Source organism: Pseudomonas hygromyciniae, assembly GCF_016925675.1.
Lineage (GTDB): Bacteria > Pseudomonadota > Gammaproteobacteria > Pseudomonadales > Pseudomonadaceae > Aquipseudomonas > Aquipseudomonas hygromyciniae.
The window spans coordinates 4,995,523-5,053,193 of sequence record NZ_CP070506.1 but is presented as its reverse complement, the minus strand read 5'-3'; the positions used below and the strand labels follow the sequence as shown (position 1 = coordinate 5,053,193).

The window sequence follows — 57,671 nt, the reverse complement described above, 5'->3', positions numbered from 1 at the left end:
CCAGGGTGCCGGCCTGTTCTCCGGCCGCGATCAGGCTGCAATACAAGGGGTTGAAGCACTGCGGCTGTTTCAATAGCGCGCCGGTCAGGCTGTTGCCGGCGCCAATCTCCTGCTTCAATCCTTGGACCATCGTGCGCATGGCCCGGCTGTCAAAGCCTTCGCCAATCATATCGAAGGCTTGCAGCAGGGGAATTCCCGCCTTCAGCAGCGTCGCCAGTTGGCGGGTGAACAGCGCAATATCGGCTGGGGTGATTGGGTTGCCCAGGCCGGCAAGGAGGCTGGAGCGCATCTGTACCCGAACCGGGTTGATACCTTGCCGGCGCAACTGTGCCTTGATCACGGCCGGGCTATGGCCGCGGGTTTCGCCGGACACCTTGCGGCCATTGCGTAGCGTGCCTTCCCAGGCATAGGTGGTGGGGCTCACAGTGACATTATTCATTGGCAGCTACAGCTCATCGGCAGGTGACGATCTACAGCTTAGTCAGGCCTCTGTGTCCGGCCGGCTATTGGGGAACGGAAAAATGTCAGATTGTGCGTCTTGTGAGGGCTTGGCCCGACGCGGATGAGTACACTGGCGCGGTTGTCGAGGGCGGGGCGCAGGATGTGCCTTGCGATGGGTTTTTATTCTGGAGAGTGAGTGTGATGCGTCAGAACGGCTTTACTTTGATCGAGTTGTTGATCGTCGTGGCGATCATTGGCATCTTGGCCACGATTGGCCTGCCCATGTATACCAAGCACCAGGCCAAGGCCAAGTTCACGGCAGGGCTGGCGGAAATCTCGGCGTTGAAGGCGGGCTTCGAAGACACCTTTAACCAGGGCGCGGTACCCACGCTGGCGCTGATCGGTGGCACCAGTCCGACCGCCAACTGCACGATCAGCGTTGCAGGTGATGTGGCTGCGGGGACTGGCTCGATCGCCTGTGAGATCCTCGATGCGCCTGCGCCCATCCAGGGCAAGCTCATTACCCTGGCGCGCAGTGCCAGTGAGGGTTGGAAGTGCACCACGACCGCTGACGAGCAGTACATTGCAAAGGGTTGCGCGGCTGTCAAATGAGGTCGGGCCACCTAAATCAGTGACGGGAGCCAGCCGTAACGGGCTCCCAGGCACTCCACAGGGAAGTAAAGGTTGCCCATGACGTTATCCGTGCAACAGCGAGGAAGCGTATTCCTGGTGCTGGCGCTGAGCCTTTTGCTACTGGGCATCACCCTATCCTTCAGTGGTCATGACTGGCAGCGTGTGATGCAGGTCGGCGTGGGAGTGGGTGGGTTGCTCTATGGCTTGGCGACTCCCGTCGGGCGGTTGCTCGACAAACCCACCGCTATCGGCCTGGCGCTGGTGTTCGGCCTGGGCTTGATATCTTCTTCGTTGGCCCACCAGCCTCTATGGGCGTTGACCGAGTGGGCGCTGATGCTCACCTGTGGGGTGATTGCCGCTGCTTTTGCCCGGCTGCGGCGCAATGGCGATCAAACCCTGGATCAGGCGCTGATCCTGTTTGTGTTGCTGCTGTGCCTGATCAAGACCCTTCAATATGGCTACGCAGGTGTGCTTGCGTTTACCAGTGGCAAACTGACACTGGACACCGACCTTCTGCTTTCCGGGTTCTCCAACAAGCGCTTCTACGGCCAGTTCCAGACCATTACCTTGCCCTTGCTGGCGTTGCCTTTGCTGCTCCCGAGCACGTCGCGGTTGATGCGTGGTCTGGTGTTCGCGCTGTTGTGTGCCTGGTGGTTGATTGCGATCAGTGGCGGCACCCGTGGCACCTGGTTGGGTATCGGCGTTGCGGCGCTCGTCCTGGCTTTTTTGGGGGCTGCGGGGCGTCGCTGGTTGGTCTGGCAGGTGGCCGCGCTGTGTGGCGGGCTGTTTTTGTACTGGCTGTTGTTCACGGTCCTGGCGCGTTATCTGGGGCTGGAAATTGCCAGTCTTTCCAGTGACCGGCTCACCACCAACCTTTCAGGGCGTGAAGTGATCTGGTGGCAAGCCTGGGACATGATCCGCGAACGGCCAGTGCTCGGTTTCGGGCCGATGCACTTTGCTGATATCCCCAACCCGATCGCCGCCCACCCGCACCAGGCCATTCTGCAGTGGGCCAGTGAGTGGGGGCGTGCCCTCGGCCTTGTGTGTGTCGCTGCTGGCGCTGCGCGGTGGTTGGGCCGCGTTGAGGGTGATCCATCGGCAAGGGTCGACAGGTGCACCGCAAGACCTGATGCGTCTGTGTCTGTTCGCAGCGCTGCTGGGCGCGGCGGTGCAGGCGATGGTCGACGGGGTGATTGTGATGCCCTATTCGCAACTTTGGTTGGCGCTGGTGGTGGGCTGGCTGATGGCATTGCATCCGTGGCGCGCGCCGGTTGTCGAGCCGATACCGCTGATGCATCGGGCCTGGCAAGTGGCGGCTGTGCTTGCGGTGGCGTTATTGGTATTTGTCGTATACCGCGATCTGCCTGGCTCCACTGAACGCAGCCAGCACTACATCGATATTGCCAAAGGCAACCTGCAGCCACGGTTCTGGGTCCAGGGAGTCATTGCGCCGCACATCCGGTAAGTTGCCGGGCGCCCAATGCAGTGCTAGCTTTAGCCCACCGCCCGTGTAGCTCAGTTGGTAGAGCAGCGCACTCGTAACGCGAAGGTCGCAGGTTCGATTCCTGTCTCGGGCAAAAAGGCACCACAGTTTTCAGATGATCCCAGAATGGTTCTGAAGGCCAGACGAACCGGTATTCGTGCCCGTTCTTTTGTATCTGCGCAACCTTGATGACCCAGATGCATCCCCATTCCTCGATCTAAGAGAACGACATGACCACGACAGAAATGACCCAGGAAGTACGGCACGCAGAGGCCCTCAAAAAGTATCTAGAGGAGTCGCCGCAGCTTAAGGAAGAGATCAAGGACCTGAGTGCTGATGATCAGCGCGACCAGATCCTGTGGGCATTCGAGGACGAGGCCGAGAGCCAGGGCCTTCAGCCTTGGGAGCTGACCCTCAAGTACACGTCCACGCCAGAGGCGTTCGAAGTGGAACGGCTGATCCTGCACAAGGAGGCTGCCGAGGTGTTGGGTGTCGAGTGGGAAGAGTACTGCGAGATGAACAATCTGGTGGTTTAAACGCTGTTTTTTTGTCTCTCGGGCCTCATCGCCAGGCCGGTTTCTACAGCGTTGTGCAGCACCTGTAGGAGCCAGCCTGGCGATGACGGTTTCAGATACTGAGCCTCATCGACAAATCCACCGCCTTCACATCCTTGGTCATCGCCCCGATGGAGATGTAGTCCACGCCGGTCTCGGCAATGGGCAGCAAGGTGCTTTCATTGATCCCGCCGCTGGCTTCCAACTTCGCCTTGCCGGCGTTCAAGCGTACGGCTTCGCGCATGTCGTCCAGGCTCAACTCATCCAGCATGATGATATCGGCGCCCGCCGCCAGGGCTTCGCGTAACTCTTCCAGGCTTTCCACTTCGACTTCCACCGGCTTGCCGGGGGCGATCTTGTGGGCGGCAGTAATGGCCTGGGCAATGCCACCGCAGGCGGCGATATGGTTTTCCTTGATCAGGAACGCGTCATACAGGCCGATGCGGTGATTGTGGCAGCCGCCGCAGGTCACTGCGTACTTTTGCGCCAGGCGCAGGCCGGGCAGGGTCTTGCGGGTGTCCAGCAGCTTGACCTGGGTGGCGGCGACGAAGTCCGCCAGGTATTGCGCACGCGTGGCCACGCCCGACAACAACTGCAGGAAATTCAGCGCACTGCGCTCTCCCGTCAGTAATGAGCGGGCGGGGCCTTCGAGGTGGAACAGCACCTGGTTGGGGCTGACGCGCTCACCGTCGCGCACCTGCCAATGTACCGCAACCCGCGGGTCCAACTGGCGGAACACGGCATCGACCCAGGCGGTGCCACTGATGACGGCAGTATCACGGGTGATGATCGTGGCCTTGGCCAGCCGTTCGGCCGGGATCAATTGCGCGGTGATATCGCCGCTGCCGATGTCTTCCAGCAGTGCACGGCGCACGTTGGCTTCGATTTCGGCGGTGAGGTCGGCGAGGCGTAGATTCGGCATAGCGGGCTCCACATACAAAGTGTCCCGATTATAGGGGCATGGCAGCGCCGAACCCAAGGTATGCAGGCACAACCTGCCTGATTACAAAGCTCCTACAGAGTTTGCTGGCGCTACAGGGTCTATTTGCAAGATAATCTCGCGCCTTGCAATTGGCGTCATAGCTTTGACGTCTCGGTGATCTACAGATAATCGCCACCTGCCAGTATTTTATCGGCGGTTGCGGCGAGCGCTCATCAAACCGAACCCCGTCATTCCAGGAGGCCAGCATGCACAATGACGCAAAGGTGGTGCCGATCAATAAGATCGCCACCCAAGCGATGCCGTCGCCTCTCGCCCGCCTGCCTGTGATTGTGCTTCAGGTTCGTGACAAGGCCACGCAGCAACTCGACCGGGGTTTGCAGGAGCTGTTCGATAACGCCGACGACACCCTGTTCGAAATGGCCGACAAGGCGCGCAACAACGCCGACCACAATATTTTCTTTGAGGCTATGCGCGACCTGCGCCTCAAGCGCAAGAACTTCGAGCGTGTGTTCATGGAGCAGCTCTTCGCCGCGTTCGCCAACCTGGGGCTTGTCGGGCAAGGCGAGCTGCTGCTGCCAACGGTCTCCTACGAAGCGGTGCCGGGCGTGTCGGCCGACTACCTGGAAAAGGCCGTGGCCCTGGAGGCCATGCTCGACAAGGTCATGCACCGTGACGGCCTGGCCCTCGGACAACTGACAGCGCGCCTCGGTGCATTGCTGGGCAAGGGCCTGAATGATCGGGAAAACCCCCTTGGCCCGGCGATGCTCTGCGAGTACTTCCTGCGGGCCGGGCGCAGCCTGGGGGTGGAGATCCGGGTCAAGCTGATCATTTTGAAACTGTTTGAAAAGTACGTACTCAGCGATGCCGACTTGCTGTACGGCGAGGCCAATCAGTTGTTGGCCGCCACGGGCGTGCTGCCCGAGCTCAAGGCTGTACCTTCGCGCCGTCCCGGCGAGCGTGCCAGCAGAGCCCGCCCGCCGGTCAAGGCGGCACCGGCTGCCGACCCGCAGGCCGACGAGGCGGAGCAACAAGTGTTCGCCGCCCTGCAGGAGCTGCTGCTGAAGGTGCGCGGCAGTGTGGCCCCGACTCTGGAGGCCAGCGCCCAGGCCCAGCCGATTTCCACCCGCGACCTGCTGCGCCTGCTGTCCCACCTGCAGCAGTATGTGCCGGAGCCTGCGGTCGAGGACGATTTTGACTTGCGTCGCCAATTGGAAGAACTGCTCACCCGGGTCAGCGTCAAGAGTGGCAAGTCGCGGGTAGTGGAAGATGCTGACGAGGATGTGATCAACCTGATCGCCATGCTGTTCGAGTTCATCCTCGACGACCGCACCTTGTCTGATTCCCTCAAGGCGTTGATTGCGCGCCTGCAGATTCCCATGTTGAAAGTGGCCGTGCTGGACAAGAGTTTTTTCAGTCGTGGCAGCCACCCGGCGCGGCGCTTGCTCAATGAAATCGGGACTGCCGCCATGGGCTGGGGCAAGCGTGATGATTACCAGCGTGACAGCCTGTACCTGCGTATCGAGCAGGTGGTGCAACGCCTGTTGAACGACTTTGTCGATGACCCGGCGATTTTCTCTGTGCTCTTGCAGGAGTTCACCGCTTATACCCAGGACGAACGCCGCCGCAGTGAGCTGCTCGAACAGCGCACCCGCGACGCCGAAGAGGGGCGCGCCCGCACCGAGCAGGCCCGGCAGCGGGTCGCCGATGCAGTCAATCAGCGCTTGCTGGGCAAGGTCTTGCCGCATTTCGTGGTGCAGTTCCTGCAACAGGCGTGGAGCCAGGTCTTGTTGCTCGAATGTCTCAAGCACGCCCAGCACTCGCCGCAATGGCAGGCACGGCTGCAGACCATGGACGAATTGATCTGGAGTGTCAGCCTGAGTGAAGACACCGAGGCCGGCCGCTGCCTGCTGGAGCAATTGCCCGCGCTGCTCAAGGCCCTGCGTGAGGGGTTGAGCGAGGCGGCGTTCGACTCCTTTGTCACCCGGGAGTTTTTTATCCAGTTGCAGACTCTGCATACCCAGACGTTCCAGGGCACGACGCAGTCCAGCGTGGCGCTGGTCGAAGTGCGCGGGGATGCGAGTGCGGTGATGCCTGCACAGACGGTCAGCCTGGCGGAGGATGATCCCGATCTGCTCAAGGTCCGGCAGTTACGCATCGGCAGTTGGGTCGAGTTCCGCGAAGATGAAGAAAACACCCTGCGCTGCAAGCTGACGGCGATTATCGCTCCGGCCAACCGCTACATATTTGTCAATCGCACCGGCCTCAAGGTACTGGAAAAAAACTGCACGGAGCTGGCCCTGGAGTTCAAGCGTGGCGGGGTGCGCACCTTGGATGACGCGCTGTTGTTCGACCGCGCACTGGCTTCGGTGATTGGCAATCTGCGGCAACTCAATCGCGCCAAGTGATCGCAACCACCAGGCCGATCACGGCATACTGAGCGCTCCTAAGTCTTGCGCAAGGAACCTGTATGCAGTTGGACCCCGCCAGCGGTTGGTGCCAGGGCATTGCCCATTGCCCGTCGCCCAACTTCAATGAACGCCCAGGCGGCGAGATTTCCCTGTTGGTGGTGCATAACATCAGCTTGCCACCGGCCCAGTTCGCCACGGGCAAAGTGCAGGAGTTTTTCCAGAATCGACTGGATGTCACGGAACATCCCTACTTTGCAGGCATAGTTGACCTACGGGTATCCGCGCATTTTCTGATTGAGCGTGATGGTGCGGTGACGCAATTTGTTTCCTGTCAGGACCGAGCCTGGCACGCGGGCGTCTCCTGTTTCGAGGGGCGCGAAACCTGCAATGACTTTTCCCTGGGAATCGAGCTGGAAGGGACCGATGACCAGCCCTTTACCGATGCCCAGTACCAATCCTTGATCGACCTGAGCCGCCAATTGCTGGCCGCTTACCCGGGCATCACGCTTCAGCGCATTTGCGGTCATAGTGACATCGCCCCAGGACGCAAGACCGATCCTGGACCGGCTTTTGATTGGGCGCGTTTTCGTGGCGCCTTGCAGGATGGAGGACATGCACAATGAGTTTCCTGGTGTTGGTGCTGGCGGTATGGATCGAGAAGTTCTCGGCCTTGCGTCAGCGGGTGCAGCGCGATGGCGGCTGGCTGCGCGAACTGGCCCGGCTTGAGTCGAGCGCTCGGCTGGGTAAACAGCCTTGGTTGATCCTGGCGCTGCTGGTGTTGCTGCCGGTGGCGCTACTGGGGCTGTTGTTGCTGGTCCTGGAGCCGGTGGCCTATGGCTTGCTGGCGCTGCCGGTGCACCTGCTGGTGGTGATCTACAGTCTGGGCCGCGGTGATCTGCTCGGCCAACTGGGGCCGTTTCGCGATGCCTGGCGCCGGGGCGACCTGCAAGCGGCTGAACATGTTGCCGAGCGCGACCTGGCGATTGGCGCCGACAGCGGCGAGCAACTGCTGGAGCGGGTCCAGGGCCATTTGCTGTGGCAGGCCTACCAGAGCTTTTTCGCGGTGATTTTCTGGTACTTCCTCCTCGGTCCGGTGGTGGCCCTGGCCTACCGCTTGCTGGCGCTGGCCAGTGAACACAGTCAGAACCCATTGGTGGCCGAGCGTGCCGGGCAATTGCGCCATGCGTTCGACTGGTTGCCGGTGCGGTTGCTGGCGGCGAGTTTTGCTTTGGTGGGCAACTTTGTCGCGGTCAGTCGGGTGATGCTGCATGAGCTGCTGAGCTGGGATATCAGTGCCGCGCAACTGGTGGAAAAGGTTGGCCTGGTGGCCGGCGAGATTCCGGCGCCGGTGGTTGGTGCCGAAGGCATCAACAGCCTGGATCGGTTGTGGGAGCTGCTGCTGCGCGCTGCGGTGTTGTGGTATGCCGGGTTTGCGATCTGGACTGTTTTGCCCTGAAAAGCGCCCTTTGTAGGAGCGAGCTTGCTCGCGAAAAACTTACAGGCGCCGCGTTCATTCAGTAAGCACGCGTTATCGTTGACGTTTTTCGCGAGCAAGCTCGCTCCTACAGAAGGCGATGACCGCTTAACTGACTGGCAATTAGGGCAAGCCCGCTCCCACAGAGAATCTGTTGTGGCTTCAAAAAATCGGTTGGCCGCTAAGCTCCGCCGATCGCGTTAACCTTAAGTTACAAAACTCCCCGCCGATTTAAGCTATACAGACAGCGCGCCCAATAGTGGCTTTCTGCCGCTGCCCTGCGCCTTCAATAAAAATAAAAGAAAAGGGAGTTCATCTGTGAAGAGCTTGCTCTATCCCGCCATCGCGTTGATGAATCGCCTGAGCTTCGGCATGAAGTTCAGCCTGATCAGTGTGTTGTTTTTCCTGCCGATGCTGGTGACCAACTATTACCTGGTCCGGGATTCCTGGCTTGAGTTCCAGGGCACGCAGGTTGAGTTGCAGAGTCTGGACCTACTGGGCAGCAGCCTGATCCTGCGCCGCGACCTGGAAACCTTGAACAATCAGGTGCAAATCAACGCCACCCTCGGCCAGGCAGGCAAGGCGGGCGATATCGAAAGCCAGATCAGCGCATTGGAACAGCGTGTCCTTGAACGCCTGCAAGGCTTCCAGGCGATGACGGCCGATCCCGAGCAGGTCGCGGTGTTCGAGGGCAAGCGCGACGAGATGATCGCAGCCTTCAAGGCCCAGCAAAGCGAATCTTCGTTGCTGAGCAAAAGTGCGCTGATTGGCAAGTTGCTCAATAAGGCGCAGATGTTCAGCCAGATCATAGCCAGCCAGTCGGGGTTGAGCCGTGATGTGCAGGGTGATGTGCGCCAACTCAGCGAGCTGGTGACCAGCGTCACCCCGCAAGTCACCCAGACCTTGGGCGAGGGCCGGGCCATGGGCGCGTACTCCCTGGGCCAGGGCTTTCTCAACTCATCGTCCAGCACGCGCTTTGATGAACTGCTGCAGCAGTTGGAAAAACTCCAGGCGGAATACGGCTTGAAAGTGCAGGACGCCATGGGTTCCAGCAAGGCCGTCCATGGCGCGTTGGATACCTTGGCCCAAGCCAGCCACGCCAGCCTCAAGCAGGGCAGCGAACTGTTTGAGGAACAGGTGGTGATGGCCGAGACGCTGGAGGCGCCGTGGCAGGCTTTCTATGATCAAGTGACGGCCTTGATGGCCAAGACCTACCAGTTGGACGATGCGACCCTGTCCTTCCTCGACCAGCAATTGCAACAACGCCTGGCACAGAACCGCACGCACATGGTGTTGCTGGTCGCGGCGCTGGCGGCGGTGTTCCTGTTGATCTTCTATCTGTACGGCGGCTTCTACGCATCGACCCGCACCACCCTGCGCCGCTTGGGCGCGATGATGGATAAGGTCGCCGCAGGGGACATGACCGTTAGTTTCAAGTCCCAGAGCCGCGATGAGCTGGGTGAGTTGGGCGAGGTGTTCAATGGCACCGTGGCAAAAATCCATGACTTGATTGAACGGGTGGGGCAGACCGTCCATGAAGTCGAGCATCAGGCCGGGCAAGTGGAATCGGTTTCGGCGCGCAGCAACCAGGCGGTGTCGGGCCAGCGCAGCCAGATCGAACAGGTGGCGACGGCCATGAACCAGATGTCGGCGACCGCCCACGAAGTGGCGCGCAGTGCGGCGGCGGCTGTCAGCAGCGCCCACAGCGTCAACGATGAAACCCTTAGCGGGCGTGGCCTGGTGCAATCCCAGCAGGGCAGCATCGCGCAACTGGCGTCGGAGATCGACCAGTCAGTGCTGGTGATCAATCAATTGGCCATCGACAGCCAATCCATCAGCAGTGTGTTGGAGGTGATCAAGAGCATTGCCGAACAAACCAATCTGCTGGCGTTGAACGCGGCCATCGAGGCAGCGCGGGCGGGTGAGCAAGGGCGTGGGTTTGCCGTGGTGGCCGATGAGGTGCGCACCCTGGCCCGGCGCACCCAGCACTCCACCGAAGAAATCGAGCAAATGATCGCCAAGCTGCACCAAGGTGTCGGTGCGGCCGTGAAGGCCATGGGCAGTAGCCATAAAATGGCTAGCGGCACGGTCGGCCAGTCGGAAAAAGTCCAACTGGCCCTGGAAAACATCCTGGGCGCGGTAGGCATGATCGTCGATCAGAACCAGCAAATCGCTGCGGCGGTGGAGCAACAGACGGCAGTGGCCCACGACATTGACCAGAATATTGTCGAGATCAATCGGGCTGGCGAGCACGCAGCCCAAGGCGCGCACCAGACCGAAGAGGCCAGCCGGCAATTGTCCTTGCAGGTGATTGAGCTGAAAAAGCTGATCGGTGCATTTCGCGTGTAAGACTGGGCGGTAGGCTTTATCTGTTGGGTGCGTGGTCTATGTCCTGTTTTTCCGTGTGAGCTTCTTTCGCAGCGAGATTGGGTGAGAATTTGTTTCACACCCCATCCAGCGCTCCCGGGAGGCAGGACCATGACCGAGACAGCCGCAGGCGTGAAAGGGCATTGCGCCCATTGCGACATCACCTTTGCACTCAAACCCTGGCAGCTCAACGCCATTGCTCTGGACGAGCCCTTTGATTGTCCGTATTGCCACAAAGTCCTGCAGCTCAATTGCCCCAAGCAACTGCGTCAGTTGAAGTCTCTGGACAACCTGGCGTTGCTGCGCCCGAGCATGCTGGTGTTGACCAGCGTGGCTCTGCTGGTGGCCTTGGTGGTTGAGTGGGTCGGCTTGATCAGCAAGATCGGGCAATTGAACGTGTCGCTGGTGGCGATCCTGATTCATTTCCTGACCCTGCGCCACGCCCGCCACCGGCATCGCATGACCCTGATGCTACAGGCGGTCAACCCCATCATCGAGCGGCCAGTTGAACAGTTCGCAGGCGTTGCGGGTGCTCGCTTCGGCCAACGCTGAAGGGCTGATGCCCATCCGTTCGGCCAGGGCATCGCAGATTGCCGGCAGGTGCTGCGGGCTGTTGCGTTGGCCGGGGTACATGGCGGGCGCCATATCCGGCGAGTCGGTTTCCAGTACCACTGACTCCAGCGGCAGTTGAGCGATGACCTTGTGCATGCGCAAGGCCTGGGGCCAGGTCGGCGCGCCGCCCAGGCCCAGCTTGAACCCCAGCTTGATGTATTCGCGGGCCTCTTCGCAGCTGCCGGCGAAGGCGTGGATGATCCCGCCCCGGGGCAGGCGGATGCGCTTGAGGGTGGCGATAACGGCCGCATGGCTGCGCCGTACATGCAACAGCGCTGGCAGTTGGAAGTCCACAGCCAACTGCAACTGGGCTTCAAACAGTACTTGCTGGCGCTCGCGGTCCAGGTGCTCGAGAAAGTAATCCAGGCCGATCTCGCCGACGGCGCACAGCTGGCGATGCCCCTTGAGGCGTGTCAGCCAATCCCCCAGTTCGACCAGGTCTGTGGGGCGATGCTCATCCAGGTACACCGGATGCAGGCCAAATGCCCCGTACAGGTCCGGGTCCTGTTGGGTCAGGTCCCATAACCGTTGCCAATTACGCTGGTACACCCCCAACACCACCATGCGCCGCACGCCGAGCTGACGGCTGTGCTTGAGCACCTCGTCGCGATCTGCGTCGAAGTCCTCGAAGTCGAGGTGGGTGTGGCTGTCGACCAGCTCCATGCCTATATCTCGTGAATCCGCTGCTTGAAAGTCCGGCCGATGGCATGCACACCCGGCTGGTAGTGCTGCTCTTCAATTGCCGCGAGCGCCAGGCGCAGGGCCGTATCGGCGATCAGCGCGTGTTGCTGGGCCATGGCGTTGACCGGCAGCGGCAGGAAGTCCAGCAACTGAGTGTCACCAAAGGTGCCCAGACGCAACGGCCGGGACTTGAGCGGAAAGTCATGCAGTGCGTCAAACACCCCTTGCAGCAGGACGTAGGAAGTGGTCACCAACGCATCGGGTAAATGCCCCAGGCGTTGCAGGAGTTCTTCCATCAATTGGCGGCCGCAGTCGCGGCTGAAGGCTTCGCCGTGCTCGATCAGGACTTCGCCCTTGAAGTCGTGCAGTGCTTGCTGGAAACCCGCCGCGCGCTCCTGACTGATGCTCAGCTCGGGGCGGGCACCCATCAAGACGATCTGCCGGGGTAGCGGTTGCAGCAGGCTGCTGGTCAATTGCTCGCAGGCCTGGCGGTCATCGCTGACCACTGAGCAGAACTGTTCAGGCGCCATCACCCGGTCGATAGCAATTACCGGCAGGCCCTTGGCTTGCAGCTCGCGATAACTGTCATCGCTGGCGGGCAGACAACTGGCGACGAACAGTGCATCGCAACGCCGTGCGCGGAACAGTTGCAGCAACTGGCGCTCGCTGTTGGCATCATCGTCGGAACTGGCGATCAGTAACTGATAGCCACGGGCCCGTGCGCCTTGTTCCAACAGCTTGGCAATCCGCGCGTAACTGGGGTTTTCCAGGTCTGGCAGGATAAAGCCCAAGGTACGCGTGTGCCGGCTGCGCAACCCGGCGGCCTGGGGGTTGGGAGTAAAGCCGTGCTCCTCGACCACCGCCCGCACCCGTTCGACGGTGGCGCTGCTGATCCGTTGCTGTTCGGCCTTGCCATTGATGACGTAGCTGGCGGTGGTCACGGACACACCGGCTAAGCGTGCAATATCACTGAGTTTCAAACCGGGATTTCCTTGTTTTTTAGAGCTTGCCCCGACATTTTGTCCAATCGTAACCGATTCCTGCACGCGACCATTGTCGCAACTCAAGCGCCGAGTGGTGCTTCAAGGATGCAGAATTACCCAGTAATCTGCCATAAATTCTAGATTAAACGTTTCAGCAGGCGTATTTTTACGATGATCGCTACTGAGTACCTACTGCCAATTGACCACTCAGTCAGTTATTTTTGCACGGTTTAATCAAAACAATACCTAGTGCGCACCCCGCACTAACTAGGAGAAAGGCATGCTTGAGCTCACCGTAGAGCAGATATCCATGGGCCAGACGGCTGTGGATAAGTCTGCTGCCTTGCAACTGCTCGCCGAAAAACTGGTGGCCGATGGCCTAGTCGCCGAGGGCTACCTGAGCGGCCTGCAAGCCCGTGAAGCGCAAGGCTCGACCTTCCTCGGCCAAGGTATTGCGATCCCCCATGGCACCCCCGAAACCCGCGACCAGGTGTTCGCCACCGGAGTGCGCCTGCTGCAATTTCCAGAGGGTGTGGATTGGGGCGATGGCCAGATCGTCTACCTGGCGATTGGCATCGCCGCCAAATCCGATGAACACCTGCGCCTGCTGCAGCTGCTGACCCGCGCCCTCGGTGAAACCGACCTGGGCCAGGCGTTGTGCCGCGCCGCTTCGGCTGATGCGCTGCTCAAACTGCTGCAAGGCGCGCCCCAGGAGCTGGCGCTGGATGCACAAATGATCGGCCTGGGCGTGTCCGCCGACGATTTTGAAGAGCTGGTATGGCGCGGCGCCCGCCTGCTGCGTCAGGCCGATTGCGTGAGCAATGGCTTTGCCGCCGTGTTGCAGCAAGTCGATGCATTGCCCCTGGGTGATGGCCTGTGGTGGTTGCACAGTGAGCAAACGGTCAAGCGTCCGGGCCTGGCTTTCGTCACCCCAGACAAACCCATGCGTTACCTGGGCCAGCCATTGAGCGGCCTGTTCTGCCTGGCCAGCCTCGGCGAAGCCCACCAGGCATTGCTTGAGCGCCTGTGTGCCTTGCTGATTGAAGGGCGCGGCCAGGAACTGGGGCGTGCTACCAGCAGCCGGGCGGTCCTCGAAGTGCTGGGTGGCGAATTGCCCGCCGACTGGCCCAGCGCACGGATCGCCCTGGCCAATGCCCACGGCCTGCATGCGCGGCCGGCCAAGGCCCTGGCGCAGCTCGCCAAGCAGTTCGACGGTGAAATCCGCGTGCGGATCGTGGACGGGCAGGGCGGCGCCGTGTCGGTCAAGAGCTTGAGCAAACTGCTCAGCCTCGGCGCCCGGCGCGGTCAGGTCCTGGAATTTGTTGCCGAGCCCGCCATTGCCAACGACGCTCTGCCGGCGTTGTCGGCGGCGGTGCAAGCTGGCCTTGGCGAAGAGGTCGAGCCGCTGCCGGCCGTCAGTGCGCGGGTTGAAGAGGTCGAGAGTGAGCCGCTGCTCAGCGCGCCAGCCTCCGGCAGCCTGATCCAGGCCATCGCCGCCGCGCCCGGAATTGCCATCGGCCCGGCCCATATCCAGGTGTTGCAGCCGTTTGACTATCCACTGCGCGGCGAGTCGGCCAGCGTCGAGCGCGAGCGTTTATCCGCTGCATTGCGCGATGTACGCGGCGATATTCAGGGCTTGATCGAGCGCAGCACGTCCAAGGCGATCCGCGAGATTTTCATCACCCACCAGGAAATGCTCGATGACCCGGAACTGACCGACGAAGTCGACACCCGCCTCAAGCAAGGCGAAAGCGCCGAAGCGGCGTGGATGAGCGTGATCGAAGCCGCCGCCAAACAGCAGGAGTCCTTGCAGGACGCGTTGCTCGCCGAACGCGCCGCCGACCTGCGGGATATCGGCCGGCGGGTGCTGGCGCAACTGTGTGGTGTCCAAACCCCGCAGGAACCCGACGAACCCTACATTCTGGTGATGGACGAAGTCGGCCCGTCGGATGTGGCACGCCTTGACCCGGCACGGGTGGCGGGGATTCTCACCGCGCGCGGTGGTGCTACGGCCCACAGCGCCATCGTCGCCCGCGCCTTGGGGATCCCGGCGCTGGTCGGCGCCGGGCCGGCGGTGTTGCTGCTGGCCTCGGGCACGCCGTTGTTACTCGACGGCCAGCGCGGGCGCCTGCATGTGGATGCCGATGCCAGCACTTTGCAACGCGCCACCCAGGAGCGCGACTCCCGTGAGCAACGGCTGCAGGCCGCTGCCGCACAGCGTCATGAACCGGCTTTGACCCGCGATGGGCATGCTGTGGAAGTGTTCGCCAATATCGGCGAAAGCGCCGGCGTGGCTGGCGCCGTCGAGCAAGGCGCCGAGGGTATTGGCCTGCTGCGTACCGAACTGATTTTCATGGCCCATTCCCAGGCCCCGGACGAAGCCACCCAAGAGGCCGAATACCGCCGTGTGCTCGATGGCCTGGCTGGCCGGCCACTGGTGGTGCGTACCTTGGATGTGGGGGGTGACAAGCCGCTGCCTTATTGGCCGATTGCCAAGGAAGAAAACCCGTTTCTCGGTGTGCGGGGCATCCGCCTGACCCTGCAACGCCCACAGATCATGGAAGCGCAACTGCGCGCGCTGTTGCGCTCGGCGGACGGTCGCCCGCTGCGCATCATGTTCCCCATGGTCGGCAGCGTCGATGAATGGCGCCAGGCCCGGGACATGACCGAGCGCTTGCGCGAGCAAATCCCGGTGGCGGACCTGCAACTGGGGATCATGATCGAAGTGCCCTCGGCGGCGTTGCTGGCGCCGGTATTGGCCCAGGAAGTGGACTTTTTCAGCATCGGTACCAATGACCTGACCCAGTACACATTGGCGATCGACCGGGGACACCCAACCTTGTCGGCCCAGGCTGACGGCCTGCACCCGGCGGTGTTGCAACTGATCGACATCACGGTGCGTGCGGCCCATGCCCACGGCAAGTGGGTCGGGGTGTGCGGTGAGTTGGCGGCAGATCCGCTGGCAGTGCCGGTGCTGGTCGGCCTGGGTGTGGATGAATTGAGTGTGTCAGCCCGCAGCATTCCCGAAGTGAAAGCGCGGGTGCGTGAATTCAGTCTGAGCGAGGCCCGGAGCCTGGCGCAACAAGCACTGGCACTGGGTTCCCCTGCGCAAGTGCGTGCTCTTGTGGAGGCCGTGTAAATGGCGAACATTCTGACTCTGACGCTGAACCCGGCGTTGGACCTGACCGTTCAACTGGCGCGCCTGGAGCCAGGGGCGGTCAACCGCAGCGAAACCCTGCTGACCCATGCCGCCGGCAAGGGCGTGAATGTGGCGCAGGTGTTGGCAGATTTGGGCCATTACGTCAGCGTGGGTGGATTTCTCGGTGCGCAAAATCCCGAGGCTTTCGAGGCCCTGATCGCCAGCCGAGGGTTTGGTGATGCGTTTATTCGTGTGCCGGGTGAAACCCGCAGCAATATCAAGATTGCCGAGGAGGATGGCCGGGTCACCGACATCAATGCACCGGGGCCGCTGGTGAGCGAGCGGGCGCAAGAACAGTTGCTCAAGCTGATCGCAGTGATCGGCCCCGAGTTCGATGCGGTGGTGGTCGCTGGCAGCTTACCGCGGGGCGTCAGCCCGCAGTGGTTTCAGGGTTTGCTGGAGACGCTCAAAGACCTCGGTTTGAAAGTCGCCCTGGACACCAGTGGCCAAGCGCTGCGTGCTGGCTTGAAAGCCGCACCGTGGTTGATCAAACCCAACACTGAAGAGCTCGCAGAAGCGCTCGACTGCCCCACGCAAACCATCGCCCAACAAGCCCGCGCGGCTGAGCATTTGCACGCCCAGGGCGTGGAGCATGTGGTGGTGTCCCACGGGGCCGACGGGGTGAACTGGTTCAGCCCCAACGCCGCGTTGCACGCCACGCCGCCCAAGGTCAGCGTCGCCAGTACCGTGGGTGCCGGCGACTCCTTGTTGGCGGGGATGCTGCACGGCCTGCTCAGCGGCGAAGCGCCCGAGCAGACCCTGCGCCGCGCCACCGCGATTGCCGCCATGGCGGTCACGCAGATCGGTTTCGGCATCAGCGACGACGCGCAACTGGCGCGCTTCGAAAGCGGCGTGCACGTGCTCCCGCTGACAGAACAATAAGAGGGATTGTGATGAAGTTAGCCATTGTTACCGCCTGCCCCAACGGCATGGTCACCAGTGTGCTGTGCGCCCGCTTGCTGGACGCCGCCGCGCAACGCCAGGGCTGGAGCACCAGCGTCGAAGTGGTGGATGTGAATCACCCCGAGCGTGCACTTTCCCAGGCCACCCTTGACGCGGCAGAGTGGGTGTTGCTGGTCAGCAGCACGCCCGTGGACATGCAGCGCTTTGTCGGCAAGCGTGTGTATCAGAGCACCCCCGCCCAGGCGCTGCAGGACGTTGAAGCGGTGCTGCAACGGGGCGCGCAAGAGGCCCAGTTGTACGTTGCCAGCGCCAGCGTGCCGACCGCAAAAAGCGCACCGCGCATTGTCGCCATCACGGCTTGCCCTACCGGCGTGGCCCACACGTTCATGGCCGCCGAAGCGTTGCAGCAGGCCGCCAAGGCCAAGGGTTATGACCTGCAGGTGGAAACCCAGGGTTCGGTGGGCGCCCGCACGCCCCTGAGCGAGCAAGCCATTCGCGAGGCCGACGTGGTGCTGCTGGCCGCCGATATCGAAGTGGCCACCGAGCGCTTTGCCGGCAAGAAAATCTACCGCTGTGGCACCAGCATTGCGCTCAAGCAGTCCGCCGCGATCCTCGATAAAGCCCTGGCCGAGGCTCAGCAGGAAAGCGCTGCCAGCGGCGCGGTGGCCAAGGCAGAGAAAACCGGGGTCTACAAACACCTGCTGACCGGCGTGTCGTTTATGTTGCCGATGGTGGTGGCGGGGGGCTTGTTGATTGCCCTGTCCTACGTGTTCGGTATCCACGCTTACGAGCAACCCGGCACCTTGGCGGCCGCTCTCAGAGCGGTCGGCGACCACGCTTTCACCCTGATGGTGCCGCTGCTCGCCGGCTACATCGCCTACTCGATTGCCGACCGACCGGGCCTCGCGCCGGGGATGATCGGCGGCCTGCTGGCCAGTACCCTGGGCGCAGGTTTTATCGGCGGGATCTTCGCCGGTTTCCTCGCCGGCTACAGCGTCAAGCTGATCACCCGGGCGGTGCCGTTGCCGCAAAGCCTGGAGTCGCTCAAGCCGATTCTGATCATCCCGTTGCTGGCGAGCCTGGTCACCGGCCTGGCGATGATCTACCTGATCGGCCCGCCCGTGGCGCAGATGCTGGTTGGCCTGACCAACTTCCTCAGCACCATGGGCACCACCAATGCGGTGCTGCTGGGCATCCTGTTGGGCGGGATGATGTGCGCCGATCTCGGCGGGCCGATCAACAAGGCGGCCTATGCGTTCTCCGTCGGCCTGCTGGCTTCCCAGAGCGGCGCGCCGATGGCCGCCACCATGGCCGCGGGCATGGTGCCGCCGATTGGCATGGCTATCGCGACGTTCCTGGCCCGGCGCAAGTTTGCCCAGACCGAGCGCGAAGCCGGCAAGGCCGCTCTGATCCTGGGCATGTGCTTTATCTCGGAAGGTGCCATCCCGTTCGCCGCCAAGGATCCGCTGCGCGTGATCCCGGCCAGCATCGCCGGCGGCGCGTTGACCGGTGCCTTGTCGATGTACTTCGGCTGCAAGTTGATGGCACCCCACGGCGGGCTGTTTGTGATGCTGATCCCGAACACCATTAATCATGCGCTGCTGTACCTGTTGGCGATCGTTGCCGGCAGCGTGCTCACCGGGTTGGTGTACGCCGTGATCAAGCGTCCGGAGACGATTGAGCTGGCAGTTGGCCCGGCGAAAGCCTGAGCCATTGGCCTGTGGTTTCAGCGTTTGGAACAACCAATCGGTGAATGCCAAAAAATTGGAATGATTGTTCTGTAGTCAGCGACATCTGCAGCACAAATGCGCAAAAAAGCACCCCTGGCGTCTGTCTACCATAGGCCTGCGATACCCATCGCCTTATGACGCCAGGAGCCAGCCATGCCGCATGCCAATACCCTCAAACACTCGCTATCGACGACGCAACCCAGTGTGGGTTGCTGGCTGACACTCGCCAGCCCGGCGGTAACGGAGTTGATTGCCCACTGCGGGTTCGATTGGTTGGTTATCGATGTCGAGCACGGCCCGGGCAGTATCCAGGACATCGCCGCGCAATTGCGGGCCATCGATGCGGCCAACGCCAATGGCGCCAGGACCGCAGCCGCAGTACGAGTGACTGCCAACGACCCTTCCCAGGTTAAACGCGTCATGGATTGCGGGGCACAGACCATCGTGTTTCCAAACATCGACAACGCAACCCAGGCCCAGGCAGCGGTGGCATCCATGCGCTTTGCGCACGGGGCGACACACGGTGTCAGGGGCATTGCCGGCATGGTCCGCGCGGGGCGTTATGGGTTGGACCCCAGTTATATCCAATCAGCGAACAGCCAGGCCTGCGCGATTATCCAGATCGAGTCTGCGGCGGGGGTGGAAAACGTTGATGCCATCGCTCAAGTCGAGGGTGTGGATTGTTTATTTATCGGCACCGCAGATTTATCGGCCAGCTTGGGGCTGCTGGGGCAACCCGAGCATGACCTGGTCAAGGCTGCCATCGACAAAGTGCTCGAAGCCGGGCGCGCCCACGCCAAGGTGGTGGGAATCTTTGCCACCTCCGTGGAGCAGGCCTGCCATTACTGCGAACAGGGCGTGACATTTATCGCCTTGCATTCCGATACCGGTTGGTTGGCCAAGGGCGCCACCAGCGCGATCGAGGCGTTCAGTTCAACCTTGCGGCAGGGGAGGTAGGGACATGTCGATGTCTGATCGCGACGGAAAGATCTGGAAGGATGGTGGCTTGGTTGAATGGCGCGAGGCCAATACTCACGTGCTGACCCATACCCTGCATTATGGAATGGGCGTGTTTGAAGGTCTGCGGGCTTATGAAACTTCCCGTGGTCCTGCCATCTTTCGCCTGGAGGAACACATCCGGCGCCTGTTCAATTCGGCCAGGATTTTTCAACTGGATATTCCATTCGACGAAGAGGTTATGGGTAATGCCTGCGAGCAGGTAATCCGGGCGAATACCTACAGTGCGTGTTACCTGCGCCCGTTGGTCTGGATCGGTTCGCAGCAGTTGAGTATCGCGGCAATGGATAACCGGATTCATGTTGCGGTTGCTGGATGGCCCATGGGGTCCTACCTGGGCGATGCCGGCATGGAGCACGGTATCCGGGTGAAAACTTCGTCGTTTACCCGTCATCACGTCAACGCCTCGATGGTCCGGGCCAAGGCGTGCGGCTATTACGTCAACTCGATCCTGGCGAACCGAGAAGCGCTGTCGCTTGGGTTTGATGAGGCATTGCTGCTGGATACCGAAGGTTATGTGAGCGAGGGGGCCGGGGAAAACATTTTCGTGGTGCGTGACGGGGTGCTTTATACGCCCGACCTGGCGTCGTGCCTGGACGGTATCACTCGCGACTCGGTCAAGGTGATTGCACAGGATCTGGGGTTCGACGTCCGGGAAAAACGTATCACCCGTGACGAAGTGTATTGCTGCGATGAGGCTTTTTTTACCGGTACAGCGGCTGAAGTCACACCTATTCGTGAACTCGACGGGCGCAAAATCGGCACAGGGTCACGCGGGATGATCACCCGGTCCATTCAGCAGACGTACTTGTCGGCTGTGCGCGGGAAAAATCCCCACTACAGCCATTGGTTGACCTATGTCTGATCCGGCCAGGAAAAAGCCGAGGCTGGCGGTCGGGGCGAGGATTGTGCGCAATCCACCGTTGTTGCTGCTGGTGCTGGTCGCTGTCCTGATGTGCCTTGAGCGATGATGTTTTGCCGCATGTTTGGGGGAAATGATCTGCTGGAAAGTCGTGTGCTAACGTCGCCTTTCATTGAGATGCCTTAGAGCACGCGTTCCAAGAGTCGGTGAGGTGTCATGAAAGTTGCAAAAACAAAAATAGATGCAACGGACCGGCGCCTGCTGGCGGCGCTTCAAAGAGACGCCAGGCTCTCGAGCGCGGAGCTTGCCGAGTTGGTGTCGTTGAGCGCTTCTCCCTGCTGGCGTCGAGTGAAAAGGCTTGAAGAGCTCGGCGTGATCCGGGGCTACCATGTGAGCATCGACGCCCAAATGCTGGGCTACGCGATATCTGCGTTTGTGCAGGTAGCACTGGAGCAAAAAGATACGGCGCACATGCAGGCTTTCGAGACCGCCATTACCTCATTTGAACAGGTCATCGCCTGTCACTGTGTCTCTGGGGTTTTCGATTATCACCTGACTGTCCTGGCAACCGACCTGGCGGCATTCAGTGAGTTCGCCAGGCGACATATCAATGGTTTTCCCGGGGTCAAGGATGTGTGCACGGCGTTTGTCGTCAAGGAGGTCAAGGCAGTCGATGGAATGTTCGGGCCTTCATAGCCTGCCACGCACCGGGTGTCATACGTCTTTCATTCGCCCATGCTTAAGTGCCTCTTTGACCCTGCAAGAGGACTGCTCCATGAGCCACTTCAATCCCGGTCGCCGTCGTGTGATCCAAGGTGTCGGCGCCGGCCTATTGCTGCCAGGGCTGGCGCCGGCGGTGATTGCGTCGGTCAAGGATCGACCGCAATTGACCGATGGCGTGCAGTCCGGCGACTTGCTGGGCGACCGCGCAATGATCTGGAGCCGCTGTGACCGTCCGGCGCGGATGGTGGTCGAGTGGGACACGCGTAGCCTGTTCAGCAACCCGCGCAGGTTTATCTCGCCCCTGGCCGACAGCCGCAGCGATTTCACCGCCCGCGTCGAGTTGAGCGGATTACCGGCCGATCAAGCGATCTTCTACCGTGTGCAATTCGAAGATGCCCAGACCGGCGTTGCTAGCGAGCCCTGGTTCGGCCACCTGCGCAGCGTGCCGCAACAGCGCCGCGATATCCGCTTTGTGTGGAGCGGCGATACCGTCGGCCAGGGCTTCGGGATCAACCCGGATATCGGCGGCATGCGCATCTACGAAGCCATGCGCCTGCGCCTGCCAGACTTTTTTATCCACAGCGGCGACACCATCTACGCCGACGGCCCGGTGCCGGCGCAACTGACCACCGAAGGCGGGCGCATCTGGCGCAACCTCACCACCGAGGCCAAGAGCAAAGTTGCCGAAACCCTGGACGAATACCGTGGCAACTATCGCTACAACCTGATGGATGAGAACGTGCGCCGCTTCAATGCGCAGGTGCCGCAGATCTGGCAATGGGACGATCACGAAGTGGTCAACAACTGGTCGCCCGGCAAGCAATTGGATGAGCGTTACCAGACCAAGGACATCACCACCCTGGTGGGCCGCGCACGCCAGGCCTGGCTGGAATATGCGCCGATGCGCCTGCAGGCCGCCGACCAGGGCGGGCGTATCTACCGCAAGCTCAGCTACGGGCCGTTGCTGGATGTGTTTGTGTTGGATATGCGCAGTTATCGCGGGGCCAACGATGACAACCTGGGCGAGGCAAAAGCGTTTCTGGGACGGGCGCAGTTGGACTGGCTCAAGGGCGAACTCAAGGCATCGAAGGCTCAGTGGAAGGTGATCGCCGCCGACATGCCCATCGGCCTGGGCGTGCCTGACGGCGAAGTCAGCCCCGGTGTGCCGCGCTGGGAGGCGGTGGCCAACGGAGATCCAGGTGCGGCCCAGGGGCGCGAACTGGAAATTGCCGAGTTACTGGGCTTCCTGCGCGCGCAACAGGTGCGCAACCATGTCTGGCTGACTGCTGATGTGCACTACTGCGCGGCGCACCATTACCACCCGGATCGGGCGGCGTTCCAGGATTTCGAGCCGTTCTGGGAGTTCGTCGCCGGGCCCTTGAATGCGGGGAGCTTCGGGCCCAATCCGCTGGATAAAACCTTTGGCCCGCAGGTGGTATTTGAAAAAGCCCCGCCGGCGCAAAACACTTCGCCTTTTGCAGGGTTTCAGTTTTTCGGGGAGGTGCAGATTGATGGGCAAACCGCAGAGTTGACGGTGATTCTGCGGGATCTGGATGGCGTGTCGGTGTTCGAACAAAAACTCCAACCCACCTGACCTGGAATGCGCTCAAAAAACTGTGGGAGCGGGCTTGCTCGCGAAGGCGTAGTGTCAGTCACCTGATCCATTGACTGACACTGCGCCTTCGCGAGCAAGCCCGCTCCCACCTTTGGATGTGTGTAGGTCAGTACACATCCCGGCGGTAACGGCCTTGTTCGATAAGTCGTTCCACGGCCTCGCTGCCCAGGATATCAACCAAGGCCTGATCGACCCCTGCCGCCATCCCCTGCAAGCTCCCGCAGACATAAATCACCGCGCCGTCGGCCAGCCATTTACGCAGGACATCGGCGGATTCACGCAGGCGGTCCTGGACGTAGATCTTCTCTGCCTGATCTCGCGAAAACGCCAGGTCCAGCAGCGCCAGGTCTCCACTGGCCAGCCAGCCTTGCACTTCGGCCTGGCAATGGTAGTCATGGGCGATGTTGCGTTCGCCGAACAGCAGCCAGTTACGCTGCTGGCCGTCGGCGATGCGTGCCTTGAGCAAGCTGCGCAAACCGGCCAGGCCCGTGCCGTTACCCAGCAGAATCATCGGTACCGGCTCGGTGGGCAAATGGAAGCCGCTGTTGCGCCGCAACCGCAGGCTGATCGCCGCGCCCAGTGGTGCGTGCTCGGTCAGCCAACCCGAGCCCAGGCCCAGGCTGCCGTCGGCGTGGCGTTCCTGGCGCACGATCAGTTCCAGTACGCCATCGCTGGCAATCGAGGCGATGGAGTATTCGCGCATCCCTATGGGTACTAGCGCCTCCACCAGGGCTTGGGCGTGCAGGCCCACCAGATGGGAGCGGTTGGCCGGCAACTGGCGGCCGGCAAGCACCTGTTCCAGGGGCCGCGCCAAGCCATCGATCAGCACTTCGTCCGTGCCCGCGATGCCCAGGCCGTCGAGGAAATGTTCGACGGCTAACGGGCAATTGCGTGGCAGGATCTCTACCAGGTCGCCGGCCAGCCAGTCGCGTGGGGCCGGCGGGTTGAGCCCTAGTAGGTAGACGCCCGAGCCGCTGCTGTCTGGGTTGAGCAGGGTGCGCCGGTTCAGGGTCCAGTTTTCGTAGCTGGCGCTGGCCCAGGCCGCCGCCGGTGCGTGGCCGGTGATCTGGCCCAGTTGTTGTTGCCAGTGCAGCAGGGCTTGCTGATCGCCGCTGTCGACTTCGACCGGAGCGAACAACGCGTTGCCGCCCTGGTTGGTCAGCCAGAAGTGCAGGCGCCGGGCAAAGCCGCAGAAGTGTTGGTATTGACGATCGCCCAGGGCCAGCACCGAGTAGCTCAGGCCCTGAAGGGCAAGGTCGCTGCCCAGTACGCTGCGCTCGAAGCCGCGTGCGCTGTCCGGTGCTTCGCCGTCGCCGAAGGTGCTGACCACAAACAGCGCGTGTTCCGACTGGCGCAGGTCGTTTTCGCTGACGCTGCCCAGGGACTGCACTTTCACCGGCAAGCCGGCGGCCTGCAGTTGGCCAGCGGTCTGCCAGGCCAGTTGCTCGGCAACGCCGCTCTGGCTGGCGAAACCGATCAGCCAGGCCGGTGCATCCCCAGGGTTGTCGCCCAGGCCTTTGCGTGCATTGCGGACCTGGCGCTTTTTGCGGCGGCGGTCCAGGTACAGCAACCAGCCGGTAATAAAGAACAGCGGCATGCACAGCGAAGTGACGGTAAGGATGATCCGCCCCACCAGGCCGAAGTAACTGCCCACATGCAGCGCATAGATGCTGGTCAGCAATTGCGCCTTGAGGCTTTTGTCGCCATAGCGCTCGACGCTTTTGACCACACCGGTGGCCGGGTCCAGGTTGATCTGGTTCAGCGCGCGGTCATGGGGTGAGCTTTGCAGCAGGTAGTAGACCGTGGCCGGTTGCCCGGCGACAGGTGGCATACGAATGTTGTAGGCACTCAGGTCCGGGCCGGCGGTGCTGTAGATGCTGCTCCAGATGGCGTCGTAATTGGCCACGGGCGCCGGGCCCGCAGGCGCGGGGCCACGGTTGCGCACCCGCTCGTTTTGCGGGGCATCGGACAGCAATCGGGTCAGGCCCTTGCTGTACCACTCGTAGGACCAATACAGGCCGGTGAGCGCCGCCAACAGATAGAACAGCAAGCACCAGGTGCCGAACACCGAATGCAGGTCCCAGTTGAAGCTGCGGCCTTTTTTGCGCCAGTCCAGGGTCAGCCAGGCACGCCAGTTCGCCACTTGGCGCGGCCAGCGCAGGTACAGGCCGGAGAGGCAGAAGAAAATCAGGATCAGCGTACAGGCACCGGTGATTTGCCGGCCGGTGTCACCTATGGCCAGGAAGCGGTGCAGTTGCAGCATCAAGCCAAAAAAATCCTGGCCGACGGCGTCGCCCAGGTAGTCGCCGGTGTACGGGTCGAAGTAGCGCATCTGCCCCCGGCGCTCGCCCGCTGGCGGTGTGAAGAAGACGCGGGCGGCGTTGCCGCTTTCGCTTTCCACCCACAGCATGGACACAGCCTTGCCTTCGGTGGCTTCGAGCTTGCGCACCAGTTCAGCGGGTGGCAGCACCCCGGCGGGTTGCTTGTGCACGGTCAGTACCGACGGGTTGAGTGCCCGCAGGATTTCATCCTGGAACGAGTACGCAGCCCCGGTAACCCCCATCAATGCCAACACCAGCCCGGCGGTAATGCCGAAAAACCAGTGCAACTGGAATAGGGTCTTCTTCAACACGTCGGACGGCCTCGCTGAGCTGGATAGGAATTTTACGGCGCGCATTATGCCGTGAGTTGTCGAGAAACATTCTTTTTTACATACGAAAGCCCCGGGCATCTGATGCGCGGGGCTTTTGCGTCAAACGGCCAGCGTCTTAGAAGTGGAAACTGGTGGTCAACAGCGCTGTACGACCGGCTGCCTGGTTGGCGAAGTGCGCGCCGTAGGCCTTGTCGTAGTAGGTCTTGTCGGTCAGGTTCTGCACGTTCAATTGCAGGTCGACGTTCTTGGTCAGCTTGTAACTGGCCATGGCGTCATAGCGGGTGTAGGACGGCACATAGACGGTGTTGCCCGCGTCGCCGTAGACGTCGTCCACATAGAACGCGCCGCCGCCGACGGTCAGCTTCGAGGTGATGTCATAAGTTGTCCACAGGCTGAACGAGTTCTTCGGCGTGTTGGGCATTTCGTTGCCTTTGTTGGACCCGGCGGTCACCACGCCTTGGCGGTTGCCGTTTTTGCCTGGGTCGACCAGCTCGCTTTTCAGGTAGCTGTAGCCGGCGAACACCTGCCATTGCTCGGTGAGCTTGCCGCTGGCGGAAAGCTCCAGGCCATCGACCCGGGATTCACCGGCGTTTTCATAGGTGTTGGAGTTCACCAGAATGCGCGCGTTTTTCTTCTCGGTGCGGAACACCGCAGCGGTCAGGGACAGGCGATCGTGGAACAGGTCCCACTTGGTGCCCAGTTCGTAGTTGACGGTTTCTTCCGGCTTCATGTCGCTGGTGTTGATGCCGGTCGGGATCGCGTTGGAATCCACACCTTCGCCCACCAGGCCGCCAGCAGGCGAGGCCGACGTGGCATAGGAGGTGTAGATGCTGCCGTTTTCCATCGGCTTCCAGACCAGGCCGGCTTGCCAGTTGAAGAACTGGCTGTCGTCCTTGAGCTTGGTGCGGCCGGTGGCTGCGTTGCTGTTGGCTTCGGTATCGAAGGTGTCGTAGCGCAGGCCGACGTTCAGCAGCCATTGCGGATCGAGTTCGATAGTGTCGAACACGTAGGCGGCGCGGCTGGTGGCCTTGGTGTTGGTGCCCATGTAGTTGCGGGCGACGCTGCCGGTCCAGGCATCGTCCGGGTTCGGGTTGCTCAATGACGTGCACTGACCACCCTTGCCGCCACCGGCCACTGTGCAGACCGGGTTGGCGTTTGGACTGACGGTATAGCCGCTGACGCGGGTTTCTTCACCGGTAAATTCCAGGCCGGTGGAGTAACTGTGCTTGAAGCCCAGGGCCTGGAAGCTGCCAAACAGATCCGTCTGGTTAGTGGTGGTCGTGGTCGTGGACACGCGGCTGTTGGCCCGGCGCCAGACGGTGCCGAACTGGTTGACGTTGTGCTGGCTGTCGTCCGGTTGGGTGAGCACGTAATCCTGGCCGGTGCTGCCGTGGCGCAGGGTGTTCTTGAGGGTCATGTTGTCGTTCAGGTCGTGCTCGATGGAGAACGTACTGATATCGGCGCGGGTCTTGCGAAAGTCACGATCCTTGAGGCCGTAGAAGTTGCTGCTGTCGCCGCCGTCGGTGGGTTTGTCATGCACATGCACAGCCGTCGCGGAGCTGTTGCTGTAGCCGTAGGGAATGCCCGAATCCGGCAGGTCGTTGCTTTCCATATGGTAGTAGCTGAGGTTGACGCGGGTCGGCGTGCCCAGGCCAAAGGTCAGCGACGGTGCCACGCCCCAGCGATCGTAATTGACGGCGTCGCGGCCGGCCACGTTCTGTTCGTGGCTCATCAGGTTCAGGCGGAACGCGGCGTTGTCGAGGAACTGGCGGTTGACGTCGAGTGCATAGCGACGAGTCTGGTCGGAACCGTAGGTAAAGCCGCCGTTGAGGAAGTCCCGCGCTTGTGGGGTCTTGCTCACCAGGTTGAGGCTGCCACCGGCCGAGCCGCGTCCGCCGAACGAGGAGTTGGGGCCCTTGCTGACTTCGATGGACTCGATATCGAAAATTTCCCGGCTCTGGCCGCCGGTATCACGCACGCCGTCCAGGTAGGTATCGCCCTGGGCATCGAAGCCACGGATAAACGGGCGGTCGCCTTGGGGGTTGCCGCCTTCGCCGGCGCCAAAGGTAATACCTGGCACGGTGCGCAAAGCATCTTGCAGGGAGGTGGCGGCGGTGTCCTTGAGTACCTGCGCCGGTACCACGGTGACGGAACGCGGGGTGTCGACCAGCGGCGCGGTGTATTTCTGCGAAGACGCTTTTTCGGTCTGGTAGGAGGTCGCGTCCTGTTCCTGGCCGGTGATGCTGGTGGCTCCGAGGGAAATGCTGTTGCGCTCGCCTTTTTGTTCGGTCTCTTCGCCCGCTTGCGCCATATGGGCTACGGAGCTGGCGCTGATGGCCACGCCAATGGCCGAGGCCAGCAAGCGCGGTGAACTGTTTGGTGTTTTTGTAATGTGGCGCGACATGAAATTCCCTACCCCAAGGATGTTAGGGCGCGAAATATATTGTAAACAATTATGCATAGCAATTGAGAGGTATTACTATTTGCGCGCAATTTACAAAATTTACACTTCTGGGATTACGGTTTTTTCCGGCTCATACGTCTGCCCGTCGGATCAGTGTTTTACAGCGTCAATAGTAATCAATACCATTGGCGCCCCTCTGCTCTCAGGTAACGCCTCATGCTGCTGCATATTCCCGGCCTGTTCTCCCGCGAAGAGGTGCTGCGCATCCGCGAAGCCCTGGAGCAGGCGGACTGGGCTGATGGCAAAATCACCGCCGGGCACCAGTCGGCCAAGGCCAAGCACAACCTGCAATTGCCGGAGGGCCATCCACTGGCCAAGGAAATCGGCGCAGCCATGCTCGATCGCCTATGGCAAAACCCGCAATTCATGTCGGCGGCCTTGCCGCATAAAGTCTTCCCACCATTGCTCAATTGCTATACCGCCGGTGGCAGCTTCGACTTCCATATCGATAACGCCGTGCGCCAGCCCAAGGGCAGCCCGGAGCGGGTGCGTACCGACCTGTCCTCCACGCTGTTTTTCAGCGACCCGGATGAGTACGACGGCGGCGAACTGGAGATCCAGGACACCTTCGGCCTGCAGCGGGTCAAGCTACCGGCCGGTGATATGGTGCTGTACCCCGGCTCCAGCCTGCACAAAGTCAACGCCGTGACCCGTGGCGCACGGTATGCCTCGTTTTTCTGGACCCAAAGCCTGGTGCGTGAAGACAGCCAGCGCACGTTGCTGTTCGAAATGGACGGCGCGATCCAACAGCTGACCCGCGATGTGCCGGACCATCCGGCCTTGATCCAGCTCACCGGCACCTATCACAACCTGTTGCGTCGCTGGGTCGAGGTCTGAGCATGGCTTTTCACTTGCGCCGCACAGAAGTCCTCGACGGCGAACAACTGCACGCGATGCTCGACGAATCACCGGCCCGTGCGGCCCAGGCGATCCTGATGGCGGCGAAGGAGGGCGTGCTCGATGCCCAGGCGCTACTGGGGCAAATCCTCTTGGACGGGCGCGGTATCGAACGCGACGAAGCACTGGCCCTGCGCTGGTTCCAGATCGCCGCACAGGGCGGCCACCTGATGGCGCGCAATATGCTGGGGCGTTGCCTTGAACATGGCTGGGGTTGCGTCGCCGATGAGCGGGCGGCTGCCGGGGAATATCGCCTGGCCGCACAAGCCGGGTTGGATTGGGGGTTGTACAACTACGCCAACCTGCTGGCTACCGGGCGCGGCGTGACGCAAGACCAGCAACAGGCACTGGCCTGTTATCGCCAGGCTGCCGAACTGGGGCATGCCAAGTCGATGAACCTGTTGGGGCGTTACTTGGAAGAAGGGCAATTCTGCGCCCAAGACGTGACCGCAGCGCGTGATTGGTATCGCCGCTCGGCTGAAGGTGGGGATTTTCGCGGGCAGTTCAGTTATGCGGCGGTGTTGGCAGATCAAGGCCAGGTCGAGGCGGCGTTGGCGTGGCTGCACAAGGCACTGGAGGGTGGGAATCTGAAGTTCTTGCAGGTGGCGCATCAAGCGCTGGCTGCGGCGCATGATCCGCAGATTCGCGCCATGGCCCAAGCCTATCAACAACGCGAGGCGCAGCTAGAAGCCCTGTAGGAGCGAGCTTGCTCGCGAAAGTCGCCAACGATAACGCGTTCATTCAGAGTGAACGCGTCGTTCTCAGGTTCTTCGCGAGCGAGCTCGCTCCTACAGGGGTAGGTGTTTAGACGTAGAAGGATTTCAGTGGTGGGAAACCGTTGAATTCAACTGCGCTGTAGCTGGTGGTGTACGCACCGGTGGACAACCAGTACAGGCGATCACCAATGGCCAGGTTCAGCGGCAGGCCGTACTTGTAGTTTTCGTACATGATATCGGCGCTATCGCAGGTAGGACCGGCGATGACCACTTCTTCCATCTCGCCTTTTTTCTCGGTCCAGATCGGAAACTTGATGGCTTCGTCCATGGTTTCGATCAGGCCCGAGAACTTGCCCACATCCGTGTACACCCAACGCTCGACGGCGGTGCGCGATTTACGTGCAACCAACACCACTTCACTGACCAGGATCCCGGCGTTGGCGATCAACGAACGGCCCGGCTCCAGGATGATTTCTGGCAATTCATCACCGAAGTCTTCCTTGAGGAAGCGGATGATTTCCTCTGCGTAGGTTTCCAGGCTGTTGGTACGGGTGATGTAGTTGGCCGGGAAGCCGCCACCCATGTTGATCAGCTTGAGGTGGATACCGTCTTCTTCTTTCAAGCGCTCGAAGATCACCTTGACCTTGGCGATGGCCGCGTCCCACACGCTGATATCACGCTGTTGCGAGCCGACGTGGAACGAGATGCCGTAGGGCACCAGGCCCAGGTCGCGGGCTAGGATCAGCAGGTCCATGGCCATGTCGGTCTGGCAGCCGAATTTGCGCGACAAAGGCCAGTCCGCCGTGGTCGAGCCTTCGGTGAGGATACGCACATAGACTTTCGAGCCCGGCGCGGCCTTGGCGATGTTGCGCAGGTCGGCTTCGGAGTCGGTGGAGAACAGGCGCACGCCCTTCTCGTAGAAGTAGCGGATGTCCTTGGATTTCTTGATGGTGTTGCCGTAGCTGATACGGTCGGCGCTGACGCCACGGTCCATGACCTTGTCCAGCTCGTAGATCGAGGCGATGTCGAAGCTCGAGCCCTTGTCTTTCAACAGGTCGATGATCTCGACGGCAGGGTTGGCCTTGACGGCGTAGTACACCTTGGCGAATTCGAAACCGGCGCGCAGGTCGTCGTAGGCCTGGCTGATCATCGCGGTGTCGATCACCACGAACGGGGTTTCTTGTTTGTCGGCGAACGCCTTCATTTTGTCAAAAGTGGCGCGCGCGAAATAATCTTCGACGTTGATCGACATGCTGGGAACTCCTAAGGGCAAACTGAAATTAACAATGGGTGCAAATGAACGTCCTCCGTATCCCCACTTTGGTTCGCCTACTTCCCAAGGCATGTCGCCGAAAGCAAAAAGGCCATGGGATAAGCTTCCCTTGGCCTTGCTGTCTCGTCGTCAGTACTTGAGCCGGATGGATCGTTTCCAGCATGGACGTTCGGCGCGAACTTTAGGGCGTGAGGGGCTTGAGATCAACTAAAAATGTCGCGTTTTTGCACGCGTTCGTCGCGAGGCGCAGTGCAGCTACTTATGTAACCGACCGGTGTGACGGATTGATGTTCCCCAAAGAGGAGGAGTCAGGCTATTTCCTGACACCCAGCAGAACTAAATGTGGGAGCGGGCTTGCTCGCGAAGGCGGTGGGTCAGCACCCCATTGAGTGACTGACACGCCGCTTTCGCGAGCAAGCCCGCTCCCACAATTTTGACCGAGTGGTGTCAGGCCAAGGCAGTCTCGGCAGGCGAAACGATACTGGTCTTGCCCCCACGGGACTTACCAGAGCTCAGGTACTCGGCAATCGACTCCTGGGTCACTTCCCCAAGGAACACCCGCTCTGCATCCATCACCGGCAACCACGAGCGGTTGAACTCGTACATGCGCGACAACAGGATGCGCAAGTGCTCGTCAAACGCCGCCGTGGCGTTGAACTCGCGCAGGTATTGGGCGCAGGTCCCGGCCTGACGATGCAGGTCGCGACGGCGTACATACCCCAGCGCCTTGTTCTCGGCGCAAGTGACCACCACATAGCGGCGGTCATGCTCGTCCATCAATTCCAGGGCATCGGCCACCGGGGTTTCCGGGCTGACCGACGGGGCGTTGTCCGCCGCGTCTTCGGCCTTGACCAGCAGCAGGCGCTTGAGGGTGCTGTCCTGGCCGACAAAGTTGCTGACGAATTCGTCGGCAGGATGGGCCAGCAGGGTGTCCGGATGGTCGATCTGCAACAGCTTGCCGGCACGGAAGATGGCGATCTTGTCGCCCAGCTTGATCGCTTCGTCGATGTCGTGGCTGACCATGATCACGGTCTTGTTCAGCGCGCGTTGCATCTCGAAGAACTCGTTCTGGATCATCTCGCGGTTGATCGGGTCGACCGCGCCGAACGGCTCATCCATCAGCAGCAACGGTGCGTCGGCCGCCAAGGCGCGGATCACGCCGATCCGTTGTTGTTGGCCACCGGACAACTCACGCGGGTAGCGATGCAGGTACTGCTTGGGTTCGAGCTTGATCATGCTCATCAACTCGCGGGCGCGGTCGTGGCATTTTTGCTTGTCCCAGCCCAGCAGCTTGGGCACCACCACGATGTTTTCCTCGATGGTCATGTTGGGGAACAGGCCGATCTGCTGGATCACATAGCCAATGTTACGGCGCAGGGTCACTTCGTCGAGATCGGTGGTGTCTTCGCCGTTGATCAGGATCTTGCCCGAGGAGGGCTTGATCAGGCGGTTGATCATTTTCAGCGTGGTGCTCTTGCCGCAGCCCGAGGGACCGAGGAATACGCAAATCTCGCCTTCATTGACAGTCAGGCTCACGTCGTTGACGGCGGTGACAGTCTTGCCGTTGCTTTGGAAGGTCTTGGACAGGTTTTGAAGTTCGATCATTTGAGCAATCCTTTTGGAGTCAGCGAGCGTTGCAGCCATTGCAGAAGCAGGTCGGCGAAGATGGCCAGGAGACTGACCAGCACGGCGCCAACGATCAGCATCGACATGTCGCTGCGGCTGATGGAAGCCAGAATAAGTACACCCAGGCCACCGGCGCCGATGGTGGCGGCAATGGTCATCACACCGATATTCATCACCACGGCGGTGCGCACGCCGGCGAGGATCACCGGCACGGCGATGGGCAGCTCGACCATGCGCAGGCGCTGGCCGAAGGTCATGCCGATGCCTTTGGCGGCTTCACGAATGCCCGGCTCGACGCCGGTCAGCGCCAGGTAGGTGTTACGCATGATCGGCAGCAGGGAGTAGAGGAACACCGCGGTGATCGCCGGCATCGGTCCCAGGCCCTGGCCGAACTTGGAGTAGAACGGCAGCAGCAGGCCGAACAGGGCAATCGACGGCACGGTCAGCAGCACGGTGGCGCTGGCCTGCAACGGGCCGGCCAAGGTCGGGAAGCGGGTCATCAGCACGCCCAGGGGCACGCCTACGACAATCGCGAGGATCACGGCGATACCGACCAGGGTGATGTGCTGCCAGGTCAGGTGCAGGACTTGGGCCCAATCAAGATTGGAAAAGGCGTTCAGGAATTCCATGTCTTCTCCTCTTTTAGTTGAGTGGGTGCTGGCGCAGGAAATCAGCGGCAACTGCCGATGGGCTTTCATGGTCGACGTCGACCCGCGCGTTCAGCTGGCGCATGGTTTCATCGTCGAACAGTGCGGCGAGCGGCTTGAGGTCGGCGGCCAATTGCGGATGGGCATCCAGATAAACCTGGCGTACCACCGGCGCTGCGGTGTAGTCCGGGAAGTAGTGCAGGTCATCTTCCAGCAGCTTCAACTTGAAGGCATTGAGGCGCCCGTCGGTGGTGTACACCAGTCCGGCAAACACTTGGCCGTTACGCAGCGCGGTGTAGACCAGGCCTGCGTCCATCTGCCGGGTGTTCTTGCGGGTGAGGTTCATGTCGTACAGCTTGACCATGCCGGCCATGCCGTCGGAACGGTTGGCAAACTCAGTGTCCAGGGCTACCAGGCGGTTTTCCTTGGTGTCCTCGGCCAGGGCCTTGGTCAGGTCGCTGATGGTGTTGATCTGCGGATATTGCTTGGCGACGTTTTCCGGCAGAGACAGGGCGTAGGTGTTGCTGAACTTCGACGGTGAGAGCCAGACCAGGCCTTTTTTCGCGTCGAGTTCTTTAACCCTGGCGTAGGACTGTTCGCTGTCGAGCTTCTCGTCCACATGGTTGTAAGCCACCAGGGACACGCCGGTGTATTCCCAAATCAGGTCCAGTTGCCCGCTTTCCTGGGCACTGCGCGCCAGGTTGCTGCCCAGGCCACCGGTCACGCGGGTGTCGTAGCCTTTGGTGCGCAGGTACTGGGAGGTGATTTCCGCCAGCAGGGTCTGCTCGGTAAATACCCGGGCGCCGATGCGGATTACCGGTTTTTCTGCGGCTTGCGCAATACCTGCAAACAGCAGGATGCAGCCTAATATCAAGCTCAATTTTTTCATGTCGATTCCTTTACCCAGCCTTAAGACGCACGCACTCCGCGTTCCAGCCAGAGGCGGCTGGCCATGGTCACCAGACCGTCAAGCAGCAAGGCCAGCAGCGCGGTACACGCGGCGCCGAGCAGCAATTGCGGCTGATTGTTCAGGGCGATGCCGGGGAAGATCAGGCTGCCCAGGCTGTTGGCGCCAATCAGGAACGCCAGCGGTGCGGTGCCGACGTTGATCGCCAGGGCCACGCGTACGCCGCCGATGATGATCGGCACGGCGTTGGGCAGTTCGACGCGAAACAACACCTGGCGCGGGGTCATGCCGATGCCGACGGCGGCTTCCTTCAAGGAACCCTGCACGTTTTTCAGGCCTTCATAGGTATTGCGCACGATGGGCAGCAAGGAGGCGAGGAACAGCGCGAAGATCGCAGGGCCGCTGCCGATGCCGAGTACGCCGAGGGCGATGGCCAGTACGGCCAGGGGAGGGACGGTGTTGCCGATGTTGAAGATCTGCATGAAGCGTTCTGCGCGCCCGACCATATTCGGTCGGCTGAGCAGGATACCGGCGGGAATCCCTACAACGAGGGCGGCCAGCATGGAGACTAGAACGAGGATCAGGTGTGCTTGCAGGTAAAACAACAAATCGTCGCGGTACATCTCGATCGTGTTGATGCCGATCCAGTGGACCAGCAGGGCCAGGAGAGCGACGACAACCGCTCCTCCTATCAGCCCTTTGCCATAGCGAATAGCCACAGGCGGACTCCTTTTTTCTTTTGTCGGCGAACACATTTCCGAGCGGCAATGCCATTCCTGGCTGTCGGCGAATAGGGTCGCGAAAAGCAGCTCGCCAATACCGGCAACGCGGTATCAAATCGAGCCATGAGGCGCAGCCTCGTCAGGCTAACTTGCTGATTTTTCAGCCCCTGTTACGAGTGCGGTAGCAGGGGAGTGGACGTCTCGACCTTTTAAAAGGTTCCATACTTGGCAGCATTTAGCCACCCCCAATCGGGTGAACGGTGGTCTGGCTCCCTGGGTTTGCGCTATACTCGCCGCCCTTTTTTGACTCACCTGCCAGGCGATTTCCCATGACCCACCAGGCCGCCGAAGTCGCGAAACGCCGCACTTTCGCCATTATTTCCCACCCCGATGCCGGTAAAACCACCATCACCGAAAAGCTCCTGCTGATGGGCAAGGCAATCGCGGTGGCCGGCACGGTGAAATCCCGCAAATCCGATCGCCATGCCACCTCCGACTGGATGGAGATGGAGAAACAACGGGGTATTTCCATTACCACGTCGGTCATGCAGTTCCCCTATCGCGAACACATGATCAACCTGCTCGACACCCCGGGCCACGAAGACTTCTCTGAAGACACCTACCGTACCCTGACGGCAGTGGACTCGGCCTTGATGGTCCTCGACGGTGGTAAGGGCGTTGAGCCACGCACCATTGCGCTGATGGACGTGTGCCGCCTGCGTGACACGCCGATCGTCAGCTTTATCAACAAACTCGACCGTGACATCCGTGACCCGATCGAACTGCTCGATGAAATCGAAGCCGTCCTGAAAATCAAGGCCGCGCCGATCACCTGGCCGATTGGTTGCTACCGCGACTTCAAGGGCGTGTACCACCTGGCTGACGACTACATCATTGTCTACACCGCCGGCCATGGTCACGAACGCACCGATGTGAAAATCATCGAGAAACTCGACTCCGACGAGGCCCGCGCCCACCTGGGTGACGAGTACGACCGCTTTGTCGATCAGCTTGAACTGGTGCAGGGCGCCTGCCACGAGTTCAACCAGCAGGAATTCCTCGACGGCCAACTGACCCCGGTGTTCTTCGGGACCGCCCTGGGCAACTTCGGCGTCGATCACGTATTGGACGCGGTGGTCAACTGGGCACCCAAGCCCCTGGCTCGTGTGGCCAACGAGCGTACTGTGGAGCCGGTTGAAGAGAAATTCACCGGTTTTGTGTTCAAGATCCAGGCGAACATGGACCCCAAGCACCGCGACCGTATCGCCTTTATGCGTATCTGCTCCGGCAAATACGAAAAAGGCATGAAGATGCGCCACGTGCGTACCGGCAAGGACGTGCGCATCGGCGACGCCCTGACGTTCTTCTCCTCCGAGCGTGAGCAACTGGAAGAAGCGTTTGCCGGCGACATCATCGGCCTGCACAACCACGGCACCATCCAGATCGGCGACACCTTCACCGAAGGCGAAGCGCTGGGCTTCACCGGTATCCCGCACTTCGCCCCGGAACTGTTCCGCCGCGTACGCCTGCGCGACCCGCTCAAGTCCAAGCAACTGCGCCAAGGCCTGCAGCAACTGGCCGAAGAGGGCGCCACCCAGGTGTTCTTCCCCGAGCGCAGCAACGACATCATCCTCGGCGCCGTCGGCGTGCTGCAGTTCGATGTGGTGGCCAGCCGCCTGAAAGAGGAATACAAGGTCGAATGCTCCTACGAGCCGATCACCGTGTACTCCGCGCGTTGGATCGATTGCAGCGATAAGAAGAAGTTGGAAGAGTTCTCCAACAAGGCGGTGGAAAACCTCGCCATCGACGGCGGCGGTCACCTGACCTACCTGGCGCCGACCCGGGTCAACCTGGCGCTGATGGAAGAGCGCTGGCCAGATGTGAAGTTCCGCGCGACGCGTGAGCATCACTGATAAAGAGAGTGTTTGGTGCTTCTGACAAATGGAGCGCTATCCACGGCTTATACCCTTGAACCCCCGCAGATTTAAACATCTGCGGGGGTTTGTTATATCTGGTATTTGAAAAAGTTCTGACAGGCCAGTAATTCAACAGCGTTACTGTCAGGTTTGACAGTAGACGCTCTATGGCAATCCTCCTATTTTCCTCAGGGTGAGGGTTCGCCCTCGTGAATGAATCATGAGCGGGAGGAAGGAATCATGTCGGATAAATCGAGCTTGGGCGTTGGTCAGTTGATATTACGGATAATGGCCAACGTTTTGAAACGGGTGGCGGCAATATGTATAACGGTGAAAACTACATTGTATTGGTCGGGGGGGCGGGTAGTGTAAGTGATGGTGGGAGTATTCAGTTGTGGTTTTATGATACCCCGGAGTTGTGGGCGCTCAATATGCCTTTGGATTCAAGTTGGAAGGCAGAATTTATTCCGCGTTCAGATTCGGGGCGCACATGGACAGCCAATGCGGGAACTATTAGTGCTGTGGTAAGCCAGCGTGATGCACTTGCAATCGTCTCATTCAAGTTTACTGCGCGATATCCCGGTGTGCCTTTTACTCACGAAATAGAAGGGGCGGTTGCAGGATCTGAGTGCAACACGGTTATTGAATTGAAGCGGGAGCATCATGCCGCATCACCACGGCTTCTTGCATCACTTCGCCCATCACCTCGATCGGGCATTTGAAGTCGAAGCGTTTGCGCGGTCGCATATTCAGTTGCAAAGCGATGGCGTCCAGGGCTTCCTGACTATGCACCGACAAGTCCGTGCCCTTGGGCAGGTACTGGCGGATCAGTCCATTGATGTTCTCATTGCTGCCGCGTTGCCAGGGGCTGTGCGGGTCGCAGAAGTAGATCGCCACCCCGGTCCGCTGGGTGATCTCGGCGTGCCGCGCCATCTCCCGGCCCTGGTCGTAGGTCATGCTCTTGCGCACCGCCAGCGGCATGCCATTGAGCGCCGCACTGAAGCCCTCCAGCGCCGAGGTCGCCGTCGCGTCGGCCATCTTGATCAGCATCAGGTAGCCGCTGGTACGCTCCACCAAGGTGCCCACCGCCGAGGCATTGGCCTTGCCCTTGATCAGGTCGCCCTCCCAATGGCCTGGCATCAGCCGGTCTTCGACCTCCGGCGGGCGCACGTGGATGCTGAGCATTTCAGGGATCTGGCCGCGCCGATCGACGCCGCCAGAGCGCGGCCTGCGACTCGTCTTGCCCTGGCGCAGGCAGATGATCAGCTCCTTGCGCAGGCCACCGACCGGCAGGGCGTAGATCGCGTTATAGATCGTCTCGCGGCAGACGTAGGCCTCTCTGAGGCTGGGTATGTTCATGCTGCGCAGCTTGCCGGCAATCTGCTCGGGAGACAAACCCTCACGCAGCATATGGACGACCAGCTCGAAGCGCTCACTGCCCGGCAGCAGCTTGCACTGAGGCCTGCAGACCTGGCGGCGGACCTGCATCTGCTGCTGGGCAGCACAGGCCTGGTAGCGGGTGCCAGGGGCCCGGTTGCGGCGCAGCTCCCGGCTGATGGTCGAGGGGGAGCGGCCGAGCATCCGGGCAATTCGCCGCTGGCTGAAACCTTGGGCAAGGCCGAGTTGAAGGGTCGCACGTTCGGGGATACTGAGTTCGTGATAGGACATAGTGGCAGCACCGTACCGGAAAGGTCAGGTGTTGCACTCAGTTTTTGCGGCCGCCAGGCTTTTGGCATTGCAAAGGGTTTAACGCTCTGACAAAGGACTCTGTATTCAAGGAGTGAGACACAGGCTGCGTAGAGTGGGTACTGATTGAACAAACCTGAAGAAAGGGCGAAACCTCAAGGTTTCGCCCTTTCTTGTTTGACGACTAGAGTGTATTTGGCCCCACTCGCAGCTGTTTCAAGGAAAGCTCGGCACCCACCCGTACGGCTTCAACCTGCGCAATAACGGCATCTTTCACAATCGCTTCACCAAAGTCAGTCAGCTCTTGGTTCTTGATATGTTCCACGCTGAGATAGAGCAAGTGCAGGGCAACGTCCATGGCACTTTGGAAAGATACCAAGGTATTGTTCTGCCCCAGTTCCTCTACGACGGCTTCCCAGCGGCGATCCGATTCTTTCTGGATGTTTTTGAACTCTTCAAAAGTGACGTCGCCATCTTCGTAGATGGTTTTCAGCAAATTTTCCAGTGAGCGGGATATTGCACGATAATTCATAAGTGTCTACCTGTTGGTAATGGCGGAGGCGGTAGACTTTAATCGCAGGTTATAGGCAGGGCAATATTAAAGCGGGGGGTGTTACATGTTTCAGAAGTTGCTGATTTTTAGAGATATTTGCTGAGAAATGTTTGTAGTCTGTTTCTGGGGTTAGGGGTTCCGGTGGCAGGACTCCAAACATAATCGGGTTGGCGATACTTGAGTAATACCCGCAACGTTCCGCCCGGCATGCCGGGCGGAGCGGGTCGTTATCAGAACGAAGCAGTGACCGACGCAAAATAAGCGCGGCCCGGTTCGTTATAGGTTTGAGCCCCCGCGTCGTCAGCGTTGCCTTTGCGATACAAACGCTTGTCCAGCAGGTTTTCGATACCCACACGTACGCTCAGGTTCTTGGTCAACTCATAGCCACTGCTCACACCCATCAAGCCGTACGGGTCGACATCCTGCTGGGCAGTGCGATCGTAGTTGTTGGCGCTACGGGAGTTGAGGGTGGGCGCCTCTTGCTTGCCGTAGTAGGTGCCGCTGACCTGGAACGACAGTTTGTCGGTGGCCTGCCAGTCCAGTGTGGTGTTGACCGTGTACTTGGGGATGATGCTCAACGGCTCGCCGGTGTCTTTGTCCTTGGAGTCGATCATGTAGGTCAGGTTGGTGTTCCAGTCCAGGTCGTCGCGCAGGGTCATGAACAGGTTGCCCTCGATGCCCTGGACCAGTGCCGCGCCGCTGTTTTCCCATTGCAGTACACGCCGGCCACCGTCCAGGCGGAAGGCGGCCTGGTTGCTGGCATTGATTTTGTTCTTGTAGTCATTACGGAAGTAGGTCGCGCTGGTGCGCCAGGTGCCTTTGTCGAAGGCCAGGCCGATTTCCTTGTTGACGCTGATTTCCGGCTTCAGGTCCGGGTTGCCCACCAGGTAGCAGCCACCGGAGTTGGTTTCGCCGGCATTGCAGCCGTTGCCCCGGCTGTACAGCAAATAGTTGGGGTTGGACTGGTACAGGTTGGGCGTCTTGTAGGCCCGGGCAATACCACCCTTGAGGCTCAGTTCATCGGTCAACTGGTGCGAGGCGTTGAGGCTCGGGCTCCAGTTGCCGCCGTATTCTTCATGGTTGTCGTAGCGCAGGCCGGGGGTAATGATGGTTTTGCTGCCGACTTCGATGTTGTCCTCGGCAAACAGCGCGTAACTCGACGCGGTGGTCTTGGTACTGCTGCGGCTCACGCCCGGAATGCTGGGAACGCCGCCGGTGCCTGGGTCGTAGCTTTGGGGGCGCAGCGAACCTGGATCGTTCATCGATTCATACAGGTATTCGCTGCCCAGGGTCAGTACTTGCTCGGTGCCGAAACTCAGGGGCAGGTTGACTTCGGCGGTGGCGCGGGTGTTGCGCAACCGCGATTCGAAACGACCGGCGGTGGCCGAAGGAGCACCTTCGCCGGAGCCGGCCAGGCCTTCGTTGAGACGCTCGTTGCGGGTCAGGTCGTGGCTCAGCGAGGCCATGCTCGAGCCCCAGTCAAACTCGCCACGGTGGGTGGCGGAGAAGCTGCTGCGCTGGATTACGCTGGTTTCCTTGCCGACCAGGCTGTTCACGAACGCGCCGCCGCCGTTGAGCATGGTGTCGCCGGCGAAGATATTGCCCTGGCGGCTGTAGCTGGCTTCGAGGTCCAAGGTTTGCTCGGGGGTGAATTGCCAACTGAGCAGGCCGTTGACGTCCTTGTTGCGCACGCCTTCGCGGCCCGCTACCAACGAATCGGCGGTGGCCTGCTCGGCCTGGTTGATGTTGGAGTCGTCGGCATCGGTCTTGTTCAGGCCGCCGTAGACCCGGAACGCCAAGGTATCGCTCAACGGGCCGCTGAGGTTGAAGTTGCTGCGTTTGCTCATGCCTTCGGCGTCATCTTCCGGCAGCGACACATAGGTGGTCAGCGAGCCGTGCAACTGGTCGGTCGGGCGCTTGGTGATGATGTTGATCACCCCGCCCATGGCGCCGGAACCATAACGCGCGGCAGCCGGGCCACGCAGGATTTCGATGCGTTCGACTTCTTCGGCCGGCACCCAGTTGGTTTCGCCACGGGTATCACGGTCGCCGCTCCAGCCGTAACGCACGGCGTTACGCGAGGTCGACGGCTTGCCATCGATCAGGATCAAGGTGTTTTCCGGGCCCATGCCACGCAGGTCGATCTGACGATTGTTGCCACGGCTGCCGCTGGAGCTGTTACCCGTCAGGTTGACGCCGGGTTCACGGCGAATGATGTCCGACAGATCGTTGGTCGGTGGGCGTTTCTTGATGTCTTCACTGGTGATGATCGATACGCCGGGGGCTTGTTTGAGCTCTTCGGCGGCGGTGCCCAGGATGCGCGTTTCGCTGAGTTCCAAGGCTTGGGAGGTGCCATCGACTGGCAGGTCGCTGGCTTGCACCGGTACTTTGCCGCGTTCACTTTCCAAGGTGTCCGCCAGGAGCGCGGGTGACGAAAGGGCGGCGATAAACGCCAGGGAGAAGTGGCTGAGCCTGAATCGAGGTGACATGTCCGCAAAATCCTTTAAGGAAGGTGGCAACTGAGCGAGATGCACCACAATTGCCTTCCAGCAGGATTTGGCGCCCTCTATGCGCCGGAATGCTAGTCATTAGCAAATACAAGTAAATTCCATTTACAACTTTTACACTTTGGCCAGGTGACGATTCGGCCTTCTGAAAACAAAAAAAGCCCCTCCCGCCAGACTGATGCGCAATCTGGCGGGAGAGGCTGTACAACTCGGTATTACCGCGATTCCCTGTGGGAGCGGGCTTGCCCGCGAAGACGGTGGGTCAGCACCTCATTCAGTGGCTGACACGCCGCCTTCGCGGGCAAGCCCGCTCCCACACAAGCCCGTCCCCACAGGGGTTTAGGCCACGAACTGCTCCGCGTGATGGCAAGCCACTTGGCGGTTGTCCAGTTCACGCAGCAGCGGTTCTTCACTGCTGCAGCGCTCGGTCGCATACGGGCAGCGCTTGTGGAAGGCGCAGCCAGGTGGCGGGTTCAGCGGGTTGGGCAGTTCGCCGACGATCTTGATTTTCGGCTTGTTCGGGTCCGGGTGAATGGTCGGGGTGGCCGACAACAGCGCCTGGGTGTACGGGTGCAGGGGACGTGCGTAGATGTCTTCCTTGGGGCCCACTTCCACCGGGCGGCCGAGGTACATCACCATCACGTCATCCGCGACGTGTTGCACCACCGCCAGGTTGTGGGAGATGAACACGTAGGCCGTGTTGTACTGCTGCTGCAAATCCATGAACAGGTTGAGCACCTGGGCCTGGATCGAGACGTCGAGGGCCGAGGTCGGCTCATCCGCCACCAGCACTTTGGGTTGCAGCATCATTGCCCGGGCCAGGGCGATCCGCTGGCGCTGGCCACCGGAGAACATGTGCGGGTAGCGCTGATAGTGCTCAGGGCGCAGGCCCACCTGCTTCATCATCGCCTGGACTTTTTCCCGGCGCTCGGCCGCGGACAGGTTGGTGTTGATCAGCAGCGGCTCGCCCAGTTGATCACCGACTTTCTGCCGTGGGTTCAATGAGGCATAAGGGCTCTGGAACACCATCTGCACGTCTTTGCGCAGTTGCTTGCGCTGGGCCTTGTCGGCGCCGGCGACTTCCTGGCCGGCGATTTTCAAGGATCCGGACGATGGCTCTTCAATCAGCGTCAGTGCCCGGGCCAGGGTGGATTTGCCGCACCCGGACTCACCCACTACGGCGAGGGTCTTGCCGGCTTCCAGCTCGAACGACACGCCATTGAGGGCGCGCACGGTGGCGTGGCCCTTGAACAGGCCACGGGACACTTCGTAGTGACGGGTCAGGTCGCGGGCGGTAAGAACGACGGCCATTACGCCACCTCCTGGTTCAAGGGGTAGAAGCAGCGCACAAGGCTGTGGGCTTGCGGGTCCAGGGTCGGACGAGTCTGGCGGCAGCTGTCCTGCACGTACGGGCAGCGTGGTGACAGCAGGCAGCCTTGCGGGCGGTCATAACGACCGGGAACGATGCCAGGCAAGGTTGCCAGGCGCTCGGCGCCCATGCTGTGTTCCGGGATCGCCGCCAGCAATGCTTCGCTGTACGGGTGCGCCGGTACCTCGAACAAGCCCGGTACCTGGCCGACTTCCACCGCTTGGCCGGCGTACATCACGCACACGCGCTGGGCGGTTTCCGCTACGACTGCGAGGTCGTGGGTAATGAGCACCAGGCCCATGTTCTGTTCTTTTTGCAGGGCCAGCAGCAGTTCCATGATCTGCGCTTGAATGGTCACGTCCAGCGCCGTGGTCGGTTCATCCGCGATCAGCAGTTTCGGTTCGCCGGCGATGGCCATGGCGATGGCCACACGCTGGCTCATACCGCCGGACAGTTGGTGCGGGTAGGCATCCATGCGGCTGGCAGCGCCTGGGATTTCGACTTTTTCCAACAGTTCGATGGCCCGCTTGCGCGCTTGCTTGCTGGACATTTTCAGGTGCAGGCGCAGCACTTCTTCAATCTGGAAACCCACGGTGTAGCTGGGATTCAGCGCGGTCATCGGGTCCTGGAACACCATCGCCAGGTCTTTGCCGACGATCTGCCGACGCTGACGGTTGCTCAGCTTGAGCATGTCCTTGCCGTCGAAGGTCAGCGAGTCGGCGCTGACGATGCCGGGATGCTCGATCAGGCCCATCAGCGCCATCATGGTCACGGATTTACCCGAGCCCGACTCGCCAACGATGGCCAGTACTTCGCCTTTGTCCACGGACAGGTCGAGACCATCGACCACTGGCACGGCAGTCTTGTCGCCGAAGCGCACATTGAGATTCTTGATTTCTAGCAGTGACATGGGAATCTCCTCACGCGGCATTCTTGAGTTTCGGGTCCAGCGCATCGCGCAGTCCGTCGCCCATCAGGTTGATTGCCAGCACGCTGAGCAAAATGGTCAAGCCAGGCAGGCTCACGACCCACCAGGCGCGTTCGATGTAGTCACGGGCCGAAGCCAGCATGGTGCCCCACTCGGGGGTTGGCGGTTGGACACCAAGGCCGAGGAAGCCCAGGGCCGCGGCATCGAGAATCGCCGAGGAGAAGCTCAAGGTGGCCTGCACGATCAGCGGTGCCATGCAGTTGGGCAGCACGGTCACGAACATCAGGCGCGGCAGGCCGGCACCGGCCAGGCGCGCGGCCGTCACGTAGTCACGGTTGAGCTCGCCCATCACCGCCGCGCGGGTCAGGCGCACATAGGATGGCAGCGACACAATGGCAATCGCGATCACGGTGTTGATCAGGCCAGGGCCGAGGATGGCGACAATCGCCACGGCCAGCAGCAGGGACGGCAGGGCCAGCATGATGTCCATCAGACGCATGATGGTGGGGCCGAGCAGACGCGGGAAGAACCCGGCGAACAGCCCCAGCAGGATCCCCGGAATCAGCGACATCACCACCGATGACAAGCCGATCAGCAACGACAGGCGTGAGCCCTGGATCAGGCGCGACAGCAAGTCACGGCCCAGTTCGTCGGTGCCCAGCAGGAACTGAATCTGCCCGCCTTCGAGCCACGACGGCGGGGTCAGCAGGAAGTCGCGGTATTGCTCGCTGGGGTTATGGGGCGCGACCCACGGGGCGAAGATCGCGCAGAACACGATCAGCAACATGAACAGCAGGCCGGCAACCGCGCCCTTGTTCTTGGAGAAGGCTTGCCAGAATTCTTTGTACGGGGACGGGTACAGCAGGCTTTGATCGACTGCTGACACGGGAGTTGGTGTGGTCATGGTCATGATCTCAGCGCTGGTGACGGATGCGAGGGTTGGCGAAGCCGTAGAGGATATCCACCACGAAGTTCACCAGGATCACCAGGCAGGCGATCAGCAGGATGCCGTTTTGCACCACCGGATAATCCCGGGCGCCAATGGCTTCGATCAGCCATTTGCCGATGCCGGGCCAGGAGAAGATGGTCTCGGTCAATACCGCGCCGGCCAGCAGCGTGCCGACTTGCAGGCCGACCACGGTCAGTACCGGGATCAGTGCGTTGCGCAGGCCGTGTACGAACACCACGCGCGCCGGCGACAGGCCTTTAGCCTTGGCGGTACGGATGTAGTCTTCGCGCAGTACTTCAAGCATCGATGAGCGGGTCATCCGCGCAATTACCGCCAGCGGGATGGTGCCGAGCACGATGGCCGGTAGGATCAGGTGGTGCAGCGCATCCCAGAACGCGTCCGGCTCGTCGGCCAGCAGGGTGTCGATCAGCATGAAGCCGGTGCGTGGCTCGATGTCGTAGAGCAGGTCGATACGCCCGGAAACCGGGGTCCAGCCCAGGCTCACCGAGAAGAACATGATCAGGATCAGGCCCCACCAGAAGATCGGCATCGAATATCCCGCCAGGGAGATGCCCATCACCCCATGGTCGAACAGGGATCCTCGCTTCAAGGCCGCGATCACCCCGGCCAGTAGCCCGAGGATGCCGGCGAACAACAGGGCGGCCATGGACAGTTCCAGGGTCGCGGGGAACAGTGCGCTGAACTCGGTCCACACGCTGGTCCGGGTGCGCAGGGATTCGCCGAGGTCGCCCTGGGCGAGCTTGCCGACGTAGTCCAGGTATTGCGCATACAAGGGTTTGTTCAAGCCAAGGCGTTCCATTGCCTGGGCGTGCATCTCGGGGTCAACCCGCCTTTCGCCCATCATGACTTCTACGGGGTCGCCGGGGATCATGCGAATCAACGCAAAAGTCAGCAACGTGATGCCGAAGAACGTTGGGATCAACAACCCCAATCGGCGGGCAATAAAACTAAACATCGTGGTATCTACCTCAGTCAGCCGGTTAGGCAGGTCCGGCACCGTCAACGTCGACGGTGCCGGGCGTCTCTTATTACTTCACCTGGGTGGTGGCGAAGTTATTGTTGGTCAGCGGGCTTTGGATATATCCCTCGACGTTTTTACGCATGGCGGTGAACATTTTCGGGTAGGCCAAAGGGATCCACGGTTGGTCCTTGTCGAAAACCTCCAACGCTTGTTCATAGAGTGCGGCGCGCTGTGTGGGTTCAGCGATGGCACGGGCCTTGTCGATCAAGCCCTGAAACTCTTCGTTACACCAGCGGGCGTAGTTTTCGCCGTTTTTGGCAGCATCGCAACTCAAGTTAGGCGTGAGGAAGTTGTCTGGATCGCCGTTATCCCCGGCCCAGCCGGCAGAGACCATGTCGTGCTCGCCAGCCTTGGCGCGCTTGAGCATTTCGCCCCATTCCATGACCTTGATATTGACCTTCAGACCAATCTGCGCCAGATCCGCCTGCATGCGCTGGGCGCCAAGCATCGGGTTGGGATTGGTCGGGCCGCCGCCGTTGCGAGTGAACAGGGTGAACTCGGTACCTTGCGGTACACCGGCTTCCTTGAGTAGGGCGCGGGCCTTGTCCAGGTCGCGGGTCGGGTTTTTCAGCTTGTCGTTGAAGCCTAGCAAGGTCGGCGGGTACGGGCCGGTGGCGTCGACGGCGTTGCCTTTGCCGTACAGGGATTCGTTGTAGCCTTGTTTGTCGAACGCGATGTTGATCGCGTGACGCACCCGCGCGTCGCTCATGTACTTGCGGGTGGTGTTCATGGCGGTGTAGGCGGTGGTCATCGCCGCCAGCTCCGAGACCTTAAGGTTCGGATCGGCCTTGATACTCGGCAGGTCGTCGGGTTTTGGATACAGGGCGATCTGGCACTCATTGGCCTTGAGCTTTTGCAGGCGCACGTTGTTATCCACCGCGATGGCCAGGATCAGCGGGTCAGCGGGCGGCTTGCCGCGGAAGTATTCCGGGTTGGCCTTGAAGCGCACTTGGGCGTCTTTCTGGTAGCGGGTAAAAATGAACGGGCCGGTGCCGATTGGTTTGCTGTTGAGCTCGCCGGTCTTGTTGGCGGCCAGCAGTTTGTCGGCGTACTCGGCCGAGTGAATGGCGGTGAACGGCATTGCAACATCGGCCAGGAACGGTGCTTCGGGGCGGGTCAGGGTGAAGACCACGGTGTGGTCATCGGTCTTCTCGACGCTTTTGAGCAGTTCCTTGAAACCCATGCTTTCGAAATAGGGGAAGCCGGTGGTGGACTTGTCGTGCCACGGGTGTTTCGGGTCCAGTTGACGCTGGAAGCTCCAGAGCACGTCGTCGGCATTCAGGTTGCGCGTGGGGGTGAAGTAATCGGTGGTGTGGAACTTGACGTCATCACGCAGGTGGAAGGTATAGGTCAGTCCGTCCTCACTGATGTCCCAGGACTTGGCGAGTGCGGGCCTGATTTCAGTGGTGCCGGGCTTGAAGTCCACCAGGCGGTTGAACATGGTTTCGGCGGCGGCATCGGCGGTGACGGCCGTGACGTACACGACCGGGTCGAAGCCTTCCGGACTGGCTTCGGTGCAGACCACCAGCGGCTTGGCCGAAATGCCCAGGGCCACACTCAGCAGTGCAGCGGTCATGGCAGCTTGTAACGGGAGCATTTTCATCGAAGAGCCCTCTGCGATCGATTCAACCACACAAATGTAGACGGCAGGCTCGTCCTGAGCCCGCCGTCTACCTGGTGCGAATTAAAGAATGTTGAATGGGACGGTGGTAACCAGACGGAATTCTTTGACGCTGCCGTCGAACTGGTTGGCGCTGCCACGGTGTTCAACGTAGGTGGCACGAATCGCCGTGGCTTTGAGCGGGCCGCTCTGGACCGCGTAGGCCGCGCCAACACCGTATTCCTGGTGTTTCTCGCCGTCTTGAGTTTCGATGCCGGTGTAGGCGTAAGCACCATTGCGGTTACCGGTGTAGTGGGTACCGTCAATGCCCCAGCCGCGCGCCGAGTAGATGTTGAACTTCAGGCCTGGCACGCCGTATTCGGCCATGTTGATGGCGTAGGCGACCTGGAAGGATTTCTCGTTCGGGCCGTTGAAGTCCGACGTCAGGGAGTTGGCCAGGTAGATGCCGTTGGTTTCGTGCAGGTAGTCGAAGTACTCGTTACCGTTCACTTGCTGATAGGAGAAGGTCAGGCTGTGAGCCTGATGCGCCAGGCCGAGGGACAGGGAGAAGGTGTCGTTGTCGATTTCCCCCATCAGCTTTTTGCCTTCGTCGACGGTTTTGTAGTAGTTGAAGCCAGTGGTCAGGGCCAGTTGCTGGCTGTCACCCAGTTCGTGGGTAGCGCCAAAGTAGTACTGGTTCCAGAAGTCCTTGACGTTGGCGCCGAAGACGCTGGTTTTCAGGCTCGCGAACGGCTGGTAGTTGGCGCCCAGGGTGTAGACCTTGTCGGTTGTAGCGCTTTTGGCGCCTTGTTGGCTGTACTCGCTACGGAACTTCGACAGGCTCTGCTCGGACCGTGGCGAGACGCGGTCAAACACGCCACCCTGGAACGACAGGTTGCTGAACTCTGCGCTGTTGAAGCTCACACCTTGGAAGCTCGATGGCAGGGGACGGTTGCCGATGTTGTCGACAATCGGCGTGCTGAAGTTCTGGCGGCCGGCGGTCAGTGTGGTGTTCGACACGCGGAACTGCAAGTTGGCCAGGCCCAGTTTGCTCCACTGGTCTACGGCATTGCCGTCAGAGTCAGCCAAGGTACGGTTGGAGCCGCCCTTGATATCGCGTTTGCTGCGATCGAGAACCAGAGCGTTGTACACCGCTACTTCGGCCTTGACGCCCACAGTGCCCTGGGTGAACCCCGAGCTGGCATTGATGATGGTGCCCTGGATCCAGTTGGTACGGTTGCGGTCGGTCTTCGTTACACCGTGCTCTTTGTATTTGAAGCTGCCCCCGCGGTACAGGTGTTCATTGGAGTACCAGTTGCGCGTACTGCCGCCCAGGCTGAAGTCTTCGATAAAGCCTTTTGCCTCGCTTTGGGCGCTGCTGCCGGCCAGTGTGGTTGGAACGAAGTCCTGGCTCGCGGATTCGGCATAGGCGGTTGCCGTGACGCTGCTGATGGCCATGGCCAGTAGCACTTTGCTGCTTAGTTTCATGGGTGGAGCTCCTTTGGTTCTCTTTTTTTAATGCCGGCCTTATTAGGTGAACCGGCTATTGGGTGTGTAACTCTTCAAGCCTTTGCAAACGTTTGCTGTAGGAGATTTCACGAATTACAGCTGCACGTTTGCAGCAGAGCCAACTTCGCTCTGCGCATCCGGTTATTTTCTTATGGGGTAATACTGACGCCCGAGAACACGTTGCGGCCGAAGGGGCTCACTTTGAAGCCTTCGACCTTGGTGCTTAACGGCTGGTTGACCGTCGAGTGGGCGACAGGCGTGATCGGCACCTGCTGTTTGAGCAGTTGCTGCGCCTGTTTGTAGAGAACAGTCCTTTGTTCGCGGTCGGTGACGACCTTGGCTTGCTTGATCAGCTTGTCGTACGCAGGGTCGCACCACATCGAGTAGTTGTTCCCGCCGATGGCGTCGCAGCTGTAGAGGGTGCCCAGCCAGTTGTCCGGGTCACCGTTATCGCCGGTCCAGCCAATCAGGCTGACATCGTGCTCGCCGTTCTTGGTGCGCTTGATGTACTCGCCCCATTCATAGCTGACGATCTTGACCTTGAGGCCGATCTTGGCCCAGTCGTTTTGCAGCATCTCGGCCATCAGCTTGGCGTTGGGGTTGTACGGGCGCTGGACCGGCATCGCCCACAGGGTGATTTCGGTGCCTTCCTTGACGCCCGCAGCCTTGAGCAATTCCTTGGCTTTTTCCGGGTTGTAGGCGGCGTCCTTGATGCTGTCGTCGTAGGACCATTGGGTCGGCGGCATGGCATTGACTGCCAACTGCCCGGCGCCTTGGTACACGGCGTTAAGGATGCTCTGCTTGTTCACCGCCATGTCCAGCGCCTGGCGCACTTCGAGCTGGTCGAAGGGCTTGTGCCGCACGTTGTAGGCGATGTAGCCGAGGTTGAAGCCAGGCTTGGTCAGCAGTTGCAGGTTGGGGTCGGCCTTGAGCGCGTCGACATCAGCCGGGCGTGGATGCAGGGTGACCTGGCATTCATTGGCCTTGAGCTTCTGTACCCGCACCGACGCGTCGGTGTTGATGGCGAAAATCAGTTGGTCGAGCTTGACCTTGCTCGGGTCCCAATACTGTTTATTGCCGGCGTAACGGATCTGCGAATCCTTCTGGTAACGCTGGAACACGAACGGCCCGGTGCCGATCGGCTTCTGGTTGATATCGCTGGGTTTGCCGGTCTTGAGCAGTTGTTCGGCGTATTCCGCCGAGAGGATTGCGGCGAAACTCATGGCGATGTTTTGGACAAACGCAGCGTCGACCGTATTGAGGGTCATCACCACGGTGTACGGGTCGGTTTTCTCGACCTTGGCGATGTTCTTGTTCAGGCTCATCCCGTTGAAGTACGGAAACTCGGTGGGGTAGGCCTTGCGAAACGGATGGTCGGGATCAAGCATGCGATTGAAGGTGAACAGCACGTCATCGGCATTGAAATCCCGTGTCGGCTGGAATTCCTTGTTGCTGTGGAACTTCACCCCTTCGCGCAAGTGGAAGGTATAGGTCAGGCCGTCTGGCGAGATATCCCACTTGGTAGCCAGTCCTGGGACGACCCCGGTTTCGCCCTTTTCGAACTCAACCAAGCGGTTGTAGATCGGTTCGGCCGCATCGTTGTCGGTGGCGGTGGTGTATTGCGCAGTATCGAACCCGGCCGGGCTGCCTTCGGAGCAGAACACCAGGCTTTTCTTCTCGGCAGCCTGGCCCATCGAAGCGACGGCCAACAGGCTGGTACCCAATATCGCGGATAGAACGGTGGTATGGCGCATGACGGTCCCCAATCCATGTTTATCGTTTTCGTCAGTGAACAGTCGCCACGCCTTACCTGGCATGGCGAAAGCACTGCTCCCATCCACAGCAAATGCCGTATCGGAACTGCGTATTTGCCTACCGCGACGTTAGGGAACGCGGGAAGGACAGTAAATGCGCAGAACCGGACAGACCTTGTAGGGATCGGACGTTACCTTTGCAGTTAGCTGCTGTAGGTCGGCAGCGACTGCGAGCGTAGTCCGATTCCTAGTGTCTTGGCGGATGCAATAACGGCGACGTTACGAAACGTCGCCGCTAAAGATCACTACTTGCTGACGCTCACCCCGTAGAAGGAATTCAAGCCAAACGGGCTGATCTTGAAGTCCTGCACGTTGTTGCGCATGGGTTGATACACCGTCGAGTGTGCGATAGGTGTCATGGGGACTGCGTCTTTGAGGACGTGTTGCGCCTGTTTGTACAGTTCGGTGCGCTTGGCGACATCCGACGTGGCCTTGGCTTCTTTCACGATGCCGTCGAATTTTTTGTCACACCATTTGGAGAAGTTGTTGCCGGCCAGGGAGTCGCAGCCAAACAGTACGTTCAGCCAGTTGTCAGGGTCACCATTGTCACCGCTCCAGCCGATGATCATGGCCTGGTTCTCGCCGCCCTTGGAGCGCTTGATGTACTCGCCCCACTCGTAGCTGACGATGTTGACCTTCAAGCCGATCTGCTTCCAGTCGTTCTGCAGCATCTCGGCCATCAGCTTGGCGTTGGGGTTGTACGGACGCTGGACTGGCATGGCCCACAGGGTGATTTCGGTGCCTTCCTTGACGCCGGCTTCCTTGAGCAATTCCTTGGCCTTGGCCACGTCGTGCGGGACGTCCTTGATGGTCTCGTCATAGGACCACTGGGTCGGCGGCATGGCGTTGACCGCCAGTTGGCCTGCGCCCTGGTAAACCGAGTCGATGATCTGCTGCTTGTTGACCGACATGTCCAGGGCCTGGCGTACGCGTAGGTCGGCCAGTGGGTTGGCCGCAGTCTGGCCTTTGAGCACAGGCATGACGTTGTAGGCGATATAGCCCAGGTTGAAACCGGCCTGGTGTGGCAGTTTCAGGGTCTTGTCTTCGCCCAGGGCCTTGAGGTCGGCTGGACGTGGGAAGAGGGTGACCTGGCATTCATTCTTCTTGAGTTTCTGCACGCGTACCGACGGGTCGGTGGTGATGGCGAAGATCAGGTTGTCGATCTTCACGTCTTCAGGCTTCCAGTAATCCTTGTTGCCGGTGAAGCGGATGTTGGAGTCTTTCTGGTAGCTCTTGAACACGAACGGGCCAGTGCCTACCGGCTTCTGGTTGATCTCCTGGGGCTTGCCTTCCTTCAACAGTTGGGCGGCGTATTCGGCCGACTGCAGCGAGGCGAAGCTCATGGCCAGGTTCTGGATAAACGCGGCGTCCACGGTGCCAAGGGTGAACTTGACGGTGTGGTCGTCGATTTTCTCGATGTTCTTGATGTTGGTGTCCATCCCCATGTCCGTGAAATACGGGAACTCGGTGGGGTAGGCCTTACGGAATGGATCGTCTTTGTTGATCATCCGGTTGAAGGTGAAGAGCACGTCGTCGGCGTTGAATTCGCGCGTCGGCTTGAAGTATGGCGTGGTGTGGAACTTGACCCCTTCGCGCAGGTGGAAGGTGTAGGTCAGGCCATCTTCGGAAACGTCCCACTTGGTGGCCAGGCCAGGAATCACGGCGGTGCCGCCACGCTCGAACTGGCTGAGACGGTTGAACATGGTTTCGGCCGAAGCATCGAAGTCTGTTCCGGTGGTGTACTGGCCTGGGTCGAAACCGGCCGGGCTCCCTTCGGAGCAGAACACCAGATTAGTCGCCGCCTGGGCGAAAGGTGCAGCGGCCATTAAACCGGCGCTGACTAAAAACGGAATGACTGCGTGTTTAAGCATGTTGGCCTCATGATTTGTTGTCATTTTTGGAATTGAGGGCGACCTCGTGAGTCGGCCTGCGGATACTTATGCAGGCCCCATACCCAATGCAAGACGTTGAGAGGCAACAAGCGGCAAAGAGTGGTACGAACGTACAAGAATGTCGCATTCATATAATTTTCGACATAAATCTGTATTTTTGATGTTTTTTTCGGTGCGCGCAGTGCACTAAATCGGCCCAACCGAGGTGTCTGGCGCACTCGGTTGGGGCGTGATTGTTACTTATTCAGACTTACGCCATAGAACGGCGTCAGCCCAAACGGGCTGATTTTGAAGTCCTGGACCTCCTTGCGCAGTGGCTGGAAAACCGTCGAGTTCGCAATAGGCGTTATAGGTACTTGATCTTTAAGTATTTTTTGCGCCTGTTGATACCACTTGATGCGCTCGTCACGGTTGCTGCTGAGCTTGGCCTTCTGCACCAGTTCGTCGTACTGCGGGTTACACCATTTTGCATAGTTGCTGCCCTTTACCGCCGCACAACTGTAGAGCACGCCAAGCCAGTTATCCGGGTCTCCGTTGTCGCCGGTCCAGCCGTAAATCATCACATCGTGCTCGCCGTTTTTCGCGCGCTTGATGTATTCGCCCCACTCATAGCTGACGATATTGGCGGTGATCCCGACCTTGGCCCAATCCTGCTGGATCATCTGCGCCGACATGCGCGCATTGGGATTGGAGGCGCGTTGCACGGTCATCGCCCACAGGTTGATGGTGGTACCGGGTGCAACCCCTGCTTCTTTTAGTAGCGCCCGGGCCTTGGCTGGATCGTGCGGCGCGTCCTTGATGTTGGGGTCATAAGACCACTGGGCCGGAGGTAGCGCGTTTTGCGCCAATTGTCCGGCACTTTGGTACACCGCTTGGATAATCGCCGGCTTATCGATGGCCATGTCCAGGGCCTGGCGCACCTTGAGTTGATCCAGTGGCGGATGGGTCACGTTATAGGCCAGGAAGCCCAGATTGAAGCCTGCCTGTTGCAGCACGCGCAGGTTGGGATCCTGCTTCATCACCTCTATATCCGAGGGGCGCGGATAGCCGCTGACCTGGCATTCGCCGGCCTTGAGCTTTTGCAAGCGCGACGCGGCGTCGGGGGTGATGGCGAACACCAGGTTGTCGAGCTTCACATCCTCAGGCTTCCAATACTGTTTATTGGCGACGTAGCGAATCTGCGAGTCCTTCTGGTAGCGTTTGAACACAAACGGCCCGGTGCCGACCGGCTTCTGGTTGATATCGGCGGCCTTTCCTTGTTTGAGCAACTGCGCGGCGTACTCCGCCGATTGCACGGAAGCAAAGCTCATGGCCAGGTTCTGCACGAAAGCGGCGTCGACGTTGTTGAGGTTGAAACGCACGCTGTGTTCGTCGAGTTTTTCCACGCTTTTGATCGTGGTGTTCAGGCCCATGTCGGTGAAGTACGGCGATTCGGACGGGTACGCCTGGCGGAATGGGGTGTTGGCGTCCAACAGGCGCTGGAAGGTGAACAGCACATCATCGGCATTAAAGTCGCGGGTCGGTGTGAAGTACTCGGTGCTGTGGAACTTGACCCCGTCGCGCAGGTGGAAGGTGTAGGCCAGGCCGTCCTCGGACACCTCCCAACGAGTCGCCAGTCCCGGCTCGACTTCGGTCCCGCCGCGCTTGAACTGGGTCAGGCGGTTGAACACGGTTTCGGCCGAGGCATCAAAGTCGGTGCCGCTGGTGTATTGGCTGGGGTCGAAACCGGCGGGGCTGGCTTCGGAGCAGTAGACCAGGGTGCTGGCGGCATGGGCCATGGGCGTCAATGCCAACAACCCCGCAGCGAGGAACAGTGTTTTCAAGGCGTTTTTTTCCATGCAGACCCCTGAGATGGCAGGTATATAAGGCTGCCCATACGAAAAACGGCAGTCACCGAGGTTACCGCCGTTCAGGGGATCAGGTAAGTGGCCGTTGTAGCCGTGCCTTGGCTACGAGAGCGTCACGACCTCGATAGTGGTGGGCGCGTCCTTGTCGATGGTGAACTGGCTGTCGAGCTCGTTCCCTTCGCGTATCGTGAACGTTCTCTTGATGATCACCTCCGCGCCAGGCACCCGGTTGATGTCTTTTTCCGGGTTGGACAGGTGTCCTTTGGATGTGATTTGGACCGTCGTCACGTTGCTGGAAGCGTCGTGATGGACGTGGAACTGGGTGTCGTCAGCGCCAAAGTAGTAGCCATCTTGCAGTACCGAGCCACCGTTCAAGTCAATGGTGGCGGGGGCTATCGAACCTTGATGAGCGACCTCGGAAATACGCGCACGCAGGTCGCGGTCTGGAATTGTGCGCTCGAACTGCGCCAGCCTCGCTTGCCTGATGCCCTCGGCTGAGTTCGCTGTGGCGTCCAGTGGGTGGCTGACGGATAACCCGTTTTCTGTGGTGGTGACGGTGTAAGGGTTACGGTTTATATCCAAAACAAAGTTGGGTGAGTACTGGCTCGCACTGTGCTCCGTGGGCTGTGCCTTTTCTCCGGGCTCAACGGAAAAGCCAGTCTCGTCGATGTTCCAGGAAACCCTGAAGTTTGTTTTGATGACGCCTTTATCCTCGAAATTGCTGCTGGCGAACTCGTAGCTGGATCCCGCTTTAATTTTCAAGAACTCGTCGATCTTGGTGGCGCCTGTGATTGGTTTGCCGTCGAGATCGAGAAAATGATTGGCAAAAGATGGTGGGAGCTTCATGGCTTCGCTGGGGGTTGGTGAGCCGCTGCGCCCCGGGAACCACTTGATGCCGCCGTTGCCATTGGCTGAGACCCACTCGCCATTGCCCGAAGAGTGGACAGTCATCACGGGTCGCCTGGTTTGCGGGTCAATGATCTGCACATAGCCGTTGCTCAGTTTGAAATCCCCTCGGATCTCATACACGTTGCTGATGCCGGTGGCGTCGGTGTAGCGGATTAACCAGCGATCTGCGTTGGTGGTTGCATCCTTGACCTGATAAATCCCCTTGGCGTTGGGTGTCACATTTTCAATCAACTGCTCGCCATTTGGCAGCGCATGCTGGCTGATATGCCCGGCCTGGCTTGGGCGCAAGGGGTTGGCAGGTTGGGCCTCGCTCGGAACGGTGACTTCATCGGTATTCTTTGCGGGCTTGGGGGCGTGCACGAACTCAAAGTCGTTTGTTTGTGAGTTCTGCTTCCATTGGTAATCTTCGGCTCTTGGTACGCCAGGGACTTTGGCGGGTTCACCTAGCCCGGATTCGACGGCACCTGGCGCAAGTTCGTGGGCCAGTTGCAGACCTGATATTACCGCCGCTGCATTGCCGCCCACACGATCCTGCGCCGTCATGCCGTAGAGACTGTCATGGACGCCGAAGACAATATTGCCAGTGTTGCCAATTACGGGAACGTATCCGAAAGTATTACCCCAGAAATCTTTCGCCGATTTCCAATCTTGCTGTGACGAACCAAACACCTGAGTTTGGTCGGACCATAATGCATTCTTGGCGTTCACCGCTTGGTATTGGGCGGCCACACCGCTGTAAAGGCTGCCGAACTTCAACTGATAGTCGCTGCCCCGGGCTCGGGTGTAATTGAATAGTTGCGCAGCCGGTATCTCCTCATCTGAAACCAGGTTGTGATATCCGGGGAAGTGGGCGTTGGCGCCCGAGATTAATGTGTCAAGCACATACCCCGCGCTGGGCCAGTGTGAATCCTTGCCTCCTTGGATATCTCGGGTGTTGAAGTTCCTCAGCAAGTTGTCGTGGTTGTCTTTAGCCCAGCTTGCAAAGTCCGCGTCGCCACGTATTTCACGCACGGCGCCATTCTTCAGGTCTAACATCAACCCTTGGTTGGGCCTGTTTTTATAATTTCCGTCATAGGGGGTGTACGGAATAAAGGCATAGCCTGATAGGGGATAGCCGTAGACATTTGGAATGATGACTTGGCCGTTTTTATCCAGTGTCCGCGCCACGGCTTCTTGCCCTTCAGGGCTCAAGTTTTTAAAACTCTGTGTGTCACTGCGCAGGCTTTGCAAGGTTCCCCGTACAGCGTAGGCGTCCGCTTCTCCCGAGAGGCTTGCCAGTGGTCCCGAAGGGTCGCGCATGGGTGTGGATATTTCATGCTCCCAATGGTTTTGAAGAGTTTTGCCCGCTGCCTCCAGATTATCGACCTTGCTTTTATCCTTTGGATCTATCTCCATCTCGTTGAAGTTGATCGGGCCACCCCGTTCCACTTTATCGTGCGCTAGAGCACCTGCTGCGATTTCCCATGCAAAGTAGGTGCGCTTTGAGGTGCTACTCAGATTTTCGGGTTTCCCTATGCCAGTGTATGAGGAGAACGTCACCGTGATTTTTTCATGCGGGTCATAGCCTGCGGCCAATAAACCACCGCTGAAGTAGCCGGCCGGCTCCATGAACAGGCGAGCGTTCTGGAACCTGACGCTCCTTTCACCTTGGTTGATGCTGGGTATTTCTGAAATCAGCGTCGTTACGCGAAAAGCATAGTCATCAATACGCTGCTTGCGCTCTTTCAGGGTGTAGTCAGCCGAGGGCGAAGCAGCAGTATCTGAGCCGTAGATAACCCTTTTGTGGACTGCTATTTCAGGATTCCTAGTAGCCAGCGACCGACTCCTCTCTCCTCCCGTTGCATTCTGTGGAGAGGATGTGCTGACTGCACGACTCTGCCGACGATGTGCGCGGACGGACGTTTCGGTGGGGGTGATATCCGCGGGCAGTAGATTGACGGCTGATAATGAATTAGCTGTTGTTGAGTGTGGTAGAGCGGACGCAGGATTTATATTCATGAAGGCCTCGCTTTATTCGTGGGTTTCATAGTGTTATTCGTCTGTCGCCAAGCAATAGCATCGATGTGCAGGTTGCTTTATCAGCTGCCAGTATTTTGATGTGGGGTCAGATCATATTTCGTGGATCTTCTGGGGAACCCCTTCATCCCTATGAAAGCCCGTATAAAGTTGCCTCTATATCGGTATCTCAGGCATAGGTATTTGCACCAGTCATCCTGATAGTGCCTGGCTACCCTGTCCTTGGATCAAGTCTCTTCAGTGAGGTTTGTTGCACTGCGCCGGAGCGCCAAACAGGTATGGATAGTTCCTGTAAGGGGGCCTATTAAATATCTAATGAGCTGGCTAAAGTTGGCTTAGCTAGGTGGCAATGTGCAGGGGGATGGTTCAATTTTTATGCTTGGGTTTTAGGCGCAATTGATAATGTAAGTAAAGGCCTACATCGATCGGGTTGTTCCTTAATCTGCATTGCGCAGCCGTTGATCTTGCGACGCAACAGCAGGCCAAAAAAAACGGCACAAGCGATTAGGCTGTGCCGTCTTTATAGGTTGAAGCGGTTACTGCAAGACTTCGATCACCCCGTCCGCACTCATGCTGACCTGGCTGGTGCCAGCCTCGACTT

Annotated in this window: 42 protein-coding genes, 1 tRNA gene and 2 pseudogenes (2 of these 45 only partly in view); 20 read left to right on the top strand and 25 right to left on the bottom strand. The window is 60.0% G+C overall.

Translation table 11 applies throughout. The features are described 5' to 3' along the window. Positions 1 to 439 carry the 5' end (the start) of a type II secretion system F family protein gene (locus JTY93_RS22575; RefSeq protein ID WP_205477281.1) on the bottom strand. The gene continues 779 nt to the left of window position 1, outside the view, so 439 of the gene's 1,218 nt are visible here — the first part of the coding sequence; it begins with the start codon at positions 437 to 439; its stop codon lies off the left edge, out of view. Between the two features lie 203 nt (positions 440 to 642). On the opposite strand from JTY93_RS22575, the gene JTY93_RS22570 reads away from it, so the two are divergent. The 4 genes and pseudogenes from JTY93_RS22570 (at position 643) to JTY93_RS22555 (ending at position 3,093) form a co-directional block, all read left to right on the top strand. Next, a complete protein-coding gene (locus JTY93_RS22570) occupies positions 643 to 1,053 on the top strand; it encodes a pilin (protein WP_205477294.1) in 411 nt (136 codons plus the stop codon). A gap of 78 nt (positions 1,054 to 1,131) precedes the next feature. Further along, a pseudogene (locus tag JTY93_RS22565) lies at positions 1,132 to 2,539 on the top strand (O-antigen ligase family protein). A gap of 39 nt (positions 2,540 to 2,578) precedes the next feature. After that, a tRNA-Thr gene (locus tag JTY93_RS22560) sits at positions 2,579 to 2,651 on the top strand. A gap of 136 nt (positions 2,652 to 2,787) precedes the next feature. Next, a complete protein-coding gene (locus JTY93_RS22555) occupies positions 2,788 to 3,093 on the top strand; it encodes a DUF6388 family protein (RefSeq protein WP_205477279.1) in 306 nt (101 codons plus the stop codon). A 91-nt stretch (positions 3,094 to 3,184) separates the two neighbouring features. Here the strand turns inward: JTY93_RS22555 and nadC are convergent, their stop codons facing one another. After that, the gene (gene nadC / locus JTY93_RS22550) at positions 3,185 to 4,033 is read right to left on the bottom strand and encodes a carboxylating nicotinate-nucleotide diphosphorylase (RefSeq protein ID WP_169998599.1); all 849 of its coding nucleotides are present in this window, start codon (positions 4,031 to 4,033) and stop codon (positions 3,185 to 3,187) included. A 266-nt stretch (positions 4,034 to 4,299) separates the two neighbouring features. Here nadC and JTY93_RS22545 point away from each other — a divergent pair, with 266 nt between their 5' ends. From JTY93_RS22545 to JTY93_RS22525, 6 genes and pseudogenes are all read left to right on the top strand, one after another. Then, entirely contained in the window at positions 4,300 to 6,459 is a 2,160-nt protein-coding gene (locus JTY93_RS22545) for a DUF1631 domain-containing protein (RefSeq protein WP_205477278.1), read from the top strand. A gap of 62 nt (positions 6,460 to 6,521) precedes the next feature. Further along, on the top strand, positions 6,522 to 7,085 hold the full coding sequence (gene ampD, locus JTY93_RS22540; protein ID WP_205477277.1) for a 1,6-anhydro-N-acetylmuramyl-L-alanine amidase AmpD: 564 nt from the start codon (positions 6,522 to 6,524) through the stop codon (positions 7,083 to 7,085). Next, complete coding sequence (gene ampE / locus JTY93_RS22535; RefSeq protein ID WP_169998605.1) at positions 7,082 to 7,918, top strand: regulatory signaling modulator protein AmpE; 837 nt, start codon at positions 7,082 to 7,084, stop codon at positions 7,916 to 7,918. Before ampD ends, ampE begins: the two co-directional genes overlap by 4 nt. Before the next feature lie 369 nt (positions 7,919 to 8,287). Then, positions 8,288 to 9,379 (top strand): annotated as a pseudogene (locus tag JTY93_RS30100) (methyl-accepting chemotaxis protein); the annotation flags it as partial. Then, on the top strand, positions 9,356 to 10,285 hold the full coding sequence (locus JTY93_RS30095; RefSeq protein ID WP_375373150.1) for a methyl-accepting chemotaxis protein: 930 nt from the start codon (positions 9,356 to 9,358) through the stop codon (positions 10,283 to 10,285). The pseudogene JTY93_RS30100 and the gene JTY93_RS30095, both read left to right, overlap by 24 nt. Before the next feature lie 129 nt (positions 10,286 to 10,414). Continuing rightward, positions 10,415 to 10,855 (top strand): hypothetical protein, encoded by a 441-nt coding sequence (locus JTY93_RS22525; protein WP_205477276.1) that lies wholly within the window; start codon positions 10,415 to 10,417, stop codon positions 10,853 to 10,855. Here JTY93_RS22525 and JTY93_RS22520 read toward each other — a convergent pair. Together JTY93_RS22520 and cra are read right to left on the bottom strand one after the other, a co-directional pair. After that, complete coding sequence (locus tag JTY93_RS22520) at positions 10,775 to 11,578, bottom strand: TatD family hydrolase (RefSeq protein ID WP_205477275.1); 804 nt, start codon at positions 11,576 to 11,578, stop codon at positions 10,775 to 10,777. The two genes, JTY93_RS22525 and JTY93_RS22520, sit on opposite strands and share 81 nt — an antisense overlap. A gap of 2 nt (positions 11,579 to 11,580) precedes the next feature. Next, entirely contained in the window at positions 11,581 to 12,576 is a 996-nt protein-coding gene (gene cra / locus JTY93_RS22515) for a catabolite repressor/activator (protein ID WP_205477274.1), read from the bottom strand. A gap of 283 nt (positions 12,577 to 12,859) precedes the next feature. Here cra and ptsP point away from each other — a divergent pair, with 283 nt between their 5' ends. The 7 genes from ptsP (at position 12,860) to JTY93_RS22480 (ending at position 22,607) form a co-directional block, all read left to right on the top strand. Further along, on the top strand, positions 12,860 to 15,718 hold the full coding sequence (gene ptsP / locus JTY93_RS22510) for a phosphoenolpyruvate--protein phosphotransferase (protein ID WP_205477273.1): 2,859 nt from the start codon (positions 12,860 to 12,862) through the stop codon (positions 15,716 to 15,718). Continuing rightward, positions 15,719 to 16,660: a 1-phosphofructokinase gene (gene pfkB, locus JTY93_RS22505; RefSeq protein WP_205477272.1), complete on the top strand. Its 942-nt coding sequence runs from the start codon at positions 15,719 to 15,721 to the stop codon at positions 16,658 to 16,660. An 11-nt stretch (positions 16,661 to 16,671) separates the two neighbouring features. Next, positions 16,672 to 18,390, top strand: coding sequence for a PTS fructose-like transporter subunit IIB (locus JTY93_RS22500; protein WP_205477271.1), 1,719 nt, complete (start codon positions 16,672 to 16,674; stop codon positions 18,388 to 18,390). A 174-nt stretch (positions 18,391 to 18,564) separates the two neighbouring features. Continuing rightward, entirely contained in the window at positions 18,565 to 19,368 is an 804-nt protein-coding gene (locus JTY93_RS22495) for an HpcH/HpaI aldolase family protein (protein WP_205477270.1), read from the top strand. Between the two features lie 4 nt (positions 19,369 to 19,372). Continuing rightward, positions 19,373 to 20,293: a branched-chain amino acid transaminase gene (locus JTY93_RS22490; RefSeq protein WP_205477269.1), complete on the top strand. Its 921-nt coding sequence runs from the start codon at positions 19,373 to 19,375 to the stop codon at positions 20,291 to 20,293. Positions 20,294 to 20,506: 213 nt separating this feature from the next. Next, the gene (locus JTY93_RS22485) at positions 20,507 to 20,986 is read left to right on the top strand and encodes an Lrp/AsnC family transcriptional regulator (protein WP_205477268.1); all 480 of its coding nucleotides are present in this window, start codon (positions 20,507 to 20,509) and stop codon (positions 20,984 to 20,986) included. A gap of 79 nt (positions 20,987 to 21,065) precedes the next feature. Beyond that, on the top strand, positions 21,066 to 22,607 hold the full coding sequence (locus JTY93_RS22480; RefSeq protein WP_169998623.1) for an alkaline phosphatase D family protein: 1,542 nt from the start codon (positions 21,066 to 21,068) through the stop codon (positions 22,605 to 22,607). A gap of 127 nt (positions 22,608 to 22,734) precedes the next feature. Here JTY93_RS22480 and JTY93_RS22475 read toward each other — a convergent pair whose 3' ends face one another. Further along, on the bottom strand, positions 22,735 to 25,260 hold the full coding sequence (locus tag JTY93_RS22475) for a PepSY domain-containing protein (RefSeq protein WP_205479664.1): 2,526 nt from the start codon (positions 25,258 to 25,260) through the stop codon (positions 22,735 to 22,737). Between the two features lie 136 nt (positions 25,261 to 25,396). Next, on the bottom strand, positions 25,397 to 27,685 hold the full coding sequence (locus JTY93_RS22470) for a TonB-dependent receptor (protein ID WP_205479666.1): 2,289 nt from the start codon (positions 27,683 to 27,685) through the stop codon (positions 25,397 to 25,399). 216 nt (positions 27,686 to 27,901) lie between these two features. On the opposite strand from JTY93_RS22470, the gene JTY93_RS22465 reads away from it, so the two are divergent. Together JTY93_RS22465 and JTY93_RS22460 are read left to right on the top strand one after the other, a co-directional pair. Further along, the gene (locus JTY93_RS22465; protein WP_092238343.1) at positions 27,902 to 28,582 is read left to right on the top strand and encodes a Fe2+-dependent dioxygenase; all 681 of its coding nucleotides are present in this window, start codon (positions 27,902 to 27,904) and stop codon (positions 28,580 to 28,582) included. Positions 28,583 to 28,584: 2 nt separating this feature from the next. Next, positions 28,585 to 29,340 (top strand): tetratricopeptide repeat protein, encoded by a 756-nt coding sequence (locus JTY93_RS22460; RefSeq protein ID WP_205479668.1) that lies wholly within the window; start codon positions 28,585 to 28,587, stop codon positions 29,338 to 29,340. Between the two features lie 106 nt (positions 29,341 to 29,446). On the opposite strand, the gene JTY93_RS22455 is transcribed toward JTY93_RS22460, so the two are convergent. From JTY93_RS22455 to JTY93_RS22435, 5 genes are all read right to left on the bottom strand, one after another. Further along, positions 29,447 to 30,610 carry a type III PLP-dependent enzyme gene (locus JTY93_RS22455; RefSeq protein ID WP_032861941.1) on the bottom strand — a complete coding sequence of 388 codons (1,164 nt, stop codon included), beginning with the start codon at positions 30,608 to 30,610 and terminating at the stop codon, positions 29,447 to 29,449. Between the two features lie 468 nt (positions 30,611 to 31,078). Beyond that, the gene (locus JTY93_RS22450) at positions 31,079 to 32,236 is read right to left on the bottom strand and encodes an osmoprotectant ABC transporter ATP-binding protein OsmV (RefSeq protein ID WP_205479669.1); all 1,158 of its coding nucleotides are present in this window, start codon (positions 32,234 to 32,236) and stop codon (positions 31,079 to 31,081) included. Further along, positions 32,233 to 32,886, bottom strand: coding sequence for an ABC transporter permease (locus JTY93_RS22445; protein WP_205479671.1), 654 nt, complete (start codon positions 32,884 to 32,886; stop codon positions 32,233 to 32,235). Before JTY93_RS22445 ends, JTY93_RS22450 begins: the two co-directional genes overlap by 4 nt. 13 nt (positions 32,887 to 32,899) lie before the next feature. Continuing rightward, positions 32,900 to 33,793: a glycine betaine ABC transporter substrate-binding protein gene (locus JTY93_RS22440; protein ID WP_205479672.1), complete on the bottom strand. Its 894-nt coding sequence runs from the start codon at positions 33,791 to 33,793 to the stop codon at positions 32,900 to 32,902. A gap of 20 nt (positions 33,794 to 33,813) precedes the next feature. Continuing rightward, positions 33,814 to 34,566, bottom strand: coding sequence for an ABC transporter permease (locus JTY93_RS22435; protein WP_375373778.1), 753 nt, complete (start codon positions 34,564 to 34,566; stop codon positions 33,814 to 33,816). 296 nt (positions 34,567 to 34,862) lie between these two features. Here JTY93_RS22435 and JTY93_RS22430 point away from each other — a divergent pair, with 296 nt between their 5' ends. Further along, entirely contained in the window at positions 34,863 to 36,446 is a 1,584-nt protein-coding gene (locus JTY93_RS22430) for a peptide chain release factor 3 (protein WP_032860140.1), read from the top strand. Positions 36,447 to 37,088: 642 nt separating this feature from the next. Here the strand turns inward: JTY93_RS22430 and JTY93_RS22425 are convergent. From JTY93_RS22425 to JTY93_RS22360, 14 genes are all read right to left on the bottom strand, one after another. Continuing rightward, positions 37,089 to 38,117: an IS30-like element ISShes10 family transposase gene (locus JTY93_RS22425; protein ID WP_011711660.1), complete on the bottom strand. Its 1,029-nt coding sequence runs from the start codon at positions 38,115 to 38,117 to the stop codon at positions 37,089 to 37,091. 202 nt (positions 38,118 to 38,319) lie between these two features. Then, positions 38,320 to 38,667, bottom strand: a complete 348-nt coding sequence (locus JTY93_RS22420; protein ID WP_205480881.1) for a hypothetical protein — start codon at positions 38,665 to 38,667, stop codon at positions 38,320 to 38,322. A gap of 251 nt (positions 38,668 to 38,918) precedes the next feature. Then, the gene (locus tag JTY93_RS22415) at positions 38,919 to 41,177 is read right to left on the bottom strand and encodes a TonB-dependent siderophore receptor (RefSeq protein WP_205480883.1); all 2,259 of its coding nucleotides are present in this window, start codon (positions 41,175 to 41,177) and stop codon (positions 38,919 to 38,921) included. Between the two features lie 357 nt (positions 41,178 to 41,534). Beyond that, complete coding sequence (locus tag JTY93_RS22410; protein ID WP_029291946.1) at positions 41,535 to 42,506, bottom strand: peptide ABC transporter ATP-binding protein; 972 nt, start codon at positions 42,504 to 42,506, stop codon at positions 41,535 to 41,537. Then, on the bottom strand, positions 42,506 to 43,474 hold the full coding sequence (locus tag JTY93_RS22405; protein WP_205476374.1) for an ABC transporter ATP-binding protein: 969 nt from the start codon (positions 43,472 to 43,474) through the stop codon (positions 42,506 to 42,508). Before JTY93_RS22405 ends, JTY93_RS22410 begins: the two co-directional genes overlap by 1 nt. A 10-nt stretch (positions 43,475 to 43,484) precedes the next feature. Next, positions 43,485 to 44,396 (bottom strand): ABC transporter permease subunit, encoded by a 912-nt coding sequence (locus JTY93_RS22400; RefSeq protein WP_205476373.1) that lies wholly within the window; start codon positions 44,394 to 44,396, stop codon positions 43,485 to 43,487. 10 nt (positions 44,397 to 44,406) lie between these two features. Further along, complete coding sequence (locus JTY93_RS22395) at positions 44,407 to 45,417, bottom strand: ABC transporter permease subunit (protein ID WP_032860135.1); 1,011 nt, start codon at positions 45,415 to 45,417, stop codon at positions 44,407 to 44,409. Positions 45,418 to 45,490: 73 nt separating this feature from the next. Further along, positions 45,491 to 47,086, bottom strand: a complete 1,596-nt coding sequence (locus JTY93_RS22390; RefSeq protein ID WP_205476372.1) for an ABC transporter substrate-binding protein — start codon at positions 47,084 to 47,086, stop codon at positions 45,491 to 45,493. An 81-nt stretch (positions 47,087 to 47,167) separates the two neighbouring features. Next, on the bottom strand, positions 47,168 to 48,571 hold the full coding sequence (locus JTY93_RS22385) for an OprD family outer membrane porin (RefSeq protein WP_205476371.1): 1,404 nt from the start codon (positions 48,569 to 48,571) through the stop codon (positions 47,168 to 47,170). Between the two features lie 170 nt (positions 48,572 to 48,741). After that, the gene (locus tag JTY93_RS22380) at positions 48,742 to 50,286 is read right to left on the bottom strand and encodes an ABC transporter substrate-binding protein (protein WP_375373138.1); all 1,545 of its coding nucleotides are present in this window, start codon (positions 50,284 to 50,286) and stop codon (positions 48,742 to 48,744) included. Positions 50,287 to 50,651: 365 nt separating this feature from the next. Next, positions 50,652 to 52,277 (bottom strand): ABC transporter substrate-binding protein, encoded by a 1,626-nt coding sequence (locus JTY93_RS22375; RefSeq protein ID WP_169999525.1) that lies wholly within the window; start codon positions 52,275 to 52,277, stop codon positions 50,652 to 50,654. A gap of 257 nt (positions 52,278 to 52,534) precedes the next feature. Further along, a complete protein-coding gene (locus JTY93_RS22370; protein ID WP_205476369.1) occupies positions 52,535 to 54,136 on the bottom strand; it encodes an ABC transporter substrate-binding protein in 1,602 nt (533 codons plus the stop codon). A gap of 111 nt (positions 54,137 to 54,247) precedes the next feature. Beyond that, the gene (locus tag JTY93_RS22365) at positions 54,248 to 57,052 is read right to left on the bottom strand and encodes a hypothetical protein (RefSeq protein WP_240344231.1); all 2,805 of its coding nucleotides are present in this window, start codon (positions 57,050 to 57,052) and stop codon (positions 54,248 to 54,250) included. 554 nt (positions 57,053 to 57,606) lie between these two features. After that, positions 57,607 to 57,671: the 3' end of an SIMPL domain-containing protein gene (locus JTY93_RS22360; RefSeq protein ID WP_205476368.1), read on the bottom strand. Its footprint extends 646 nt past the window's final position; 65 of the gene's 711 nt are visible here — the last part of the coding sequence; its start codon lies off the right edge, out of view; its stop codon occupies positions 57,607 to 57,609.

Coding starts and splice junctions, on each gene's coding strand:
- JTY93_RS22570 (WP_205477294.1), top strand. CDS start 643: ATGCGTCAGAACGGCTTTACTTTGATCGAGTTGTTGATCGTCGTGGCG.
- JTY93_RS22555 (WP_205477279.1), top strand. CDS start 2,788: ATGACCACGACAGAAATGACCCAGGAAGTACGGCACGCAGAGGCCCTC.
- nadC (WP_169998599.1), bottom strand. CDS start 4,033: ATGCCGAATCTACGCCTCGCCGACCTCACCGCCGAAATCGAAGCCAAC.
- JTY93_RS22545 (WP_205477278.1), top strand. CDS start 4,300: ATGCACAATGACGCAAAGGTGGTGCCGATCAATAAGATCGCCACCCAA.
- ampD (WP_205477277.1), top strand. CDS start 6,522: ATGCAGTTGGACCCCGCCAGCGGTTGGTGCCAGGGCATTGCCCATTGC.
- ampE (WP_169998605.1), top strand. CDS start 7,082: ATGAGTTTCCTGGTGTTGGTGCTGGCGGTATGGATCGAGAAGTTCTCG.
- JTY93_RS30095 (WP_375373150.1), top strand. CDS start 9,356: ATGACCGTTAGTTTCAAGTCCCAGAGCCGCGATGAGCTGGGTGAGTTG.
- JTY93_RS22525 (WP_205477276.1), top strand. CDS start 10,415: ATGACCGAGACAGCCGCAGGCGTGAAAGGGCATTGCGCCCATTGCGAC.
- JTY93_RS22520 (WP_205477275.1), bottom strand. CDS start 11,578: ATGGAGCTGGTCGACAGCCACACCCACCTCGACTTCGAGGACTTCGAC.
- ptsP (WP_205477273.1), top strand. CDS start 12,860: ATGCTTGAGCTCACCGTAGAGCAGATATCCATGGGCCAGACGGCTGTG.
- pfkB (WP_205477272.1), top strand. CDS start 15,719: ATGGCGAACATTCTGACTCTGACGCTGAACCCGGCGTTGGACCTGACC.
- JTY93_RS22500 (WP_205477271.1), top strand. CDS start 16,672: ATGAAGTTAGCCATTGTTACCGCCTGCCCCAACGGCATGGTCACCAGT.
- JTY93_RS22495 (WP_205477270.1), top strand. CDS start 18,565: ATGCCGCATGCCAATACCCTCAAACACTCGCTATCGACGACGCAACCC.
- JTY93_RS22490 (WP_205477269.1), top strand. CDS start 19,373: ATGTCGATGTCTGATCGCGACGGAAAGATCTGGAAGGATGGTGGCTTG.
- JTY93_RS22485 (WP_205477268.1), top strand. CDS start 20,507: ATGAAAGTTGCAAAAACAAAAATAGATGCAACGGACCGGCGCCTGCTG.
- JTY93_RS22480 (WP_169998623.1), top strand. CDS start 21,066: ATGAGCCACTTCAATCCCGGTCGCCGTCGTGTGATCCAAGGTGTCGGC.
- JTY93_RS22470 (WP_205479666.1), bottom strand. CDS start 27,685: ATGTCGCGCCACATTACAAAAACACCAAACAGTTCACCGCGCTTGCTG.
- JTY93_RS22465 (WP_092238343.1), top strand. CDS start 27,902: ATGCTGCTGCATATTCCCGGCCTGTTCTCCCGCGAAGAGGTGCTGCGC.
- JTY93_RS22460 (WP_205479668.1), top strand. CDS start 28,585: ATGGCTTTTCACTTGCGCCGCACAGAAGTCCTCGACGGCGAACAACTG.
- JTY93_RS22455 (WP_032861941.1), bottom strand. CDS start 30,610: ATGTCGATCAACGTCGAAGATTATTTCGCGCGCGCCACTTTTGACAAA.
- JTY93_RS22450 (WP_205479669.1), bottom strand. CDS start 32,236: ATGATCGAACTTCAAAACCTGTCCAAGACCTTCCAAAGCAACGGCAAG.
- JTY93_RS22445 (WP_205479671.1), bottom strand. CDS start 32,886: ATGGAATTCCTGAACGCCTTTTCCAATCTTGATTGGGCCCAAGTCCTG.
- JTY93_RS22440 (WP_205479672.1), bottom strand. CDS start 33,793: ATGAAAAAATTGAGCTTGATATTAGGCTGCATCCTGCTGTTTGCAGGT.
- JTY93_RS22435 (WP_375373778.1), bottom strand. CDS start 34,566: ATGTGTTCGCCGACAAAAGAAAAAAGGAGTCCGCCTGTGGCTATTCGC.
- JTY93_RS22430 (WP_032860140.1), top strand. CDS start 34,863: ATGACCCACCAGGCCGCCGAAGTCGCGAAACGCCGCACTTTCGCCATT.
- JTY93_RS22425 (WP_011711660.1), bottom strand. CDS start 38,117: ATGTCCTATCACGAACTCAGTATCCCCGAACGTGCGACCCTTCAACTC.
- JTY93_RS22420 (WP_205480881.1), bottom strand. CDS start 38,667: ATGAATTATCGTGCAATATCCCGCTCACTGGAAAATTTGCTGAAAACC.
- JTY93_RS22415 (WP_205480883.1), bottom strand. CDS start 41,177: ATGTCACCTCGATTCAGGCTCAGCCACTTCTCCCTGGCGTTTATCGCC.
- JTY93_RS22410 (WP_029291946.1), bottom strand. CDS start 42,506: ATGGCCGTCGTTCTTACCGCCCGCGACCTGACCCGTCACTACGAAGTG.
- JTY93_RS22405 (WP_205476374.1), bottom strand. CDS start 43,474: ATGTCACTGCTAGAAATCAAGAATCTCAATGTGCGCTTCGGCGACAAG.
- JTY93_RS22400 (WP_205476373.1), bottom strand. CDS start 44,396: ATGACCACACCAACTCCCGTGTCAGCAGTCGATCAAAGCCTGCTGTAC.
- JTY93_RS22395 (WP_032860135.1), bottom strand. CDS start 45,417: ATGTTTAGTTTTATTGCCCGCCGATTGGGGTTGTTGATCCCAACGTTC.
- JTY93_RS22390 (WP_205476372.1), bottom strand. CDS start 47,086: ATGAAAATGCTCCCGTTACAAGCTGCCATGACCGCTGCACTGCTGAGT.
- JTY93_RS22385 (WP_205476371.1), bottom strand. CDS start 48,571: ATGAAACTAAGCAGCAAAGTGCTACTGGCCATGGCCATCAGCAGCGTC.
- JTY93_RS22380 (WP_375373138.1), bottom strand. CDS start 50,286: ATGGGCCAGGCTGCCGAGAAGAAAAGCCTGGTGTTCTGCTCCGAAGGC.
- JTY93_RS22375 (WP_169999525.1), bottom strand. CDS start 52,277: ATGCTTAAACACGCAGTCATTCCGTTTTTAGTCAGCGCCGGTTTAATG.
- JTY93_RS22370 (WP_205476369.1), bottom strand. CDS start 54,136: ATGGAAAAAAACGCCTTGAAAACACTGTTCCTCGCTGCGGGGTTGTTG.
- JTY93_RS22365 (WP_240344231.1), bottom strand. CDS start 57,052: ATGAATATAAATCCTGCGTCCGCTCTACCACACTCAACAACAGCTAAT.